This window comes from Vibrio sp. Vb0667, from assembly GCF_033391095.1.
In genome coordinates this window covers 1-55,326 of the sequence record NZ_JAWPOL010000015.1, presented here as the reverse complement: position 1 = coordinate 55,326, position 55,326 = coordinate 1, and the positions used below count along the sequence as shown (strand labels likewise).

Below are 55,326 nucleotides of genomic sequence, written 5' to 3'. Positions count from 1 at the left end.
TGCTGTCCAAATGGTGAAAATCCCGTTTTCAGATGGCCAGAGCATTTCTATTGCGTTCCATGCGCCGGATAACGATCCGCTAAAAATCAATCCAGATGACACGTTAATCGCGTTCCGCTTTCTAATGAACTCGCGCGATATTACTCACGTAGTCGCGCCAAAGGGCAACATGGATTTATCCCTTAAGGAAGTGACCAACAAGCTAGCGCAGTTGCTTGAAAACAACAGCGAGAAATTTGTCGCTGCTAAGGCCAAGAAAGACGCTGACAAGAAAGCATTGGAAGAAGCGCAACAAAAGGCACAAGAACTTGATGAACAAGCTGCGCAACTAGGCGAAGAAGCTACCGACTTGGAACAAAAGCTCGATGAGCTGGCCAAGAAAGAGAAGCGCTTGGAAACTCAGATCGCTACGCAGAACGAAATCCAAGAAGAACTACGCAAACAGCTTGCTGCTATCAGGCCAGCAGCAAATACAGCAACGACAAATGTAAACGCTGGTGGTAGTTCGTCTCAAGTGATCGAGCAATGGGACGCTTCATGGACTAAGCAAGAGAAACGCGACTTCATCATTAACCGTGCTTTCAATGGCGATCTTGATGCCTTTGTTAAGCAGCTAAGCCAAGAGTTTAAAGACTCATTAGAGTTTGCAGGTGCAGCAAATCAAAACGTTCCTAGCACTTATTCAGAGTCGTATATCAATGATGCGATTTATGACCTCGATAAAGGTGCTATGACGGTATCAGAGCTTGCCGAGGCTAAAGAATACATCCGTGATTCAATTGAAAACGATTTTCCTCAGTTGTCAGACGAAGAACGGGAACGAAAAGCAAATATCGAGCGCAAAGAATGGCTATTGGCTCTTATTGGTCGCAAGACCATTGCTAAGGGCTGGAAGATGGATAAAGGCGAAGATAGCGAGCCGTTTGTCTACTTCGAATCGCCTGACGCGAACGACGATGATAGCTTTGGCCAGTACATGATCCACGCGCGCGATAACCAAGCCTTGGCTGTCACTTACGGAGAGGGTTCACCGCTTGCTGGTGGCGACGATCTACAAGGTTGGGAAGCTGCTAAATCACTTATTCTGGCTGACTACGATCGCGAATCTAAGTTGCTTCAAGATACCGATAACAGCAACGAAGAACCACAACCAATTGAGAACGACGAGCCAAACGCGAACGACCAAGACAAAGACGAAACCACGGATAACCTATTCTGGTATGGCCTACGTCTACGCCCTTATGGCTTGGGTACGACGCCGCCACAACATCAAGTGGTTAAGTACCTCGATCCAGAATCGGCCAAAGAGCAATTCGCTGACGCTGGTAATGGCATTCGCCACGGTGCGATCGCTTATGACCAAAAACTGCCACCAGAATTAGTAAGTAACTTTGACCTAGAGCCGCTATTTGGCATGGTTGAGGGCGACCTAAAAGAAGCGGAGCGCATCGCAACCGAAGCGCTAGACCAATGGGTTGAGGACAAAGGCGTTGATGAAATTCCTCAGTCTACGCTCGATACCCTAAAACAAGTGGGCTTCAAAGCAGCGTTCGCTAAGCAGCTACGCCAGCAACCAGAAATGAAGAACCGCAAGGAAAATCCAAACGCGTACAAGCTATGGAGCGCATCGATTGACCTTGTGACGCCGGACATGATTCAAGAGATTGCCGAAGACCTAATGCTGGTTCAAAGCGATGCTGAATTACAGCGCCAAGCAAAACACACGCAAGGCCGCATGCGCTTCCAAGAAGCAGCTCTATCCCAACTTAAGGATATGCAGTCAGTAAACCCAAGCGATCGCAAACGTCTTGTTATGCTAGCTGACCTAACGCTAGGTACTGGTAAAACACTAAAACGTGGCGAGAAAGTGGATGACCAAGCTAAGCGTATTTCAGAACAAGCGCACCTAGTGGAATCACTACAAGGTGAAACCCTAGCGTCACTGGAAGCGCAATTTAAGAACCGCAAAGAGATCACTGATTTCCTAACGGCTCATCGCATTCCATTTAACCGCCGTGCGAAACGCGCTGACCTACTGCAAGCTATCTTGAACTACCGTGACGGATTCTTTAGTGCAACGGCGAAAATGTTCGACCTACGCGCGCTACGTGGCGACCTATACGAGAAGTTTGAGAACGGCGAAGCGTTAGCACTGGATGACGTAGAAAAAGCGTTTAGCGCGACTACGGTTTACCATGAGGGAGACGTAGCTTACACCAAGGCAAAAGGTGAAACCGTCATTCCAGCAATGGCAGACCAAGGCGAGGACTACCAAAAAGTTGAGCGCTTCATTAAGGCGATTGATGACGGTATCTACCCTGACCTGTCCGAACTAAGTTCAGATGAGCTCTTTGCTCAGCACTATGCAATGGCAAGTGTTACCAACCAAGACATCCTGGCAATTCATGGTTTTAGATACTTGGATAACGATGAGCAGATCGACAATGAACAGATGGCGCGCGCTATCCATAACTCGGTCATGCCATTGTGGTACACAAAAGCTATCGAAGCGGAATACGAAAGCCGTGGCTTCCCTAGCCTTGCTGCGTTGCCTGACTTGAACCATAAAGGTCAATTCAAGGCGACACGCGAGAAACGCTACGCACCAGTTGGCACTATTGGCCAATCTGATTTTAGCGTTATCGATACGTACACAGGCAAGGTGCTAGAAACTGGCCTAGAGGGCGCAGCAGCGCAGCAAAAAGCGACTCAACTAAACGACCAAGCAGTGAAAGAAAGCACTATTGCAATCTTTAGCATGCTTAAGGACGGCAAAACGCTTGAGCAAATTGCAGAGACGGAATACAGCGCACCACTAGAGCCTGTCAGTCCGGCCATGTTCACCACAATCAACGGCTTTGAATCATTGTATTCAACGTTAGCCATTAACGGCTCGGGTTCGCTTCACTCGCGCCCAACACTACGCGAGAACGCCGACAAGCTACTAGCTAAGGTGGACGCTGACGGCAAGATTAACGATATTGCGCTAACCGAAGAACAAGAGAACCAAATGGAAAATACATTTGGCTACAGTTTCTTCTCAGCGAAGTCGAACAAGGGTAAAGAGCTACGCTTTATCGCTAACACCAATTCTCGCAGCTACCTAACGGTTGACGGTGCTAACAAACTGCTTGAGCTATTGGGTGCTAAGAACGCCGTAGAATCTGACACAGCAGATGAAGTGAGCAAGGGTGCATCCGAGGAAGAAAAACAACTTCTCGCACTAGACCCAACTCAATATTCATTTGGCTCAATCTATGAGAGCGAGGGCATTCGAGATACGGGTGAAATCGCTAAGCGAATCCGCGCCTTTATCGCTCAGCTTAAGAAAGCTGGCAAGATCAGTAATGACGTTAAAATCTCAGTACGCAAACCTCGCTACGGCACACTAGACCTAACGCTGACTGACTTGCCAAGAAACGTCATGCTCTACAATCCAGCTTACCTACAGTTCGAGATTGATAACCCTAACTCGCCAGCGCCACACGGTATGAGCCGTTATACCGAAGCAGTAGATCAGCTGATCGAGTTCGTTAACGCTTATGTAGGCCAATACGACTACAACAACAGCGACACGATGACCGATTACCACGATCGCAATTTCTTTGGTGGCCGCCTAACCGTGGACTTTGATTTTGGTAAAGAGCGCAAAGTGGTAGAGCTCGCGTCTCTAACTGAAATGCACCAGCAAGGCGAACAGGCAGAGGATGATGTATTAGACGTTACCTCATTCCGTGAAAGCCTAGATGAAGAAGAAGCGAAAGCGCTTGAGCAGCTAGAAGCCTTTACCAACCTAGAGCTAAAACTTGGTAAGCAGGAAGTGACTTTCCCAACAGGCCGAGTGAAGTCGATTAATGCGAAAGATGAGGACGGACTCACTTACAGCCTAGACGTTCTATTCGACATTCTAGCGACCGACTTAAGCGAAAAAGCGAAAGCTCAACTTGAGACGATTAAGGACTGGCAATCTGCGGATACCTACTACAACGAAAAAGGCGCATTGGTACAACCAAGTGTTGCGGCAGGTATCCACTCAGTAAATGGCTCAGTGCCAGCGAACGTGTACGCTCCGCTAATCGCCCGTTCATGGTTAAATGAAAGCCACGCTGACATTTATCCGATCGCTAAAGATGGCGAGTACAAGTTCGCGCTATACCAAGGCAACGACTTGATCGGTGAATTTGACGATACAGCGGAAATGGAAGCGCTATTAGTGAAAACGTTCAATCTAAGTAGTGAGGCGCCTCAATCTGAAACAGAGGGCAATAACGAAGAAATGGAACATGTAGAGAAACTAAAGGAAATCCGAGATTTCACTGGTGAACCTACGCCGGAATTGGTTGATGAGTTCCAAACCGCACTAGAACAGGCTTACGCCCACTTCGAAGCTAACGACCAAATAGCAGAGAACGAAGCGTTGATGGATGCCGCTCTAAGCAACATCACCAGCATGATCCAAGCGCAAATCTAATCACAACCAAGGCCGCCACATCGGCGGCCTAAACCGGAGAGAATCAAGTGTTAAGCTTAAGAGAAAAAATGACGCTCAACCGCGATGCTGCGGGTTTGTTGAAAGAGCTTAAGAGTGGCCAGCTATCGATTGGTGAACGCATCAAAAAGAACCGTGAGCTGGTGGAAATTCTTAATAAACTGACAGGCGCTAACCAAAAGGTTGAGCAGGAACCGGTATCAAGTTCGGATGAGCCAATATCGGTAGAAGAATTTTCCAAGTTAGGCCGCTCCGATAAGATTGAAAAGCTCAATGAAGTGCTACTTTTGCCTAACTGGTACGAATACGAAATGGCGTTTTTCCCTAACTACCAAATGGTTGAAAAGGGGGATAACTACGTTGTTTACAAGGATGGCGAAAACTTCCAGTTTGGCTACAAGGGGCATGTTGCGCGCGGTTTGGACTACTGGAAAAACGATGCGGGCTCAGCCAAGAAAAATGGTGGTTTTGGTAGCTGGTCGCGCGCTGACCGTAGCAAAGCTATCAAGATCATCACTAAGCACATTGAGCAGAGTGAGCGCGACAATGGCGAACGTCCAGTTGAACAAAGCGAACTGGTTGCGAGATTCCTTGCAGGGGAGTTTAATACAGCCAAGCCATCGTTGTTTGTTGATGTAATGCGAGACGTTCACTCAGAGGGCTTGAAGCTAGATAGCATCAAGCAAAAAGCGATTGAATGGTTCGAGCACAATCCTGACAAACTGGCCGCTTAAGTTTTCGCATGCGAGAACTTTTTTGCATGGAGCGCGAAAGACACGGATGTTTTCGCATGCGAGAACTTTAAAGAATCTCGTTCGATATAGTTTTCGCATGCGAAAACTTTTCAGAGAACTTGAGAAAAAACGATGAATGTTTTCACTAAAATCCGAGCAGACTATTACTACAAGCAATCTTTAAACCTTGCACTAGCAGCCAGCGAACGTCATAACTACGCCAAGGCGCTTTTCGCATTGCTTAAGAGCCTTTAATCCTTTTCCCTGTCCCAAAAGTTTTCGCATGCGAAAACTCGCCACTCCACCGGAGCAGTCAAATTGAACCAACTCACATCAATTAGCGCCGAAATCAAAGAGGCGAAAAACATCAATGACCTAGCCGAGATTGTTCAACTGTACGCAACAGACAATCTAAAACCCAAGCTAGGTCGCACCAGCTACGTTGTGACAGCAAAAGGCGACGAAGTGGAAACAGGATTTAAAGTCGTGGAAGCCAGCGACCTTATTCCATCGAACGACTTAGACGGTCGAATCAATCCGAACTTCCCGCAAGAGCTGCAACCGCGCGACCGTACTCGCGTATCCTCAAAATTGCAGATCTCAAAGATGGCCAACGATTTGCGTCCACAACAATTAACCGATTCTGGACTATCTAGCCACGGCGCACCGATTGTTGGCTCGGATAATGTGGTGGAGTCGGGGAACGGTCGAACCATCGCTATCATCAAAGCGTATCGAGAGGGCAAGGCTGATAAGTACCGCCAGTTCCTAATCGACAATGCGGAGCGCTTCGACCTATCACCGGAGAAAGTTGAGAGCATGCGCGAGCCAGTGTTGGTTCGAGAACGTGTCACCAAAGTTAACCGTGCTAAGTTTGCCCGAGACTCCAACCTCTCTGACTTGCAACAGATGAGCGCCGCCGAGACGGCTTGGGTTGACGCAGAGCGCATCGATGACCGCATGATTGCTCTATTCCAACCGAGCGAAACAGGCAACCTTTTGGCCAAGTCTAACCAAGGATTTATAAACAGTTTCTTAACTGAAATTGGGGATAATTCAACCGCCGGACTACTTACCGAAGATGGCCGACCAACCAAGCAACTGATTGAGCGCATGCAAAATGCCGTGTTTGCCAAGGCGTACAAAAACGAGAAGTTGGTGAAGCTGGTAGCCGAGGAAGCCGATCCCGAAATTCGCAACATTTTGAGCGCGCTAAACGGCGCAGCAAGCGCGTTTGTTGAGATGCAATACCTTAGCGGAGAGGTGCATAAAAACACGTCTGGAACGCTGGCAGAAGCCGTGGAAATTAACGCCTCACAACCTGACCTCGCTAAGTCAGCACTTGACTCACTGGTGCAAGCAACCGAGTTAGTGAGACAGGCCAAAGATTCCGGTCAGCACATCGATGAGCTATTAGCTCAGTCCGGTTTGTTTGGCGACAACGATCCCGAGGCCGAAGCGCTGGCGAGATTCATTGCTGCTAACAACCGAAGCGCAAAACGCATGACACTGGCATTTAAGGCAATGGCCGAGGCAATCAATAGTGAGTTGCTTCACCAAGGCCAAGCGCTCGGGGATATGTTTGGCGGCGGCGGTGCATCGCTTATTGATATTCTTGGGCGTGTAAATCAAGAGCTAGAAAATGAGGGGGTACAAACAGGCTTTATGTTCGAGTCTAGTGTGCAACTGGACGAACTTGCAAACGCTTCGAGGCATGCTATAAAATAGTTCTTGGCATATATTGCCTATACAACCTTTATAGACACAAAAACGCCAGATTTAATTGTCAAATCTGGCGTTTTTGCATTTGGGAGTAGGGGATGTTTACTATCAGGCATCGTTATCACTACGGGCTAATCGACATAAACGAAGACGGCGTTGCCGATGGCCATTCAGTCGCAGGGAATGAGATCCCCGCTTTAAGGAAAGATGGCGAGTATATCTACAGACCATTTAAAGGGGCGCTAGATAATATCTATCTACTGCATGTCCAAAAGGTAAAGCTGGTGAATATCGTCGCTTATTGCGATGACGAACTAGGGCTATTTGGCTGGCAAGACGTGCCGCTCGATCACTATGTGGTTGGTGTCTACCGTGACGGCGGGTATTACGTCCTAACGAAAAACGGGCAGCTAATTAGCCACCCGCTTTAAAAGTTTTCGCATGCGAGAACTTTACACACGATACCCAACTAATTGAGCTTCACCAACTGGCACTTGCTCAAGTTCGCCATCATCAAACAGTACCGTTAGCTTGTCGCTATGCTTACCAGATGCGAACACCAAACCATGACGGTCATTAACCATCACACAAATGCTGGTAGGCTTTTGGTTTGCCGTAGGCTTTTTGCTTACTGGTGTCTTATCGGTCTTTTCTGCTTTCTCTGGTTTGCTAGGTTGAGGTGCAACTTCCACCTTGCTATCTAGCTCGCCAGTGCGCAGTTTTACACAATCTTGGCGTGTTAGCTTCTCGCCGCTTTCCAGCGCTTCACGAACGCGCTTAGAGTTATCGACGGTTGCTTTGCGTAGTTCGTTGATGGACTCTACATCACCAATAATCCCTTTTTGGAATGCTTCCAAAACAAAGTCAGGAGCTTTAAGCACATTTAGGTATTTCGAAATGTAGCCGTCTGATTTGCCAAGGCGCTTAGCCAAGCCACGGTTATCCAGATTGTGCTTTTTCTTTGCTTGGTCAAACGCCTTACCTAATTCGATTGGCGTTAAATCTTCTCGCTGAATGTTTTCGATGAGCTGACCAAAAATATCGCCCTTTTCACGGACAATACATTCAACGTGAGTTAGCTTGTCGCTCAACATAGCGGCGCGCCAACGGCGTTCACCCTCTTGGATTTTGTATCCCTTGCCATCGAACGGGTAAACAACGACAGGTTGAATTTGGCCGTTTTCTTCTAGGCTTTCGCATAACTCAAGTAGTGATTCATCGTTAAATTCTTCACGAACTTGCTCAACTGAATACAAAGAGTCTTTAGGGATAGCCAGCACTTTCGCTGCATCGCGGATTTCTACCGCTGATTCATCCAAGAGATTATCTAAGTCGCTAAGCTTGATTCGATCTCTTAAGCTTTTGGTCATGCTGTCACCTCTACCATGCGCTTGCAAAGTTCCTCACAAACCGCTGTAAAGCCGAATTTCTCAGCCGCTTTAGGGTTGGTTTCAATCAGTGCTTTGCCTTGGTTTAGAGCTTCACTTACGCGCGTTGTTTTAATCAGTTTGTTTTCAAAAACTAGGTTGCCGTACTCTTTACGAAGTTCCGCTTCCTGTTCGCGCTGGTCGTTTGTAATGTTGGCTTCGATAAGGTTTAGGACAATGCCTAATACTTCCAAGTCAGGGTTCATTCGACGGATTTGGCGCGAGGTCTTAACTAGCTCATTAACGCCTTTGATCGACATTTTTTGTGCTTGGCTAATGATAAGTAGCTTACTGGCCACAAGTAGCGCTGCATGCTGTAGCGCGTTCGCCGCTGGTGGACAGTCGATAAAGATATAGTCGTAGTCGTCTTTGATAAGGTCGATAGACTCAGCCACGTTTAAGATTTGTGATTGAGTAATGTTACCCATGCGCTTATCGCCGCCAATAACGTGTACGTTTTCGCTGACTTCGAAAGGTTTAGCCTTTACTGGATTTTCAAAAAGGTTGTAAGCGTTGTGTAGGCAGCTCGCAGATGTGTACTCTGGATTCTCGACCATTTCCGGTGCGATTGAGCCGCCTAAGTTGTTTTGTGGGTCAAAGTCCAGGAATAGACATTTGTTGCCTTGGCTAGCGATGCTAATGCCAAAGTTGTAAGTACAAGTTGTTTTACCAACGCCGCCTTTTTGGTTGGCAATCGCCATGATAATGCTCATTAATTAATTTCCTTTGCTGGTGGAATTTGTTTGCTGTTTTGGTTTGCTCAGTGCTACCTCAAGATCCTCGATATAGCACTGAACTACGTAATCAGTTGTACCGCCGCCGTGCATTGCTTTGTAAATAGCAGTGTGGCAAGGGCTTACACCCTTAACGCCATCAATGAGCTGCTTGGCTTTTCTGGTACTTCCTGCCTTTTGGACTAATTGATTTAATCTTTCGCATCGTTCCTTGGATGCCATATCAATGCCTCTCGATTGTTGTCACTGGCAACAGGCACACACTATACGTTGCCAGTAGCAACAGCACAAGAAAAAAAAGTAACAAACAGAACCGATTGCACAAGTTTTCGCATGCAAGAACATTAGATAAATTGTGAGATTGATTCCATGTGTTTTCGCATGCGAAAACTTTTTGACAATTCTATTACTTAACTAGGTTACAAAGAGCAGCGTCAACAGGCATAAGAAGGGAAAAAGCACCTAGTTGCATAATTCATTGTTTTTAATAAAAAATATTGAAAAACCTGTTGAATATGAAAATTATTTCATATACATTAAATTACAGATAGGCGGCAACAAAACTATTAGGGGTAGGATTGATTGCATCAAAGCTTATCTGTTCAACGTGCAATCCCCGCCATTTGTTCAGTGGCGGGGTTTATTTTTTCTATCTCAAAAGTTTTCGCATGCGAGAACTTTAAAACATCCCATTCCGTATAGTTTCGCATGCGAGAACTTCTTACCAAATTTCATGCAAAAAAATACCCGCCAAAAATGACGGGCATGCGAAAACTTAACGCATCGATTTGCTGTTAACACTCCACGCTTCGAGATTTACGTCCTCGATAGAATATTCAAATTCTTCATCATCGACGTAGTAGGTATGTAGGTTTGCTTGCCAGTAGCCTTTATCAACTTGCTCTTGCTGGTACGCCCACGCAGCACACAACAAAATCGCAGGGTCTTCGAAATTGAAGTGTTGCTCTGTGATCACTTCTGAATCGCTGCCAAGGTCATAACCATGCTTGGCCATGAGCGATTTAACCGCCCACCAATAAGCGCCATAGTGACGGTACATGAGCGGATTGGCTTTAAGTGTTTTGTAAATGCCATCTACTTGAGCTTGGATAAATGCTTCTTTGCTTTGCGCTGCTTCTAGCGCCTCATCGAGTAAGGGCTGTAGATCTTCAACGGTAGGCAATTTCACTTGGGTAATCATTGTTGTCTCCAAAAAGTTTTCGCATGCGAAAATTTGAGTTAGGCAGCTTCGGCCATTGTGTTATGAATGGTTAATAGCGATTTCGCTAGCAATTCCAAATCCGCTTTCGCAGAGATAAACCACCAGCCGCCATTAAATTCACTGCTTGTGTTTGATGCGAAGTCAGCGCCGTACTCGGCCTTAGCTTCCTTGTCACCAGCGAACATCACTTTAAGCGAACCTTTAAGGCCATTGTTGTCCATCAAACCAATGCGCTCGTATGGCTCTACAACAATCTCTTTTCGGTTGCGACCGCGCTTAGGCTTCCAGCTAATTGGTGAAGTCACCATTTTAACGTCGATGCCAATGCCTGACATTAGTTCGCTAAACTTCTCGATGCTCTCTACGTTAATGGCAGAGATATTATCGATTTTCACTTTCTGCGTTTCGGTCACTTTAACCTCGGCCTTTTCCGGCTTATCCGCATTTAGGTACTTCTCGATAAATTCCTCACGCTGTGCGCTGCGATAAGTGAATAGCGAACCATACGCACCTTTCATGCGATTCAATGACCAGTCATCCGAGAAGATTAGGCCATCACCGGATAGGAACTCACGTTCGCCAATAGCGTGTAGGTCAGCACATACCTTAAGCATGGTTTCTTGTGAGTTTTCGCCGTAAATCGCATCGACCTTTTTCAGTAGGTGAGTATCGGTCGTTGGTTTGTATTGCGTCATCCAGTACGCGATCTGTGATAGACGTTTCGCACGGTCAGGGTCGTTAGCCACCAGCTTAGTGAAGTCAGCGAATAGCTTATCTTCCAGCTCTGTGCGGTATTCGCTAGAGCGTTCGGTCAGAATATCGGTGTAACGAGTGAACTCACGAGCCGATAGGCGGCGCGCTTCGTGTGCGTTGGTGTAACCTGTCCATTTCAAATTGCTTAGATGGTTATCTAGCTCTTTAAGGAAAGTGATAGACGTTTTGTAAGTCGTCTCTGCTTTCAGCAGCGCTTCTTGATAAAGCTCAGGGTATTTTTCCTCGAATGCTTTGATCTCAAGTGTCACCAGTTCAACAACTTCCTGTTCGCTCACTTGGTTGCCGTTTTCCATCGCCTGTTTGTCCCAATCGCTACCGATAAAGAAACTTAGAATGTCGTGTTCCAACATCACGCGACCTTTATCTTCCAATTGCTTGGTTACTTGGTCGAGTAGGGCTTTCACGATCGCTTTATCGCTCGCATCTGGATAAATCAGCGTTTGGTCTGGTTCAACATCCAACCCCCACGGCGTAGAGAATGAGCCGTCAGCATTGCGCACCAAACAACGGCGGCTATTACCGTAGGCTTTCATTTTCTTCTCTGCTACCAGTTCAAAGAACGTCTCACGGTCAAACGTATGAGCGACTTCACTTAGTGGTACACCTTGGAGCGCTTTTGCTTCTAGCGCAGCTCTATCCTGATTCACTGGCGCAATTTCAATGATGCGCTCAACAGGTAGATCGACATAGTTGCGTGACGCTGGTTCGCCGTCCATTTCAGTAATAAAGCCGTCCACCGTGCCAGATTTACGGTCGAAGTTGGTGATCATGATTGTTGCTTTTGAATCGTACTCGGCGCTCCAAGAACGGCTCTTAACTTCGGCTTTGTAGGTGTAGCCATTACGCACAATCACACCGTTGCGAACAATGTATAACTCTGGATGAGTTAGGAAGTCAGGGTAATCCTTTAACACACCGTCATTGATGGCCAGCTCCATTGCTGGTTTCAATTTCTTGATGGTATCGCTCGCTTTGTCGCGGTTTTTGGTCGCTGCCTCATAGGTTTTGATTTGGCTTTCTAGCGCAAACAGTCTGCCTTTGGTGCGTTGGTAGTTTTTGTGCTGCCAACTGCCGCGCTTCTCGCCCTCGGCACGTAGGCGATCTTCTTCCACCTCTTTGCGTAGTGGCTCTAACTTCTCGCGTAGCTCGGCCAGCTCGCCCTCAACCGCACTCACATCCAAAGCAAGCATTTGGGTGGCTTTGATGTACTTGCTAACGTTAATACTTGCTAGTCGGCGTTCCTCTAATTTGCGCTTGCGCTCAGCTTGACGCTTAGCCGCTTCGATACGGGCTTTCGCCTCTTCTGGATTTGCTGCCAGCATGATTGCAGTTTCGTCGGCTGCGTCTGCATCGGCGTTCGCAATGTACTTTTCATCACCTTTGAACATTGTCTCAATCCAAGTGGCTTTGCGTTGGATTGTGGCCAAGCGGAAATCATCGAATGAGCCTTTCGACGTGTAGTAGTGAACGTTCACGCTGTTTTGTTTAGAGCCAACACGCGCGCCACGGCCATTACGCTGTGTGATACTCATTGGAGTCCAAGGTAGCGTTAAGTGGTGAATATCGGTTGTGCCATGATGCAGGTTGATGCCGACTTCGCCTTTTTTATTGAGGATCATGAATTTGTATTTCGAGGTGTTGTAAGCATTGGCCATTGCTTCCAAACCCGCTTCCTCATCGTCCTCAGTCGCTTTAGAGCCTTTCTTACCCGCAACGGTATCGCTGTTCAAAATACCGATTTCAGACAGCTTACAACCAACAAAATCCGCAATGATTCGCGCGACTTTCTTGTGCTGTGTTTTTTCTTCGGTAAAGACAAGCTGCTTACCGCCAGCCAGATAAATCTCGCGCGCGTTCTCAAGGAACTTGGCGTACTTAGGGGAGACAGGGTGCGTAAATTTCAACTTGGCCTTGTCACAAATGTTTGTGAATCGGTCATCAAGTTGCTGGTGGAGCTGAACCACGCAGTGATCGCCCTCGACCTTAACGCTCTTATCAACCTTAACTTGGATTTTGCTTAGCTTAACCGTGCCGTCTGGTGCCACATCCTCAAAAGCGACCGTGACGGTATTTGGTAGCTTAGCGACTGCCGCCTCTACCTCTTTCTTGCTGTCCTTGGCGAATCGGTAGGTAACACGCTCATAGTACAAATCAAGGTCTGTACTTACCTTGTCCATTTTACGGATTAGGCCGAAAACCGTGTCGTTAGGGTATTGCTCGACAATCTCTTGGTTTTCGTCTTTGTCTGGATTACTGATTGCGTCAGCGCGCTGGCGTAGTTCCTCATATAGCGCTTCCTGTTCGCTATTCATTTGGACAACGCTTTGCTGGCTAATCAGGTCAGGAATGTGAACGTTGGCACCAACGGATTTAGCATCCTCGATCGTCATGTAGCGGTTAACGATGTTTCGAAGTGCGTCTAGGTTTTGGAATCCGAGTAGGGCTTCACGCTGTTCAACTTCGCCCGAGATCTTAGTAACCAGCGCTTCGCCAGTCTTACCAAACATGCGGATAAAGTCGTCGCTGTCAAAGATCCCCATCTTGGCAAACGTGTCTGCCGGAATGATGTGGGACAGCATATTGAACATATCAACAGGGCTGTTTACGGTTGGCGTAGCTGTTAGGAAGTAAACGCCTCGACCGTCATTGCGAGCCTTAATGACGTTGTTCTTAAGCTGCATATCGATAGCGCGATCGGCTTGCGCTTGGCTAGGCAAGAATGCCAGATTGTTTCGGTATGAGCCGCCCTTGTACGAGTTGCGGAAATCATGCGCCTCATCGACCATAACCGAATCGAATAGCAAGTCCTCAAAGTACGGTAGTTCTTCGTTTTTGGCCGTACCATCGTCAGCATATTTCGCTTCAAAGCGCGCGTTCTTCGCTTGCTCTGTGTGACTTTCCGCTTCCTTAACTAGCTTGCTTGAACCAGCAATCAAACCAGCATCGCGCATTTCAAGCACGTTGGCCGAAATCGTTTCCGGCTTCAATGGAATGCGGTTGTACACGTCTTTTGTCATTACCACGATGCGAGCGGTTGACTGTGTAAGCTGGTGGAGCTGTTCTGCTACGCGCTTGCCGTTTGTGTCTACGGTCAGTTTGGCGCGCAAGATAGGATCCCCTTTCTTGTCTAACTTCGGTTCGCCCGTTTCATCTAATACCGGTTCCCGAATGATTTTTCCGTCATCGTCTTTGTGAACTTCAAGGCCGATAAATACCTTGTCAGATAGATTGCTTTCACCAAAGAACAGGTCGGACTCATAGAACCAGTTCTCTAACACGGATTTAGGAACAACGATGGCCACACGGTTAGCGCGTTTGGTTTCTAGGTTGTGCTGCACGAGGCCAAGGCCAGTGAGCGTTTTACCCAAGCCAGTACCAAAGGCAATAATGCCGTTACCGTCTGCACTGTGACGGCGAATCGTTGAGTTTTGGTAAGGTAGGAACTCAATCGCACCAGATACGCCATTTAGCGTTAGTGGTGAGTCATCAAACTCCGGCTTAATCCAACCGTTAAACGTATTGTTGTAAACCTGTTCCAAGTATTCTGAATGGTCAGATGATGCAATCCATGTGGAAAACTCATCATCGAGGCGGCGCATTTGTTCACGGATAAGTGATTTATCTTCGTTCTTACTACCGCCACGAACCGCACCATAGTTGATGTACGATTCAATTTGACGCTCAAATCGCTCATCGCTGTTCGCTGCTTTACCTTTCACGCCATTACGAGTTAGGCCGTCAATCCATTCGCCATCACGCCAGCGGTAGCCAGTAAGGTATTGGCCGGATTCGCTTTGTACGAAATCCTCAAAGCCGTCCTTATCCTCGGTAAAGTCGCCCAAGATAAATTCCGTGTAGCCACGGTCATGCAGGAACTCAAGCATGATGTTTTTAGGAATCCACTTATCGGTAAGCTTCATCTTCACATCGGCAATCGAGATCTTGTTTCGCTTAGATTCGATGGCTTGGATTTGGCGCATGATGTTAGCTTTCACGGTATCGCTGGTGGCCGATACTAATTGTGCGGTCAGCTGATCCATGCGCTTACCGACTAGGCCAGTCGTCGCTTTATGGAATGCCGTCACCGTGCCGTCAGGGTTTACCGCTACCTCATCCATGTTCGCTAGGTAATCAAGCAACTGCTCATCGCTCATCGCATCGATACCGCTTGCGGTGTAATACGTGCGAACGTCATGCAGTGTCAGTGTGGTTATGCCTAGTTCACGGTCACATAGATGGAACACGTCACCAATGCGAGACGAACGGTATTGAACGGTCAGCTCACGCTTAAGGTCGCCTTTGAGTAGGTCAGACAGTTTGCCCTTAGAATCGATCGATGAGTGGTAGTAATTCCATGCAGAGACGTACTTCTCGCTTAAGTTGCTTAGCGCTTTCTTCGATACCTTAGAGCCGCCCATTAGTGCGTTCAGCTCTAACACTTCGCCGCTTAACTTCACGCGATATTGTTCGGTCTGGAAGTCCTCCGCGCCCATTGCCATGTTGGCCAAGTCGCTATTGGATGTCGTTCGGCTACCAGCAACCAGCGTTGCAAGTGTTTGAACTTTCATGCCAAGTAGAATGCCTTTGTAAGCGTGTTCTTGGCTTGCTTTTGGCAGCTTGGCAATCTCGCGCATTAGGGCTTTAAAGTCGTCATGACACAAGTAACCGTAATCTTCGAAAAGCTTGAGCGCTTGGCTGGCCGATAGCTTAAGCATCGATTCAGTAGAGTAGGTGATAGAACCGATCTCATCGGTGTTATCTACGCCATAGGTCGCCTTACTGATAACGCCTGTTTTCGCATTGCTTTCAGATAGCTCCCATTCGCCATCAATCATTTCGTACTGCTGGCCATTGCGGAAAATCGTGTCTCCATCGGAGTATTTCGCGCTCACTGGCTCGCTAACCGCTTCATCGAGTAACATCCAATCAATGCGACTGTCAAAGCGGCGCATTAACGACTCTTTAATATCATCGTTAGAACGGTTGCCACGCTTCACGACTTTGCGCGCAAACTTACCTACGCCCTCAACAGTCTGTTCGCCGTTGATGAATTTCTTACCCTCGCGCTCGAACCACTTACCTTTGAGCCAAGTGTCCCAAAGTACGTTAGATTCAATCAGCGTGTCGCGGTCGGCGCTATCAATCAGTGCTTTCGCTTGGTCGCTGTGTTTGCGCCAGATAACAAGGTCAGTTACTACGCCCGTATCAGCGAACGTGCCCGTTGGTAGTCGGTGCGCGCCCAAAAACTCCGCTTTAAGCGCGAGTTGTGTACGCCACTTCTCAAGGTTTTTCGCATCACAAATACGAGTTGGCAGCACTAGGGCAATCAAGCCACCAGCTTTCGCTTTATCGATAGAACGAGAAACGAAATACTGATCAGCGTACTTAATGTCTTTGTACGCTTTGTCTTTCATCGCGCTAGCGTCTCGAACACCATAAGGCGGGTTGCCGATCACTAGGTCAAAGTCGCCAATGCCAGGATTAGTTGCTACCGCTTCGAATGCCGATTGGATTACATGGTCTTCGGGGTGAAGAATTTGGTTGATGGCCGCTGAGGTCTGATCCATTTCTACCGATGTAGTCAGGGTGCCTTTAGGTTTGGTTTCGCTAAATACGCCCACGCCCGAACTTGGTTCAAGTACGCTACCGCCAGTAAAGTCATAGGAACGAACTGCATCCCAAGTCGCGCTCGCCAGCCATTTAGGCGTGTAGTATTCGTTGGTGGAGCCACCGATACCGCCAAAACCTGTGTAGTCGCGCAGAGCTGCTTTATCTTCGGGTGAAACGTTGGAGTAGTCGCCGTTGTACTTGGCGAGAATATCTTTGGCTAGTTGGTTAGCCTTAAGGCGCTGGTGGCCTTTTGGAGTGTCGCTAATATCGACAGCGAGCAAGGCTTCAAACTGGCGTACCAGTTCATCGATTGTTGTCGCCTGTTCAATACTGCGGGTTAAATCAGTGTTCATTGAACGTGCCTTTTATTCTTTGGATAAAAGCCAAAAAAAAAGTCGAGCTTTCGCCCGACTTTTTCCTTTCCTATTCCCCATCCCAAAAAAACGCCACTATCAATATCAATTTAAGTTAATGAATAATCTAAAATATCTAAGGAAGTAGATTTTTAGGGACGAGAGAATTATTCCGAACACGGTTATTATCATCAAGAGTAAAAATTAGTGTTTTTGGTGAGTAACCAAGATTCAAAGGCAAGCAATTGAACTTTGACTAAAAAAAATTAACGCATAGAAAATCAATGATTTATTAGCGTATTGGTCACATTGACGCGATGCGCTATCATCCAAGATCATCCCCATCCCTGTAAAAAGCGCCTCAAATTACCGAGGTCGCACATGTCGCAAAACAAGGCATCAATTGGGCTAGCGGCAGCTTTAAAACAAGCGTTCCCTTTCTTTAACGAGAATGACGATAAAGAGAGTGGGATAAGTTTTGAATCTGGCGCTGGATACACGGGATCGCCATTCCACGATCGCGAACACCAATTAGATGAAAGCAACGGCGCTCTGACCAATGACGGTCGAAAAAGCTCAGACCGCTTTTTTCTGCACAAGCTGCCGAAAGATCGCTTCATGCTATATCCGATACTCAAGGAAATGGCCGAGGACAGCACGATTGATGCCGCGCTCAATCTGCACCTTGGTCACGCTCTTTCGGTATCAAACGACAATGGCATGGCTGTGTATCTTCATCCAACCGATGAGAAGTACGCCGAGTACGTAGGCCGTCTTAACCGAGAGCTGCTAACTCCAATCAACGAAAACCTAATGAACTGGACGTATTCAACGCTGGTTTATGGGGTTAACTATGTTCGCCCATACACGAAAGAGGGCGTGGGTATTACTCACTTTGAGGCCAACTACTACACGTTGCCAAACCAAATTCGTGAGTACGAACGTTCGGGCGAGCTAGCGGGATTTACTGCGGAATATCTACAAACCCGAGCGAACGGCGAACAGGTACGCCTTGCCGAGCCTTGGGCGCTTATCCCACTAAAAATGCCAATCTGGCGACCAGATATGGATATACCGCCAGTTAACTACACTGGCCAGCGCTACTCACTTTATGACGATGCGTATTCACGCATGCCAATCGAGACGCAGAACTACGGCACATCCATTCTTCTTACCTGTTTTGAGGCTTGGTCGATGCTTCGCCAGTCCATTGCAGCGCTCGGCGCAAGTCGTGTGAATGCTTCACTTATCGATCGCATGGTAGCGGTAAACACTGACGGCTTAGATGCGGCCGGAGCTGCGGAATACATCAACATGGTCGCTGACCAGATGAAGCAAGACCGTCAAGAGGTGGTAGACCGTTCCCGCAAGCTAGGTTTCATTCCAACCGTCATCAACACGCTATTGCCATTTATGGGCGGCGCTAAAGGTGGCTTGCAGATCGATACCTTTACCACTGACCCGAATATCTCCCACATCGAAGACATTATGTTTCACCTTAAACGCTTAGCCGGAACGCTTGGCGTAGACCCATCCATGCTTGGGTTTGGTGATCTTCTTTCTGGTGGACTAGGCGAGGGCGGCTTCTTCCGCACTTCGATTCAATCTGCACTACGCGCCAACCAAATCCGCGCAGCCGTGGTGGCGTTCGTTAAGCGCGCTATCGACATTCACACCATCTACCGAGACGGCAAGGTGTGGAATGACAACGATATGCCATTCGAGATCCAATTTAACTCTCTCAACACAGCTATCGAGCAAGAGAAGTTGGCCGCAATGGAGTCGCAAGCGAACTACGCAACCATGCTGACTACCGTGCTTGACCTTATCGAGCAATCCCCAATCGGCAAGTCTCCGAAACTCAAAAACCATCTTTACACGTCCGTTGTTGGCCTCGATTCCGAGCTGGCCAATGAAGTCATTTCCGAGCTCGCGGCTCAAGTGGCCAAGAACGACAAAATGATGGAATCCATTGGCATGACTGACCAAAGCGAAGCGGAACGATTCGTTAGAGACGTAGTTCTCGACCTACTAACCGAAATCCAAAGCCATTAATGGAGAAAAGAAAGTGACAGCAAAAGCACTTAAACAAGTATCCGACCGTTTCAGCCTATTCAATGACGGTCGCAAGCTTAGCGCCAACAAGCGCAATTACATCATCAAAGCCGTGCAAGCGATGATCAACAGCCCACGAACTCAAGAGCTACTACGACTAGGCGAAGCGTATGGTTACTATGGCCATCAATCCCGCCAACGCGCTAATAAGCTCTCAATCGGTGAAACTGAGGTGATCATGATTAATGGTCGTCCGGTTGTGGTAGAAAACGTGCCATCTAACCGCACAGTCTCTATCACCTGTTCAGATGACGGTATTGTTGAACACACTCAAGAGTTTTTAGATACCGATACAGGCCGTATCGCTTTAGGTTTGCACAATAGCCGTGCTGGTGGTTGGAGTTGGGCGACTGGTGGCCAAGATACACGCGAGGCATCGATCACGACTTCATATCACGGTATGGACTACGTGTTGCAGCCGAACTATATCAGCCTAGACCATCCGGCCATGATGATGGAAAGTGCGAACAGCAAGCAAATGATCCTCGAATCGCTACAGGAACAAGGTTTTGATGAGGAATCCGCGCGTAATATCTACGCGAACATGACTCAACAGACCAATGTTGAGCTTGTCGGTGATCTTACTAACCAGCTTATGTACCTAGAAAGCGTGAATGCAGAGTTGCGTGAAAAGGTAGAGCAAAACGCTAAGGCAACCTCGATGCTGCTTGATGTTGTGGACTCTTTACCTATCTATGTAACCGATGCGCAGCGCAGAGCGATCGCCAACATGGCCACCAAGGAAGATCATCAAGTGGTGCGAGCTATGTTTGAGTCGCTAGGTTCCCGAAAAATGGCAACTTTACCGACAAATAGCTACGTTCCAGTAGAGCAAAAAGTGAGTGTTGCGCCTCAAATTAAACAGCAATTCGTCAACTTCGGATCTTCATCACGAAAATTCCAATAAGTTGATCAATTAAAAAGCGCCACCAGCGATTAGTAATTAAGTACAAAAAACACTCAATTAAATCGAAAATTCTGGTGGCCAATTCGGAATTTTATAAATCACTAGGCGCGACAGGACGCAAGTAGAGTTTATCTTTCTTGAAGTGCGTTGGTCGCCAGTCCCAACCAGCGATAGATACGCTATCTCGCGCGCCAGCAATATACGACACTGAGCGCAACACATTGACACCCTTATCAAAGTTAATCGCCTTATCGGCCTTTAGAACGAGTCTGCCGTCTTTTTGGCTATGCAAACCAAAGGTGCAACCTGAGATTGTTACTAACAAATCCAACGGTAGCGCTGGGGCGTTCTTTTTTGGGAACTGTCGGCGCTTAAATTGTTGTTTTAATTGGTTAACTTGAGTTTCTAATTGCTGTTCAGCACTTGGTGGGGGAGTAAATTTCATCACAGAGTTATCCACAAAATTAGGTGTGTTCGGAATATTAACACGTCCAAAAGGAGTTTAAATAGATAAAATTTTTGGTAAACTCTAGCGCCAGATGGTAACGCCCCTTGTTCGGAATCACTTTGATACAGGGACTTGTTTGATCAACCATTTACGATCAATAATAGGGGAGTTTTTCTGTAATTAGATCATGACGATACCGTGATAGAGAGAAAGTGATTCGATTTCGGGCAACAGAAAATAAAAAAGCCCGCTTTGGCGAGCGGGCTTTCTTACTCAAATCGAGCTTTAAGCGGCAAACTTAAAGCGTCACGACAAACGAACTTAAGGAAAGTCATTATGCCGTAATGAATTAGACCGAAGCCTAATCAGGTGAGACAACGAGGTTGGCAGCCAAGAAGTCTCATTTAGATTGAATGTTTTTGAGCGATTTAGAACATCAATCTCAGCGAGCGTTACTTACACAACACTGAATCAGGTGTAAGTATAACGTTCAAAGAGATCGGTGGCAAATTTTTGCGTCTTTTTTTTGAGCGAATTTTATGCAAATTACACCTCTTTTGCTGAATCCTCGTTACTGGAAGTCAGGATTCAGAACACAAGCTTCCAATATCAAAGCCAATAAACCATTGGCACAACGTAAGCTTGCTTGCCTACTAGAAACTATCTCAAGCTTTATCCTTAAGCATGGTCACACTTGCTTTGCTTCAAGCGATACCTTAGCGCGCACCTACAACGAGAACTGTCACCGTTACGGCTGTAAGCCAATCATAAAGCGCACTATTGATAACTACATCAAAAGCGCAAAAGAGCTTGGCCTGATCGCTTATGGCCAGCCAAAGCCAAACAATGCAACAGGTCAGAGTCAACGTCACATCACTCTATGCGTTGATGGCATCCAAAACATGTTCACTGGTGCATACAAATACGCGCTACAAGCGGCAGAGAAGTTTTGTAATAGACAAAAATTGCATTTAGGGGGGGCTTCTGTGGAAAAACCTCTTGAAGCCAGTGCTGACAAGGCTTGCGAGCAATCAGACAAAAACAAAAATTGCAGCATAAATACAAAAGATCTCTCTACAGAGAGTAAAAATAAAATTAATAACGGTATCCCGTCTGATTCTTGGTTTTTGAAAATCTTCAAACGTGACGCTAACGAGGTGAAAGAACTTCAACTAGCTGCTAAGCAAGGCCGCCTATCAGCTAGTGGAGCTCGTCGTGTTATCAAGCTGTACAACAAGCACCAACAGCCTTTAGCGCCTAAGTTCATGTCATACCTTAAGTTTGTAATTGCTAGCTGGCACAACAAGGCTGCAAGCGCCGTGAAAGCTAGCGTGAACAAGGTTCGTGATACAGCCACCATGTTAGCAGAGTACATGAACACCATTTCCGAGAAAGAGTCTCAAGGCTTAGTTGAATACTATCGTGACGCAGTTGGGCGAGTACAAGTCAGGTATCTGTAATCACTGCTTGATGTGAGTATTTCTATACATGCGTGACCTAAAATGTGTCATAATTACCTAAATCTTGTTATTTATGGATGTGCATTTGCATGAGTGATGAAGAATATTTCTACCCTGCGGTAAGCGATAACCTCCCGAAACATATCAAAAAAGGCCATCAACTGGTCTTTAGTCGTCAAGATCTATCCGCTAGGGAAGCAGATATGTTTGCGTTGATGATTGCACATATGAAACCAAGTGATTGGGAACAGAAAACACCACACTATGAGTTTACTTCACATCAATTATCAGAGTGGTTAGGTGTTGAGTCTAAACATATCGGTAGCAACTTAAGTCCAGTAGCGAACCGCCTAGCTAGTCGAAAAATCGGGATAAAGGTGGAAACCCCGAAAGGTGATATTGAATTCGACTATAGACCTCTTTTTAAACATATCGCTTATAAACACGGCATACTTACGATGGTTCCTAACGATATGCTCAAACCTGAGTATATTGAATATAATCAAGGATTTGCTCTGATTAATACTCGCAATTTCTTTGAGGTGAAAAAGGAGTATTCTAAGCGCTTGTACGAACTGCTTAGTCGCTTCAAAGACAAGGGCTTTGAAATGCATGCGCAAAAGCTTAGTGAACTGAAAGGAATATTTGGGCTTTTGGACGAATCAGGGAAGCTGAAAAAAGATAAAAGTTCCTTCAAAAACAACAGCGTATTTATGAAACGTTGTATCAGGGAAAGCATTAAAGAACTTTCTGAACACCCTCAGATTAGCAAAGAGCTTCTATTTTTAGAAAGCAGCCAAGGTGATAAGGGTTTTGAGGTTGTAAAGAAAGGTAGAACCATTACTGGAATCAAGTTTCTCTTCCGGTGGGTTAAACTAGGTTCAATTGATGAACTAAATCAACACGATGCTCTTAAGACAATTCGACAACTTGAATTGAAAAGGCTTCAAAACCAAGTCAGACTCACCGAGTCTGAACTAGAATCACTTGCCATCGCGTACCGCTATGTGGGTAAAGAAGACCACGCTCTTAAAGTTGAAGCTAGCTTGTCAAAGCGACACTCAGAAAAAGAGCAACAAAAGCATGATGATGGAATGCATGAATTAGAGTCGTTAATGGAAAAGATAGATACCCTTTCAGAACTAACCGATACACACGATTACTGATAGCTAACAAGTTTTAGGTCATGGGCTCGATAGATGACATTTTCTAGGTTGAAATGAGCTATGTGACACATTTTAGGTATATGGGAGGGAATTCGACGTGATCATTGACTCGAAAGTAGAAAAAACCGGACAAGACTCCTATACAACCATCTCACACACCTAAAATATGTCATTTAAGAACAGAAACACCTAAAACCTGTTATCCAATCACCTGATATATGATCACTTTCACCTAGATTATGTAGCACTAAAGCCTGTAAGAAGATCACAAACACCTAATAAATGATCAATTAAACCTAGATCTTGTTACTTAAAGACCTAAAAAAAGATCTTTAAACGAGTTAAAACCAATTTAAATCAATACGTTACGGTTCCTATAGATCTTATAGTTCTATAGTTCTCATAGATTGATATAGTTAAATATAGATCTTTATAGCGTATGTGGATAACTGGAAAATCAAAGATTTACACAGTTTCCCACATACACAACAAGTTTTTGTTGTTTGGATGAGTTAATGATCCTAGCTATAGACAACGGCATGCTACAACGAATAACGACCGCATTTGTGTGAGTTCTTGACAAAAACACGAATTGACAGGAAATATTAATTATTGGATAGTTGTAAGTGTGCTCTAGAAGCAACAATGTACTTCTAGAGCGACAACGTTGTCTAGCCGAATAGTGCTTGCACTATGGCTGTGACTAACTTGATTAAAGCAATCAAGAGATCAACTAACTTGACCATATCTACCTCTCCAAAGGCTTATGGTTAAAGACAACGCACAAGGGTTTTTGATGGTGGCCGCCATCGTTTACCCGCATGCACGAAGTGAAGCTTTCTAGCTGCTTCGAGCTTGGTTGGTGATTACATAATTACCTCCTAATTAATTAAAGGTTGGGTTCTTCGAATCCAGCCTTTTTTTATATTCTTCACACCAGCAATGGTTGTGGGGGAACGTTTTGTTCCAATCCTTGCTGAACTTAGTATTTCAGACTCTTAGCCCATTTTGCAAACGGCGAAATGGTATAAAACCTTCTTTGCCGCGAATGGATTCATTCTATTGCATCTCGTAAAAAATAGCCCTGAGATGGCTTTGTGTTTGTTTGCTTTCTGTACATCACCGAGGTTAATGAACGTCTTTGTGTTTGTCTATAAAGATTCGACGTTGTGTATATAGCTCCGTCATACTCAAACTAGGCCGATTATATAACACCTTAAATTTAAACCGGAAATCATCTCGTCCCATAAGACAAATTTGGTCATTATCTATTCAGTTGCTCAGCTTGGGCTCTCATCAAGTTATCCGTTAGCAGCATTAAACACAACTATTTGACGGTGATAAGACGCTAAACGATCCGGTATCACATAAGGCGTTTATTTTTCACTATACCGCGATTTTAAATGGAATGCGTGCTAACAGAACCTTACGGACGAGGTTTCTTGATGAATCAGTTCAAACTATCTTTCGCGATTGATGCTTTCTAATTTCTATTTTTCTTTTATAAAGCGACAGTGTTGTTGTTTAATTTTGTTGGTTTTTGTTTATTTTTGTTGCTGGTGGATGTTTTAATGGGTTTCCGAACGATAAGCTTTTGCTCTATGAGTAGGTGCTTTTTTTATGCCTTAAATTCTTGAACGTTCGGATTAAGTATTGAAGCGAAAAAAAGCTTCGAGTTTCCCCGAAGCTTTTCATTACTCTTATCCCGATAGCTAAACGTATCCGTCTATGCGAGGTGGATTTTATCATCATCCACTTTGAAAAGAGAAGTGTTTATCTTGCTAAGTAGCTTATCTACTGGGATTTTCCACTTTTTACACAAGTCATATAGGTTGTTCTGACCGCTCTTAATTGCATTGGCCAAAGCGAAGTCTAAGACGCTGTTCGAGGTGTTGGTCATGTACTCTTTAACGTCTGCTTGGATTTGGTCGTGAACTTTTTTGCTGTTGTTCTCTGACATTTGCTGATTCCTCATATGAGTCTGTTTGCCTGTTTGCTGAGACAAAAATACATCGTTTCGTTTTTTGTATCAATACTTTTTGCATTGTTTTTTAAGTGGGTTTATACTCCGCATAAAATTGATGTGTTCGGAATGAAAGATGAGTGAGGAAATTTCTGAAATTAAGCGATCTCAACTGGAACAACGGCAAAGAGAGCGAGACAAAAGCTCACCATCAATCCTGGATACATTCGAGGGCATAGAGCTTACGGACGAACGCGAAGCTCTGGCGAACCGGTTACAAGATGCCGATGTGACATTGGATGACAAGCCGGATCGCTGCCCGACTTGCAATGGCACTGGTTACACCAAGTCGTTATTTAGCAAGTGGGAGTGCTGTAGCTGTTTTGGGACGGGTTACGACCTTTCCGATCCGGTTGCCGTTATCAAGTGGCAAAAGCTCTGCCTCGATTGGTCAAAGAATCGGTTACATGAATATCGCGTTGCCTTGATTAAGGCGACCACAACCGAGGAAGAACGACTAGCAAGTGAAGTGGAGAGCTTCTATGAAAATGCGAGACGCAAAGACTAAACAGGCCGCTCGAATCCAATCGCTTGAATATCGACAGCAACGTGCAGCGCGAATCAAGCGAGCGAGACGGCATGCAGATTTAACCATACTCGAAATGAGCAGGTTAATCGGGTTATCACCAGACACTTATCGAAAAATCGAGAATGGCGAAGTGAACCCAAGGGTGCAAAACCTAGAACTGATAGCGGTCTACACAAGTACAGACGTGGGTTATTTGTTCTTTGGTGATGCGATTTCTAACAGAGACGAAGCGGTAAAGAGAGATACCGGAGAATAACGAATGGCTTCAAGAGGCATTAACAAGGTCATTCTGGTTGGTAACTTGGGGTCAGATCCCGAAATCCGATACCTACCAAATGGCGGCGCAGTAGCGAATATCACGGTCGCTACATCCGAAACTTGGCGCGATAAAGCGTCAGGCGAGAACCGAGAAAAAACCGAGTGGCATCGAGTGGTGTTGTTCGGCAAGTTGGCCGAAGTGGCGGGGGAGTTCCTACGCAAAGGGTCACAAGTTTACATCGAGGGTCAATTGCAGACTCGCAAATGGAAAGACCAGCAAGGCCAAGACCGTTACAGCACAGAGGTAGTAGTTCAAGGCTTTAATGGCGTGATGCAAATGCTTGGCAATAACCGAGCTGGTGGCCAGCAACAACAAGGCGGTTGGGGTCAACCTCAACAACCACAGCATTCACCACAGCAACAGGGTGGTTGGGATCAATCTCAACAGCAATACGGCGAGCCACCAATGGACTTTGACGATGACATGCCGTTCCAGAACGAGTTCCGTCATTACAAGATGTTGAGTTACGTGGCGGCTTAAACCATGAGTAAACAAAATTTAGCGTTAGCAACTCAAGACGACTTACTGATTGTACTGCGTCGAATGACCACTAAAGCGCTTATGGAAATGCGCGAAGCGACAGGCGAAACGGACTTTACTGACACACCGAATGCTTTCTATTTCAGTAACCGCGCAATCGCGGCAGAGGTAAACGGGTGTTCGCGAGAGGTGGCCAATCTAATCCAAGAAAGTGATCTCGACTACGTTCACAAAGGTAGCGAAATACTGGTTTGGCTGGATGACTTAGAAGAACGCCTTGAGCGCTTTGCTAACCAAGAATAAGCAAACTTTAACCCTATTCCCTTATCCCAATTTTTGAGTAGTAGAGAAATTTTCCTATGAGCGATGTTTTTACTGTAGAGCTTCCGTGGGGACTTCCTGAAAATTCGCCAATTGAAATCAAAGAATTTGAGATCCCGCTTGTTGGTTTGATGCAGCACATCATCGATGACTTGCAATTCAAACTATCCCAACGCACGGCCAAGGCCGACGAGGCGCTAAAGCAAAAATATCAGGCAATGCTTGATGAACGTACCGAAATCCTTGCAGCGCGTGACCGCGCAATGGCTGGTACTGAGGTGATGCGTAAAAAGCGTAATGAGGCCGAGCAGATCGCAGCCGAGCTACGCGAAGAAAACGAGCGTCTAGGTAAGGACAACCAACGCCTAGAAGCAGAGATCAAACGCCTTACCACTGAGTTGCGTCACGCTCAACAAGAACTGGACGGCATTCCTAAGCTGGTGGAGAACAAGGTAGCCGCTGCATTGGCTAACCAAGTGGCATCATCTGGTGAACTGGAATCGCTTAATCAGCAACTTGAGAGTGTTCAAGAGCAACTACGCATTGCCGAGGATAAACGCAAAGCAACCGCCGCTAAGAACGCGACATTGGATGAGGCATACAAGGCCACTGAATCAGAGCTCACCAAGAGCAAAGAGCACATCGAAATGCTAAGTGAGCTGGTGGCGACTCAAACCGAGCAAATCAACAGCATGAGCGAGGGATTGAAGAACGCTGACGAGAACTATCACTACGTGATGCACAACATTGATGAGGTGTTGGCCTACGCAGCGATCATTGCTCACGAAAACGAAGAACTGCGCAACGACAACCTATATCTAGGTGAAGCGGTTCAATACCACGATCTTAAATCCGTTTGGAAAGGCGGTAACTGGCAAGCCTACATGCTTTGCAAGGCGACAGCGATTCAGCCTCAAGAGGGTCTAGGCAAACCGGATCAGCGTTTTGGTCTGATTTACCTAATGAACACGCATACCGGAGCTGGCCACACGGCTTACATTGGTGAAGATGGTTCCCTATGTATGTCTAAGCTGCTACACGAATCGTGCGTACTGCCACAAGAGTATTGGGAAGAATTTACCGAGGCCGCTAAGCAAGTGCCAGTAGACCAAATTGAGCGAGCTTTAGACCGTGCAGTTAAGCGCACAAAGAAAGTCGTGAGTGTGGCCAAAGTCCTCGATTTGGATTGGTGTACCCAAGTGAACCTAGTAGAGATTGCGCAGCGCTTAAGTGATTACGTGCCTCAACATGAGCTAAACCGAGCGCTAACACACATTGAACTTGCGAAAGAGCTTGCACCACGCAGCGTAAGCCTAATTAAGCGCATCAACAAACGATTCAATACAGAGTACGCGCTGCATTCCGCTGGTGGCCGTATTCCAGATTCACCAAAGAAACCAAGCAAGCCTAAACGTAACCAGAAACGAGGTAAGCGTAAGTGAGCGAGACATACAAGCCATTTTCAGCCGTGCTAGTGACGTACCAATGCGATGACGAGCAGTGTAAAGGCAATGTAGTTCGATTAGGTAAGGTGCGCGTCGATAATGAGTTTGCGCATCGATGCGAGAAATGCAGCAAAGGGTACATGCTGGAAAAGGAATACCCACACTTGGCGCACCAAAGCCACAAATACTGAGATGAATTTAAACCCGCAAGGGATACGCTCCCTTGCTTTTCCTACCCCTAATAAATTGTTTAAGCCAGAAAGCGAGAGGCATGAGCATGAACACTCAAGAACAGTTCGAAACATCCTGCGAAGTTAACACAATGATGGTCGGTTTTAATCCCGAAACAGGCGGAGTGGTTTTGATGGCTCCCTATTATTACGACCATTACCGCGCTGTGCGTGATGTGGTTCTTCAAGCAATTCCAATGCACGTAAGCAAGGTGTACGAGTATGACGAGAACGACAAAGATGCAGTACCGCCTCAAGTAGTCGTGGGAGTGGCGACCAAGATTGCTGAAACGCTACTTATGGACAGCAAGCTATTCCAATTGGCGATGAGTGCCGCTAATGAATTGGAATATGTGTACAAGGGGGAGGAAGAATTTGATCCCGAAATGCACTTGCCTTTGGTGTTAACGAACCTATCTCAACAAGCTTGCGATTACCTGACGAACGAGCTCAAAGACAACATTAAATCGGCAGATGATCGCCCTGGTGGTACGTCAGAAGAAACTAAGCAGATGCTTAGCCTTGTTATGGATATGCTTGACATGCTGAAAGTGGAAACCAAGCCGGATTCAACCGTAGAAGTTAAGAACGTTCAACGAGTTGTAGCTGACGGGGAGACTATTCACTGATGCTGAGAAAATTTACACTAGCGGCGGCCTTGCTGGCCGCTTTTCAAGCGCATTCAGCGCCAGTAGTAACCCCTGTTCGAGTTGCACCTATGCCAGTTCGTGTTGCTCCTGCGCCTGTTCGTCCGGCAACGCCAATCAAAGCATCCACCAGCACAACAAGCACGGCGGCGAATGCTGCTTTAATGATGACCGTGCCAATGATTGTTGCTAACAGTTCTGCGGCACAAACCGATTCTAGCGGCTCGCTGGTGGTCAATCCGATGTTCTTTACGGCTTGCTCGACAGAGCAGTATGAGAGCGCCTTGGTATTCCAAGAGGTGTGCAAGGTAACGAGAGGCATCAATTCATCGTATTGCCCTATCTTGTCGTTCTTTCGAGAGTGCGACCGAGTGGAGTCTGTAGAGGGCTTACAACCAATCAAACCTGAGTATAAACACGTATTTTTTAAGAGTGAGTAAAACAATGACTGAGCAACATTGCGGAACAAGACTTGTTAAAGGGCTGTCTTTTAAATTTGACGAGGAAAACAAGCGTGTTCACTTAAGTCCAAGTTTTTATTTTGACCATTTAAGAAATGTTCGTGAATCGATGAGGCGCAAGCTTGATGAACGAATGTCGGGTGCGCCAGATTCGGTGCTTAAGAGCTTTCCAAAGCTCTTTAATAGTGTATTGGCTGACGAGCGTTTGATGACATTCTCTCAAAAGTGCTCCGAAGTATTGAGTAAGCCTTGTGAGAGCCGTGAGGATGCGCGTCAACAAATGGGAAACATTGCTAGCGAGCTGGCCAATCAATGTAACAAGCAAGTGGCCAAGGTGCTAAGAGCTGAAAATGACATTTTAAAATCGAAAAACGCAAGCCTTGAGGGGCAGCCATCCCCAATTGAGCTGATAGCGATGGTGCTGGAATCGATGCGCTCAAAAGCTCGCAAAGTACATAACCCCGAAATAAGCACAATACACTAATCGAAAGATCATAACGTTAGGCCGCCTTGCCAAGCAGTGTGAGGCGGCAAAAAAGAGGTACAAAGTGGCTAACGTTAACGACTCCAATATCATTTCCCGTTTGTTATCCATTCCTGAGTGTTATCAGCTCGATTTCTTTGTTCGCAGTGCGCCAGCTATCCAAGACGACTCAACCTATTGGGACACGCTAGGAACGCTATGGAAAGCGCAAGGCTCGCACCAACATCAATGTGTGTGGTCGTCCCTGTTGACGTGCCCGAGACGCAACAAGCACAAGGTGATGAAATCGTCAGAGCGCAAGGCGTTCGCCAAGCTACCCAAGGTGATCACGGCCTACCGAGCTATCAATGACGAATCCGAAATCGAAACCGCACTTTGTTGGACGCTATCTGAGGACATTGCTAAGCGTGTTTTCTCGCAAGGTGGCTGCCGCAAAGTGGTAGCTAAGCAATTCACCAAGGACGAGGTATTTGCCTACTTTAACCGCCGTAAGGAACAAGAGATTTTAGTAACACAAGGGCTTATCTAGTTATGGCCAAGGCACCACGATTCGATCACTCTTTCCTCGCAAACCAAGTCGCTAAGCGCAAGAAGTGGAAAAGCAAAGGCCTGAAAGCTGGCCACGGTGGCGACTTCAATATCGATGCAGCACTTAACGAGATTAACCGTTCTGTTAATCACATCATCAATCCGGTATCGATAAACGTCCCTAATACCGCGCTGGTGGATAAGTCGGAACTACCAGCTTGGCTTATCCGTATTCTTGAGAAAGACAATGACGTTGCGCGCGCTGCAACACAGAAGAAAGTGGAACTGGATTCACCACACAAAACGCGCCTTGCACAAGGGATTAAGCGCCCGAAAGAGTTTAACGACACGAAACTGGCCGAACACTGGTTACAGGTGCGTTTGTTCTACACGTTAGAGACGCAGTACAAGGACATTTACCCACTGGTTTTCTCAATCCCGAACGGTGGCTATCGAACACCTAAAGCGGCTTCGATGATGAGCTATGAGGGACAAAAGAAAGGTGTGCCAGATATATTTTTTCCTATCCCGAGAGGGGTGTATCACGGGTTCTTTTTGGAGGTAAAAACGGAAAAAGGTCGCCCAAGTAAGGAACAACAGGAAAAGATAAAAATGTTCCAAAATCTAGGGTATTACGTGGTTGTGGCCAAGGGGTTTGATGAGTGCATTTGTCAAATTAATAGCTATCTCCAATTGCCAACATTTGATAACAAAACTAGACTAGCCGCATAAGTATATAAAAAGGGCTTAGTTATCTCATGTTAGCGAGTGAATATCACAGCATTGGCCAAAAGCCAGTTGATTTAGACGTGTTAGAAGCAACAAAGGTAGTCCGTAACTTCCTATGCGATTACCTTTACTATGACAAGTTGTTGCTAAGCTATGCTCCCGCAGGGGAATTTGGTAGCGCTCAAGCGTATCGCTGGCTTACTGGTGGTCATATTTGTGACTACGATGCTACTGGCGACACAATTGCACCAAGAGAGAAGATCAACTATCGAGTCATTAGAATGCTATTCGATGCTGGTCTAATCAAAGTAAAAACCAACATCCGAACGCCACATACTCGCTGCGTTATCTTTGAATGGGTTCGAGACATTAAGAAATATCGTCGTGAAATCCTCCGTACTAAAATCTTTGGCGAGAATGTTTACCTCACTAGCGCAATGATTGATGCTACAGCGGCGCAATATGGTCTGACCGTGACGTTTGTCGGTGCGAGAGGTGTCTTTGAGATATTGGATGGTAATGGCAACTCAATCCCGAACGGCCAAGCCAAGAACACCTACATATTCATGAATAGTGTTGGTGAGCCAGTAGGCCGACTACGTGATATGTCCTATTGGGAATGGGAACAATACTTATACGACACAGCGACACGCGCCAAGCTGCGCAAAACGCCTCTCAAAGTTCGTGATGGCATGCGCAGCCACTTTTCGGAGTTCAAACGAGCTTAACGCCAATCCTTGATCATCTTTCCACAAATACCGCCTATATGGGCGGTATTTTTTTGTATTAAAAACAGAAATCGTGTTCGGAATATTTACGGCGTGTTCGGAATGGTTATAATCGTCGCATGGCAGGACGTAAACCCAAAAAAGACGCCTTGACGCCTCAACAGCGCTGGAATCGTCATCTGGCCAAAATGGCTAGGTTCGACATTAAACGTCAATACTATCGCGCCAGCGCGACACAACGAGAGCAAATTAGGCGACTCCAAATAGAACTTGGCTGTAGCAGTCGAGAAGAACTGGTTCTTTACGCCATTAATCTTCTAGGCCAACAGCACGGAATTTATCTGAAAGATATTCAAGAGGACTTAGCGTGTCTAAACAAAAAGCCGTAGGTAAGCACGAACTGATCTCAGCAATGAAAAAAGAAACGGGCGCATTACGTGAAGAATGCGAGCTGGTTTTTGATGCCTTTATCGAAGAAATCTCAACTCAAACCATGATTGAGGGCAATGCTGTATTGCTTAGTGGTTTCGGTACGTTCGCACCTCGCCTTAAGAAAGCCCGAGCTGGCCGTAATCCAAAAACGGGAACACCAGCGATTGTAGCTGCGCGAGACAAGCTGACTTTTAGTGCATCGGATGTATTCCGCGATGAGCTGGCAAACAAGGTAAACGAGATCAAGGGGGCACATTAATGAGCACACGCTTAAACCGAACTGACATTGAAAGAAACATTTCTAAACGCCTTGGCTTAAAGCTTACTGGTGATGATGCAGAGCTGGTGGGCGATTGTCTGGACGCAATGATCAATCACATTCTGGTTGAGATTGCGAAAGGCCGTGAGGTGCAAATTCGAGGCTTTGGCCGTTTCCGTCACATAGAGCGTGAACGCACAACCATTAATCCGGCGACGAAAGAGCGCTTAGGTGTCAAAACCGAGCACAGCGTATTGTTCTCTGCTTACAAGGGCATGGTACGCGTCCATGAATGATAGCAAGGCAATTGGGCTACGTGTCTTTATCGGCTCTGTTCGACTACTGGCCATAACCATTGTGTTAGCGCTGGTGGCTGTTGTCGGTATTGGCACATACAGCTTTTATGGATTGGTGGTCTATCCAAAGATAGAGCGAGTGAAGATTGATTTGGACGCAGAACGTATCGAGCGCATTACGGTAGCGGCCAAGAGTGGGGAGAAGTCAGAGAATGGCGCACCTAGTCAAAAGTAAAACCGTCGAGGGCGCAAAGAACAAATGGGCGACTCGTTGGGACTGTTTCTTTGATGCTCAATTCCTCTTTCGACGTGATACCGGAAAAGAGTTTGTTTTAGACGTGGCCGCCGAGCCACAAACCGCCAAGGTAAACCGCTTCTACGTGGCTCCTGACTGGATTAACGAACAGCCGAGTGGATTCCCAAGCCTTAAACCAAAACACAAAGCAGCTCAGCTTCTAAACCCTGTTTGTGTTGGGTTCGATGGCCTACAAGGCGAATGGGAAGATGGCTGGTGGTGCAATCCTCCGTTCGACCTTAAGTTTGAGTTTCTGGAAAAGGCGCTAGAACAAGCCAGAAAAGGCCGTGACGGCATGATGCTGTTACCACATGAAGAACTCACAACGTGGTGGCTGGACTTGGTTGAGGGCTACGCCACGATGATTTACAAGCCGGATGGCCGTTACCCGTTCTATGAGACAGACGGACACACCAAAAAGCAAGGCGTGAACTTCGGCAGTGCCTTAGTGCTCTTTACCGAGAAAGGTCTACAAACACCATCCATGCGCTTTAACCGTAAGGTAGGCAGAACGCACCTTACTGGTATCTATGAGCAAATCGCAAAAGTGGCTTAAGGGAGTGAGCCGCTATGAGTATTCAATATCAGGGTCAACCAATGAGCGTGTACCGTCTCGCTCAGTTAACTGGCTATCCAATGACCTCCCTCTATCGCGCGTATCACAAAGGACTACGAACCGGAGAGGAACTACTGGCCGAGGCTACCAAGCACCTTGTGACCTACCAAGGCAAGGTAATGACCGCAAGACAGCTATGCGCCGCTACCGATACCAGTTACCGCAGAGTGCTAAGACGCCTTAAGGCTGGTGTACCCGCTGAAAAGGCCGTAAAGGACAACGTAGACCGCCGAGGAAAGAACTGCGCATCCAAGTTATCCCCTAGTGAAGTTCTACGCATCTATGAGCTGTTATTCACTAAACAGGTATGCCAACACACGTTAGCCGAGGAATACGGCGTACACCAGTCCACGATTAGCGACATATGGCGACATAAACGTTGGGGATGGCTCACTGCTCCGCTTCGATACCAGTTAGAGGGGAAAGCAAGCAATGAGTAAGACAGGAAAGACAAGAGCCTATGTATTCACGCTTAAGGTGAAGAAAGCTCGCCTAGTGACGGTGCTTAGATTCAAACATCAATGGTTAGCCTACATGGCCATCAAGCATCTGAAAAAGCGATTCTGGTTTGCTGACCTACAGTTTAGGCAAATCACGACTTTTAATGCGCTCTGGTACTTGTTTTTGATAAAGATTGGCTACTATGAAACGCTCAAGAAAGCCACCAGCAAAAAGCGACAGAAAAAATCTTTAAATGGGTAAAAGTCACAAAATGAAATACAAACTTATATTGTGATGTGTTCGGAATGAGTTTAGTATTGTTTCCATAGGACAGTGACGGATACGACTTCCTATACGGTGCGCTTGTTTAATAAGGTTGTGCAAGCGTTGTAGGGTAAAACCTACAGGCTCCCAAAGAGGGCAAAGGGTTGATCTTCGAAAGAGGGTCAGCCCTTTGTTCTATCTATCCCCTACCAAAGAACGCCTATGAGAGTAGGCACTATGAGAAAAGTTCACGAACTATTCTGGTATCGCAAACACGATCGCATCCTTAAGCGAGAGCTGGCCAAGGATAAGCTGTACACCAAAGAGCTGGATAACGCCCTACGCAAGATGATTCACGAGACAAACAATCATCTAAAGCAAACTGAAAGCGAAAAAATACTTGAACTGATAATTCCGAACAGCTAAATTTATTCATACGCGAGTTACATAGTTGCCATTGTGACGACCGTGTTTTCCTTTAAAAATCTTAGACAACTGTGCTCAAGCGCCTTTGGTTATTCCATTGGCGCTTTTTTCTTGATTTTTCGAGGTAAGTATCAATATAATTGCCTTGTTTTCGTGTGAAGCGTACAGCTTCGGCGAGTGATTCAAAGAAGGTTTGCAAAAGAGAGTTAAAGAGCTGGTAGAAATACTGGCTCTTTTTTTATATGTCGCGTTTCAACCTATTGAAAAGGCGTTTTGAGTGTCCTATATTTACCTCGCTCGCAAGAAAATGGACGTGGATACTCCAAAATATAGATGGCCAATTGATTGGTTATTGAATTACCTGTTATTGACAACTCCTCAAAATCAAAAGGCCACGGTAAAACGTGGCCTTTTTTATGTCAAAAACGTCATTTTCAGCAAGTCTATTCGGAATGACAAAGGCCGTAAAAAGCCAACTAAAATACATGCTACCGAGAAAATGAATACGCATGTGATTCGCTGGTGGCTCCCCGAAGCGAATAGATTCAAACAGTACCTATCAAATGGGGTAAAAATCGGCACTGGCTGGCGGTTTAGCACATCCCCAAGCCAATGCGAAATACAACCGCATCCAAATCCACACAGAATTGCACCTAGAATCGTGCTGGTGGCTTTTAACGCCTCAATGAGTACGAATGTATCCCCTATTGCCAAATGATAGCCATAAGCCGTTACAGCGAGCCATATTGAAAGGATGTGGGTGTAAGTTCGGTGCGGGATTCTGTCAAATTCAAGCCAGTCCGGTGCGCTCGAACCGCTTAAGCAACCAAGAAATGCCAGGATTGAATGCAGTGGTGTTGTGTCTGCCATTAAGGCGAGAGGAACGGGCGCAAAGCACAGTGCGCCCCAAGCGTGTCCAGTTCGGTTCATTCAGCTTCGCATCGAGCGCAATAGGCATAGACGATAGCACTCATCGCTATGGTTCGATTGCGGTAGTTGGTGGCCAATTTCTCAAACGTCTTTGCCACTTCGGGGTCAATCCAAGGACTGATTTGGCGTGTCCCTACTAGGTCGCCCTCGATTACTTCGGGGTGCTTTTCTGGTAGTTGGTTTGGATCGGTGTTGTTGATGGCCAACTGATACAGCTCGGTCAGGGTAATCCCGTTCTGTTCACATTGTTCGCATGCTTTTGCGTGAGCAAGGTGTGAAATTCGCACTTGAAGTAGCGCTAATCCCTTTTCCCGTTGGCGGGTTCTAAACATGGCTTGTCGTGCTTTGGTTTTGGCTTTGTGTCTGAATTTGATGCGCTCGGGTGCTTTCAAGGGGTATTCCTTTCGTCACGTAGCGCGTTGTCTTGGGTATGGGGGAAAGGTGGCTAGTGAGATAACGCAGCCAATTACTATATCGTGCCGCAGAATCAATTGTACATGAGTAGCGTTACTCACTAGCTGGCCATGATTATATGCAGAAAATCGTTACTGTAAACACTATTTAATGTCGCGTTATCAAATTTTGTCTTTAAAACCTTATTGACAATCAAATGATTGTTTTAACTGACCTCGTTCGTATTGTTGTTACCTGTTTAAACTCTGTATTATTCCGAACGTAACAAAATGAATGGGGTTTAACCGTGTCCGGCAAGATTGACTATCAGGCTCACCAACAGCAGTTTTGGGAGCAGTTAGAGAAGCAGCCGACTTTGACGCTGGCCGAGTATTGCGAAGCCAACGGATTGAAGTACGGCACCGCTAAGCGATATATAAAACGGCCAGCCAAAACGGGCGGCAAGTTCCAACCGTCCGTTATGCCAAAAATCAAAGCGAAAAAGACCAGTCAGGGCAATGACTGGCATTCCCTTTTGAAAGAATTTCTCGTGCGTGGCGCTCAAAACCCAACGCTCACGATGGCCGCTTTTGCGAAAGATAAAGGGGTGAACGGTGCGACATTGCGCCGCCAGTTTAATTCCATGCGATCGCTGCCCGAGTTTGATCGATTATTTGATCTTTACGATGAGCAATTAGCGAAATTTCAAGAAGCGAAAAACGACAAGAAGAAAAAAAGGGCTGATAAATCAAAGTCCAAAGAAGCGGGGGCAACTGCGCAAGCGCAAAGTGCGCAAGGCGATCGCGCGAAAACAGGGGGTATTGGATCACTGCGCAAGCCGCGATCAGTTGAGGGACTTTCGCAGTATTCCAGTGCTCAAGTGGGTCGCCCTGTTGTGCATGGTGGTTATGCCCGTAGTGCGGGTATTACTGGCGAAATCATGGATATTCTCATGGATACCGATCCGCTTTCGGTTTGCAACGAACTGATTATTGCCCGTTCGCAGTATTACCGAATGAATGAGACGTTAGCTAAACGCCTTAAAGAGATCGATGAAATGGAAGAAAGCGGAGACATTCCGCTCGATGACGAAAACCAGCCAGTAGACATAAACGCCATGCGTGACCGTCTCATCTTTGGCTATGGCACCAGATTGCGTGAACTGGAATTAAGTATTTCCACGATGGCCAAACAAGAGGCCAAGCGCTACATCGATTTGCGTAAACAGGAATACGCTGAATTGATGATGCCACACTTACTGCCAGCGGAAGAAACCAGCCTAGTAATAGAAATGCTTTCTCTGCGCACTAAGAACAACTGGACAGCCTTAGAGACGTGTCAGCAAATCGAGAAGTTAGGCGCACGTCCACCAGCAACGCTATTGCATGAAGCTAAGGTTGAACTAGCGAACCTAGAGCCAGAAGTAGACGACACTGGTATCAGTGAGCAAGAGCTGGATGAACTGTTTGATGACTACACGTTAGAGCAGATTGAGCAGCAAGATAACTGGCTACCTGCGCGCAAAGAAGAAGTAAACCGACGAATCAAAGAAGCCGAAGACCTAGAGAACGGCGTAGAACCTACCCTATCCCCATCCCAAATACAAAACGAAGCCGCTAAAGAGCAAGCCTATGATGACCTCGATAACGAGGGAGTGTCGGGGTTTGACGATGTAGACAGCTTCGAGGTACTTGGTGGCTAGACGAATAAAGAGCGTAACACAAGATCCCCGTTACCCTGCCCTAGTTAAGCGGTATCGCTATGACTGGAAACGCCTCGCTGTTGAGCTAGTCGGTAAGAAGCCGAGCTGGCAGCAGCGCAAAATCATTGATAGTGCTCAGCGTATTGGTGCGCGAACGACTGTCAGCTCTGGCCACGGTACAGGCAAGTCAGACATGACCAGTATCATGATCATTGCTTTCATGCTCTGCTTCCCCAATGCGCGTGTTGTGCTGGTGGCGAACAACGCGAGACAGGTACAAATCGGTGTATGGAAGTACCTAAAATCCAACTGGAACACGCTCTTACAAAAGCATGGTTGGTTACAGCAATACTTCACCATTACCGAGACAGCCTTTTTTGAAAACTCAGCAAAAGGTATCTGGCAAACCAGTGCTAAATCGTGCCGTATTGGTAACGAGGAAGCGCTAGCGGGTGAACACGCTAAACACTTGTTTGTCATTGTCGATGAGGCGTCAGGCGTCTCTGACAAGGCTTTTGGTGTGTTAGCGGGTGCATTGACCGAGAAAGATAACCGAATGCTGCTATTGAGCCAGCCAACGCGCCCTAGCGGCTATTTCTACGATACGCATCACCGATTAGCCGAGCCTAGTGGTCGATGGCGAGCCATCCGGCTTAACTCCGAGGAATCGCCGTTCGTAACCGTGGAATTTATCCTCGATAAGCGATTGGAGTATGGCGGTCGAGAGGCACCGGAATACCTGATTAAAGTACGTGGGGAGTTCCCAAGTTCCATTGCTGGCATGCTGCTTAGTCGGGATGCACTGGACAAAAGCGCAAGGCTCAATCTCGATATGCCCGATGGTTGGGGTTGGGCTGCGCTGGTGGACGTGGGTAATGGTCGTGACCGCTCGATACTCAATATCTGCAAGGTTTGGGGTCAACGCATGGAGCGCATCGTTAAGAGCGTGAAATTGCTTGAACAACCAAGCACGGTCGATCCGGTTCGGTTCGCTGACATTATCCATGCAGAGTGTAGTGAGGACTTGTACCCAAACATCACGATAGCAGTGGATAGTGACGGTGTAGGTTATGACACGGCGACTTGCTTAGAACGCTACGGACGGCGCGTACAGCGCATTCGTTGGGGTAAGAAGATGCACTCCACCAGCGACAAGCAGCGTTTCTTTAACCAGCGTGCGTATGCCAATGTTATGGCTCGGGATGCGATAAACCAAGGCCGCATGCAGATAGATAAGAACGTCAAGACGGCAGAACAAGGCAGTAAAATACCTTGTGCAATCAACGAGTCAGGCCAATGGGTAATGATGCCAAAACCTATGATGAAAGAGAAAATGAACATCCCATCACCTGACCGTTGGGATACATACTGCTTTTCTCAATTGGTAGATTATGTGCCGCACGAAATGGAAGTAACAGAGAGCATGCTAGAGTCTCGCAGTTCCGTAGAACAATGGGTACTGGAAGCGCTTGAATCGGACGATGCTTAATTCCGTTGGTGCCAACATATAAAAGTAATATGAAAAGGTGGCGATACCGCTAAATATCGCCACCAAATCACCAATCAAAGCGGAACAACAATAATTTAGCTTAAAACCTTAGTTCACTAATCCATCGAACTGCGAACGTGCTTTGCTTTCGTTCTTGCTTCTAAGCTCTTTTCTGGCTTCACGAATAGCGTCAACTTCGCTTTCTATATACATATTAGCGTTAGGGTACAGTACCGACTTAAAAGCATTCGCTTCATCGAATATCGAACGTCCCTCAGTGGTGTTGTTTGTGATTAGCACATCGTGATCTTTACAAGAGCGATGCCTAATTAGAACAAGGCCACCAGCGTTAACGTGAACCTTTTTAGCTACGCGAGAAATGCCGCCATTGTTGCCATCATAGGTATGGATAATAGCGACAATGTCATTGTGTTCTTGACCGCGCTTTCTAAACTCAACGTCTGCATTGTCTTTGAAGTATTTCAATTCATTCAATGCAGTGTTTTTATTGTTAGTGAGCTGTTCTTTCTCATCTTCTGGAAGATCGTAGGAGAGTTTACGGTCTAGGTCGCGTAGGTATGCTTCAAGTCTTTTGGCTAGACGTGCACCAGTGACTTTCTGGCTGCTAGCTGCTTTATTAATTGTGATGTTAACGCGACGGACGTTCTCAATTACGGTCGTCTCTTTAAATGAGTTAGATGAGCTGTTGAAGTATTGAGGTGCGCGCTCTAAAAGCTCTTTATTGGCTGATTTCGCGGCCTCAATATACTCAAGTAAACGAGTGGTCGGATTACCACGTTTTACTACAGCTACGATGCGATCATTGAATAGTCCACTATCTTCCTTGCCATCTATTTGTTCGGAAAAAGTCGCGCGGTGCTTCAAGGCACGTTTTAGGCGCGCATCTGCCGTTTGTTTGTTTGCAAGTAATTGATTAAGTGTTTCTATATCAATAGCTTTTAAATCTTTAATTTCAGTATTTTTTTTATTAATCATGGTGAACGGTTGCTCCAAATTACATTGGAGGATAAAGGTTACACTCCATCCCTGAGCGTACGCGAGTAACGAAAAACCCTACCTTTATCCTTGATGCGTAGCATACCGTTTTTGTGTTCGGAATTAAATAAAAAACGAACAGAAGAACGTTATAAGTGTTGCTTTTTAAGCGGAGAAGTGATCTCGAACGAAGTTTAATACGTCATCACGATTAATGGATGAATTGCATAGTGCGTTCGGATGCGATTGGATAAGATGCATCATGCAAATGTCGGTCGCGTCATCGAGGAACGAGCTGCTAAATACATCTAGGGACAGGTCACATTTATCTAGTATTTCGACTGGAATTAATTGATTCAACGTGCAGTGCATATCTATATCTCTTAAGCCAATTGACTGGATAGCCAATACGTATATAGCTCTGATTTGGAAAGAGTTTAGGGGATTCTCGCCAACCGAGCTGATGTTCGCGGAGTATTATGAGACTGTGATCTTTGATTGTCTAGATATGCAAAATAATGCAAACATATCGTTACTAGCAGTTAGGTTTTGAGAACGTGACCTATACCGCATAATAATTGAGGATATGCATGTTTGTTCGTGTCGCGTGACGGCGTAACACCGTCATTATATTGCCACAGACGGGTTATTGTCGTAGTGAGTTTCAAAAAAACCTCTTTTAGTTTCAGTTCTACACAGAACTGAAACTAACTTAACCAATGCTTTGTCGCTGGTCATCGACGCAAAAAGACATAAAATCCAATAAAAACAACAACTTATCAAGTATCTAAGATTGCTTTCTAATCCTGGCATTTTGTGTGAATGAGTCTAAATATTCCATAGGAATATTGATAAAAAATGGCTTCTTGCTGGTGGTGTTTTGAGCACTATTGCGTTATTTATCAAAAGTTGATTAATCGCCCACTTTTGGAACTCTTTGTACTTTCAATAGAAGTATTCCGAACAGGGTTGCAAAAGATATTCCGTTGGAATATATTGTGTTCCGAGCAAACACTGGCATTTTGCCAAAAAAGGATCAGCAAAAATGTTTAAAAAAAATGAATTGGTGTCGCTTTCGGATGAATGGGCGAGCAAACGCAGTGCCATCCAAGAGCGTCATCATGACCTTATTCTTATCTCTCTGGATGAGCTAATCAATGAATGTGGAGGCCAAGAGCAAGCCGCCGCTGTCATTCGCAACTTCTACGGCTTGCCTTGTGTGCAAGGCACGATCAGCAAGGCGCGAAAAGGTGCCAATGCCCTAAAGATTCGCTCTCAGCTTCGCTTTGCTATCAATACCATTAAAGAGCCCCAAAGTGTTCAAGCACAAACCAAGATGATTAACCACTTTGGCCGCCTACCTGTTCACCACGATTTTGTGTGTGTCGATGGGGAACTCGGCTTGTTCTTGGGCTTTGGCTTGCTATCTCGAACCCTGCAAATTCAGGTGTTCGTTGGTGGTGAGTTTAAGACGGTTAATGCTAATGAAGTGGAGTTAATCTAATGGCTGCTTTCCCTGCGCGTGACTTAGACGAATTGGAAAAAATCATCCGTTTAATGGATGACATAAACCCGCTTATCTCGATGATGATTGAAATGGAGGTGCGTACAGGTTTACGTTATTGCGACATTTCGAAGCTAAAATTCAGCGATGTGATGATAAATGGCGTGATTAGGTCGTCATTTACCATTGTGCAGTCTAAAGGCTTCAAAGGCCGTATGACCCGAGGTAAGAGTGAAAAGGCCGCTAAAGAAGCCGCCCGAATCACCATCCACGTTAACGCCGAACTGGAAGAACTGATTAAGCGTATCTACCTACACAATGGCCATAATGAGTTGATGTTTCAATCCAATCACCACTTGGCCAAAAAGGGCAATGCGATCAGCATCCAGTACATCAACCGAGCGTATAAGCGCATAGCAATGGAGTTGAGGTTGCCATACCAGCTATCAACACACTCGATGCGAAAAATGTACGCCATGCTATTGCTTGAAAAGAAAGCCTCTTTGAAAGTGATTAAAGATGCGTTGGGGCACTCCAGTGTTGCCGTGACTGACCACTACTTAAGAACGTTCCACGATGAAGCGAAAGAGTACACAACAGGCATTTCATTAAAACCAAAGGCAGAATAAAGGGAGGGGAAATTATGTGTAAAGCTCTGATGAACGCGAACTTGCGAGTGAACGAATTTAAGCTTCGACAACAGGAACTTTCCCGAACCCCGATTCCGAATGAGCTCAAACCAAAGGTAAGAGAATTAATGAAGCAAGGGTTCAGTAAAAAGGCAATCAAGCTAGTGCTTGGTTGCAGCTATGATGACCTAAAGACTATCAATCTGTCGCATTAATTAGGAATATAAAAAACATAGTTACGCTGTAACGTTATTCATTTGGCCAAGAAAGGGCAGCAATGGCCAGTTAAATCCAACCGAAAGGAATCGCATGTTTTGTTTTTTTGAGGGTTATAGAGTGTCAGAGTGTCGTAACGCTTATGCTTATTTCGTATCTAACACAGGCTATCGATTTATCACCAAGAAAAAGACTTGCTACGCCGTTAGTGTACCTAAACCGGAGGGCGGTTACATTCGTCGTTCTGTCGGGTTTGTTCGCATTGGTGAAAAGAAAGGACTACGCAAGGCAACCAAAATACGCAACCAAATCGGCAAGGAACTATGGGGGCGTTGTTGGGATCGCGTTCGCAAGCAATTCAACTTACTGGCGCGGTTGCCGAAAAGTCTCGACCCACGGTTAACTACCATTGATGGTAAGCAATACTATGTGGCACGGTACACCAAGTACGATGAGAACGACCAGAAGCGCGAGCATTTCATTAAGGTAAGTGTGAGCGCTCATGGGAAATTGGCGGCATGGACTCTTGCTAAGAGAAAGTTACTCAAAGCTCACAGCGATGTGATGGACGTATTGTTACACATTGAAAAGGTCAGCAGCGTACAACTTAAATAGTTTTGCTGCCGCCTACATATATTCCGAACACACCTTGTAAATCTAAACTCTATAGTTATAATCTACTCCTAATGTAAAACGTGACGTTTTAAACATACAAAAACGACGAGTTTGCATCATGGCACAGATTACACCGATTAAATTATGTGAGTTCAAACGGCTGGTGGAACATGGCCACCAGCTCAATATCGTCGCTCAGCAGCAAGCAAGCGGCGGTTTTTCTCTTATTGCCATCGATAACACTACCGATGACATAAAAGCCTACTCAGTGCGCTACACGCGCGACGATAAGCCAAGAGAATGGCGATTAGACCGACTAGCAGCAATCCTTGAAGAATCCAAGGTTAGGCGGTTTGAAGTGCGCCACTTTCAGTAAACCACATACCGGCTACAGCAAAAGCCGGTATCTCGATACAAAACCACCAGCACACAGTAAAAGAAACATGAGCATTTCATTTAGCACATTCATATCTATTGCGTTTTGGATCAGCGCAATCACCATATTCATCCTATCCGCTTGGGTGCTCCACCTTGCCTTAAGCGAGAAAGTTCGCCGCATCAAAGAACGCCGCCGAGTTGAGCGTATTAACGCGCATTACCACGCTTGGGCGATGACCGTCTCAGATTCCCAATATTGGGTACTACGCCGCAATACAGAGCGTCAGCTAAACAAATAACCAACGATAACAAACCTATGGCGCTTGGTAGCGTTGATGCGCTGCCTTGCCCGAGCCAGAGAGAGCAGAAACTATGTGTATTTGGCCATTATCGACCATCAAAAGACAACAAAGCGAAATCAAACGACTTAATGCCCTAGTGCATCAATTAAACGCTGGTACGGCAGCGAAATACTGCCAAATAATGGAAGATGAAAGCGTCGATGAGGAACTTAAACGCTCACTACTTCATAACCTTGCAGCAGCGTTCGTGGGTTACTTCAAACACAAGAAAGCGAACAACTACCAATTCCTTGATTACGTGGATAGCGCGCTCAATCAGCAATTCTCGATCGTCATCCAGAAAGAGAGCGGCCAAACACCAACAGCCACACTGATTCGCATTAAAAAGGCAGCATACGACCTAATGAATGCTACCAACGAAGAAGAAGTAGAAGCGGCAATGACAACGCTAAGAGAGTTAACCAGATGAGTGATCTAATTCGAGTTGTATCGGTTGGATTTCATAAGAACCAACCTTATCTATGTGAAATTCAGTGCCACAAGGACGAACAGGAACGCCCTATTGTAGATGGATTCCGTTTTCTGGATGCTTCCAAGGTCTTTAACGATGACTGGAAAGCGAACTTGCTAGCACTAATTGGCAATGATCATGCAGTAGTGTCCAGTCATGGTTGCGGCTGCTTCATTTACGAGTTCCTACGCAGCAAGGTTAAGACGCAAAACGTATTTATCCCACAAGGCGAAACAAGCCGCTTTGCTAGCGCGCGTGTGAAGCTCTTATTTGAGTTAGCAGACTTGGTAGCGAGTGACACTGGTCATGATGTTAAGCGCGAGCTGGTGGCCATTAACGGCAAAGGTCAATGGACTATCCATAAGCCTCGCACACTGGATGCGATCGCACTTTCTACTGCGTTCGCGGGTTTGAAACGACTAATCCCTTTATCGGATGATGATGGTAATGAACATGATTAACTGGCCAGCGTTCTGGTTGGCCGTTGCGTTTTTCTTTGTGCTGGAATGCGTGTTCCATATGCTCAAGTTGCCCGAGTTCCCGCGCATTGTGATCGGCCTTGTTCTGGTCGTCCTCATGTCGGATTTTATATTTAAGGCGGTGTCTTGATGAACCTAATCACCAGTACAGAGAACCACTTTGCCACGGTAGCAAGTAACTCAAAGATTGATGCCATGCGTTTTGCGATGGCCTGTATTAAGCACAATCCCAAACGTCGCGTTCTGTTTGTATGCTCAGTCCAGGATAAGCACGAATATCTATCCCTGATTGAAGATTGCCTAATGGTAGAGAAAATCGTTGAACACAGTGGCGAGGTTTACCTTAAGAACGCCGACACATGTGGCCGACCATCGATCATGTTTCAACACTACCGTAGTGGTCGAGAGGAAGCGCTGGCGGGTTGGTGTCTACATAACTTTAAGATCATCGTTAACGAATCCTACTTAACCGATAAGGCCAAACAGGTGCTAATGGCCACAATAACCAATGATGATAACGCCCTGATAGTGACAGGGGCGACTGGCACCAAGAATGCAAACCACTTTGAGTACATACCATGCGAAAAACGAACATTACTTTCCGCAAGTCATTCCGAATATCTGGCCTTATAAGGGTTAACTTTGGCAAAACTGGCTTTACTAGCGTCTCAATTGGTGGGCGCTGGTTAACGCTCAATATTGGCCGTAGAGGCGTTTATGTCCAAGGGTCATTGTTTGGTACTGGTTTGGGCGCAAAACGCTGGATATGGAAGCCTACGCGCCAGAAAGAAGCACAAAAGAACTATGAGAAGTAGAACACAACTCGTCATCGATGCGCTTGAGGCTGAATACAAACGACTTGAGAAGAAAGCAGCACGATATAGGGCGCAACAAGAAATGCCTTTGTTAGCGTTCTTTGAGCTGCGAAAGGAAATCCAAGAAAAGCTACCAACGCTTGATGCTGGAACACGCGCCTTTTCCAACTATGTGCGCCAATCCAATAAGAAGCTGGCCGAACTGAAAATAGAACAAGCCAAGTACGAGAAGCGCGATATTAGCAAGGTCATACACAAAGAAGCGGTATGCCTAGAGGAAATGGCCACCATTCAAAGATTGATCGAGTTCGAGAGGATGAAAGCATAGGAATGAGAGGACGACAAGCAACCATCGTGATTTGTGACGATTACGATAGCGAGCTGGCCATTCATAGAAAGTCGTTTTTGGCTGTCAGTGTGGCCAGTGCATTAAACCAAAAGGCCGCCTTTGCTGGTGGCCTATCCGATGGCCGGAGCGGTAAGACGTATTCACGCCAAGTCATGCGCCAATACGCCAGCTTTAAGCGCGAGACACCGAGCTTAACGGCCTTTGTCGAAGCGTGTGGCCAATTCGAACTAAAACCGTATCAGAGAGATTTTATCGAAAGGCTTGAGGCCAATCGAAACGTTAAAGGGAGATTGATATGTCTTGGTTAAGTAAACTGTTTGGCAAGCTGCGATTTTCAAACGTAGCTGCATCTATCTCAAGTATTAGCGCTGGTAGCGAAATCAGAATCAACGGCAAGGTCTATAAGGGCAACTCTATCTCGATCGATAATGATGGCCGTGTGTTTGTGGACGGCAAGCTACAAGAAGATATTAAGAGCGTGAATATCAACATCCATATCAACGGCGATGTGGGCGATATTGATGCTGGTTCGGGTAGTGTCCAATGCAATGAGGCAAGGTCAATTAATACTGGCTCGGGTAACGTGAAATGCGGAGACGTTGGCGGGGATGTTTGTACAGGTGCGGGCGATGTGGTGTGTGGTCGCGTTCGTGGCCGAGTGACCACCAGCTCCGGCGATGTGTCGCAGAGGATTTGTGTTTAATTCTCCCTATCTTATATAGGTTGTAACTATCCGAGAATTATCAATTATGATAATTGATAGGTATAAACTATTGGCAAATGATACGGAGTATCGTGATAATTAACTTGCTAACACATACTGGAACTCTTTTAGAGGGTGTTGGTGTCGGAGGTGACTCCCCTAGTCAGTGAACAGGATAATCTAATAAACAAAGACCAGACCAGATTTATATTTCCGTATGAAAGAGCGCCATTTAGGCGCTTTTTTCATATCTAACGCTTTCTATTCAGAATCGACTTGCCTTGCAGCCTTTGCGAAAGTATCCAGCTAACCCTCTTTGGCTTGCCTTTGGGTAATGTGTCGCGTCCCCACGCATCAAGCTCATACGCAGAATTGACCTTCATCTTTAATTCGCCAGTTGTTCCGTGCGGCTTCGTCAAACTAAAGAAAATCGCATAGTCATAAGCTTCCATGTAGTGATAGGACTCTCCTTTCTTGGAGAGATATGGCACTGCATAGTGTTCTATAAGGTTGTTCTGAATTAGGTTGGGCAACTCTTTGCTTCTGGCGTAGCGCTCATGGCACCAATAGCGTTGCTCCTTTTTAAAAAGCATCGCTCCATTTTCTTTTTGGTCAGTAAAGCAGTGGTTAGAGTAGCTAACGTGCAGCTTTACTTCTTGGCCATCAACCATGACATAGTGCTCAGAGCTTTGTAGGTGAGAAAGGTCGTAGAAATTGCCATCAATAGTAAAGCCTGTCCAAGTCATCTTTTATCCTTTATCTTTTTCGATTGGGACATTTTACTTTATTTTTCAAAGTGGGTTCACGTTGGGGTTTTGTTTTCCCTGACGCAATCACGCCGAAACAGAAAACCAACCCCAAATATGACTATATGATGTGATTAGGTCGTGAATCATCACTCTTAAAGGCGCATTTTGACCAACTTTTACCAGTGAGACTCACTGCACCTGCAAAGGAACGTTCAGAAATGATGCCAACTCTTGCGCCATCGACTCGTCTATAAGGTCGTGCCAATAGGTAAATCCATTGAACGTCATCGAGAAACGAAACAGCTCAGTAAAGTGGTCTGTTACCTCAAATTCTACGTTCACATCCTGCGGCGCGGTAACTGTGCCAGCTCCGTATAGATTCAGCAGCCATGTTCCTGTTAATGGGTTAGGCTTCACCAGTAGTGCCTTATGGCCACCAGCAAAGAACAGAGTAATGCGCTCGATGCCTGATTCCTTGGCCTCTCTATCTTCTTGGGCTGCCCGTTGTCTTTCTTGGGCTAGGTTGAACTTGTCCATGACTTTTTCTAGGCGGTCAGGTGTCATGCTGGTTAGCTTGTCGAGTACCTTGTCCAAATCAATCTTGTCGTTCACGTTGTTTTCCTTGCTGGTGGTGTTGTTTGAGCTACACATTAACAGCAATTGGCGGGTAAAAGTAGTTGTTGAATCAATGTTATAGGGTGTAATGGTTGGGGGTGTGGATTAACGCGACTACGCTGACTAAGGAACGGCACAAGATCTCTATCTTCTATAGCCTTACTGCTCCATGCGAAACTTAATAGCTTCAATTGGATCAGGTGGAGCAATTGGATAATGAGCTTCTTCAAACGCCTCGACTAACGTTGCTAGCGCTTCCAATTCATCGCCCTCTGGCGTATTTGGTTCAGCATCGAAAATCTCAGAGATACGCGCCAGTGCAGCGCGGTTATCTTCCTCAGTTTTGATAGGTTTAATGTTCATATTCACCTCAATCTAAACGGTTGCTGCATCTACTTAGTCGTACTCAGCATGCGTATAGTCAATCATTCTTTCCCCAAAAAGGGAATTTTTTGATCCGAATAGTCAATTATTGTAGATACAAAAACACCGCCACGATGGGCGGTGTCTTTTTATTTGGTTAGCATTAACTAATCTTTAATGCCGCTCTTAGCTTGGAGAATGCTCGATCTCGCTGGGCGCTAGAATCAGAATATCCTACGGTTACTCTTGGCGTGTCGAAGTCTAGAGTGTTAATGTGAATTACACACTTTATCATTCTACCAAATGGAACGTCCTCTCGTTCAATGCTAGAAACATCATCATAATTGAAGACCTTTCCGTTCTTTTTGGTTCCAGCAAATATCTTTTTGTTGGCGTTATCGATTATTAGGCCATTATCACCATACAGCGATACATATTCTGAATTAACACCTAAACTATTAGCTCGCTTTATAAGGCGTGAATCCTCGTACTTCCCTAAATACCAGATCACTGTAATCGTGGTGATGATTGACGTAATGATGGCTCCCCAATAATTGAAATCACCATCACTAGGGATGATATGACCTCCAGCCTGAAATGAATAATAAGCCACCACTGGCGTTATAACGAATAATGTTATGATAAGTTTTATGACAAACATTCGATTCTTACTCTTTGTTATTTAGAATTTTTATTGGCAATTGCCGCCCGAAATATTATGCATTTACTTGCCGTCAATCAAGAAACTAATATTACCTATTAATGCTCTTGTAAATGATTTGAGCTATATATGAAACGATTCTTAATGGACGGCACTGTTTATCAAAGCAAGGCGATCGACACTTCGCCGTTTCTTGCTATTTTCGCCGCCTTGGCCATTTCTTCCTTAGTTGTCGCGTAGCTGTCATAGAACTGGTCAAATTCCACGGTGTTAGGGTCGAAAGGGTTTTCCATACCGCAGCCAGATTGCGCCACCATTCGCCCTAGTTCCTCGGCTGTGTCGTACTCAAACACATAGCCTTTGTACTCGATCGTGTATTTGCATTTCTTCCACCAGCGAGCCATTTGATTACTCCTAGATATTTACCCAAATTACAGCGCCTACCTTGTGCTCATAAGGGATTGGTTCAATGCGCTGTACGTCCTCCAAAACCCAAGGGCAACGCCATTTAGCCAGCTCAGGCATAGCGTCATAGTCCACCTTGTGTTTATCAAAGTTGGCCATCAATTCTGCATGCGATAGAGGCTCTAAAGAGTCGGTTAAGTTCGCTAGGCCAACGATTAAACCAGTGCCCTGTTCAATTAGGGCAATGGTGCCTCGGATTTTGGTTTTGGTAGAGCGCATTTCCCAAACCTTTAAGCCAGCGAGGATAAGGTGAATCCACGGCTTACGGATGATTAATGCGCGTGTAACTTCAATTCCGTTGATTAACATGTTTTGTCTTGAATGCTTTCATTGATAACGGCTTGAGTGGCCGCTTTAACGCCATCGCTAATGGTTAACTCAAGAACGTCTGCTACCTTATTGGCTACGGCGGAGGCCAGCTTTTCGTGCGCCTCCGTTTCTACATTCAGCTCAAGGTTCAATGACGTGCCAATGGCATTGTTAAACACGTAAACGCCGCTATGGTCTTTTGGCTGCGTGATTTCGATAATGATTTTCGCCATTACTCGTCCTCTCCCACTTTGATGCGTGGTAAGTCAGCGTAAAACTCGTCTGGTTCGCTAGTGATGGCGCGTAGCTCGATGTGTTGAGCCTTAAGGCCAGTTTTGCGCTCGAATGCCTCACGAACAAGGCCAAGTAATTCTATTTCGTTTAACGTCACTACGCCGTGTAGTTCGTTGCCGTCAATGGTTGCGTCTTTCCAAACAAGAAAAACCAAATCATCTAATGTCATAATCTGCTCCTAATTGTTCACATTTGCTGGTGGAGGATTACAGGTAGTTCTCTCTCAGTGCTAAGGTTGTTTTTTCGGTATTGGTGTACGTGTTGCTCTCTGCATCAAAGGCGATTGCGCCAGCGTCCACCAGCTCATTAAGCTCTTTCTCTGTAGCGGGTTCGTCTAGGTCGAGTAATGTTGGGTGCCAGCCATCGTCACGTTTAGCCATCTTTGAGCCGTTATCGATAAACACCAACCATTCCGCTTGTCGGCTGGTGGTGTTGAAATGCTTCGCTAGCGACTCGATACGGGTTTTGTAATAGAAGTCGGCCTTAAGGGTTGATGTGTTGCGAATAAGCGCGCCAACCGTTGCAGGATCGCTTTGAGTAGGTGTTGAGTAGCGCATGTATATGTTTTCTCGGGTCTGATTCAAGATTTGCTCATTAAGCTCTACACCGCCCTCCGCTGCGATTCTTCGGATTAGCCCGTCTAAGTCGCCATCTGGTGCGTCAATTTGAATAGCAATCCAGCTAATTTCCTCGGCTTGTGTCGCGTTGTGCTTGTCTGCTTTGCACTGAATTGCCAGGCTGCCGTTGATCTTAGCTTTAGGGTCAAACTCGATAATGTCATATGGTTTATTGCTGTCGATTAACTTCGGCTCTGGATGGTAAAGGCTGTTGCCTTTAGGTAGGTACTCGACCGTACAAAAGCCTAGTGTGTAGTTGCCCTCTTGGCCGACTTGTTTGGAGTATCGGCGTAGGTCAGCAGAAAATGTGTAACGTCCAACTTTATAGACAATCATTAGGTAACTCCCGTTTCTAAACATCCCCTTTAACTACAAAGGGATTAGGAACGAAATTAATATACCACTTCAATTTTAAATTCCGAACACATTTATTATAAAGAGACATAAAATATGCTCATTTTGTAAATCTCTGTCTATTTTTGAGCCAAAAAAAGGCGCACCATTAAGGCGCGCCGTGTGGGTTAGGTTGGGAAGTTGACCACGATTGGGATTATTAACTCGGCGTAGTCACTTAGAAGCATTAGGAACAGGCCAAGATCAACGTATAACACTAGCTTTCGCAGTTGTTTGGTTAACTTGGTCAGGTCACTAACCAGTTCTTTGGAGGTTTTGAATGCTTCGATAGAAAGTTTAATTCTTTCAATGCGTTCAGGTGTGGCCAACTTATAAACCGCAATGGCCATCGCGATAAGACTTGATATAGTTATCATGCTTTTCTTTCTTTAATCTAAAGTTAGAAAATCGAAATACGCGCGTCAATGGCCAAGCAAAAATAGTTGAAAAAAAGTGTCCAGCACTGGTCAAAAGTGCCTTAAAAATCAAAATTTGGTGGGTTAGTTTCAGTTCTATGGAGAAATGAAACTAAATTGAATAAATTCCGAACAGGATAACCAATGAGTAGTTCGGTTAGACCGAAAAAGTGGAATATATTATTCCCCGTTAATACCTAACTTAATTGATACGCCTAACACGTTCGCCAGCGAGATAAGCGAGGATAAAGATGGGTCATTAGGTGGCTGTAAGGTATTATCCATACCTTTGGCCTTGGCAGCGGTAGCTAAAGCTTCTGCAATAATCTCGGGTTCACCAGTGCTTGACGCTTCATCAATATAGGCTTGGATTGTCTGTTGGTCGGTTAGGTAGTCGGATGCGTCAAACTCTTTTAATTGAGTCGTCATAAGATCAACCTCGTTATTGGCTATTGGCCACACTGAGCGCGGTAAGGCCGCTAACCTGATTAGCTTGCTGCATTGCGCTTTGAACGGCTTCACTGTATGAGTTAGCTTCTCGGTCGAACTCGATACGAATATCGCTGCCAGATGCCGATACAGTGCAATCATTAGCACCAACCTCAAACAGCGCATTAGATAGCTCGCAAAGCGTGTCTGCGTTCATGTCGCCTTGGAACTTGGCCACCAGTGCGAAATCAAACTCTTTCAATCATCAATCCTCTTTTTAAGCAATTAGTGGCATTTTAGCTTCAACCATAAAAAAAGCCACCAGCGATACGCTGGTGGCAACTGAGACTTTATTACTTTATGGGTATTATTAGGTTAGTTTAGATATTGATGAGTAGGTTTGCGTACTTATCGCTATTCTTCATCAATCTGGTTTCTAGGTGATGGTTAATTACATCCATCATGCGAGCGCGTTCTACTAGCTCGCTAGTAACTTTGCCCTTTTGGTATAGCCAATCTGCTATGTCGCTAAGCCTCCAAAGAGGATCTTTCTTTGAAGCTTTGCGTACTGGCACAGGGAAGCCGCCGCCGCCAAATGTGCCCTTTTTGTATTTTGCTAGTGTGCTTTTCTTAACTCCGGTGAACTCCGCAGCTTCGCCCAAACTCACAAGGTCGCCCTCAATAGAGATAACCTGCAAGTTGTAGCCATCTACCGACTCCACATCCTTGATTGCTTGTGTTACAGCTTGAGCAAAGGAATCTGCCTCTCGCTCAAATTCGATATATAGCATTTCATCAACAGACATAACCGCAGCGTCAGAGCAAGCGCCCTCATACAGTTTGCACGATACGTCGAGTAAATCGTTGTCGTTCGTGATGTTGATATTGCCGATGTTTAGAGTGAACTCATAGATACTCATCGAACTCTCTCTCCGTATCACTGATACTTAATTAAATAAAAAATCGAGACTTTTAAAATCCCCTTGAGCAGTCAAGGGGATTGATATTACTTACACTGTTTTACAGCTTTTCTAATCCGCTTAGCCCACCAAAGTCGTTTGCTTGGGATAGGGGTAGACGGTACTGACATTCGGTGACATTTGTTTTTGTGGGTGCATTTGAGAATCCCTGCTGGATGCCCTTTGCTTAACTCCCAAATCCAACCAGCTTTAACTGCTTCGCTGATTGCCTTACTAATGTCTTTATCTGTATGGTACTTGCCGATAGATCACCTCATAAAGTAATTGTTAAGTCTCAGATTTTTAAAGAACGTGGGAATAAACTCACTCCCAACATCCACAATTGTACCTATTTAGATTTAAATGTCAACAATTGTGCCTATTTTTATTTTCCATGCACAAAAAAGCCACCGTGCTGGTGGCTTCATGGTTAGTTGCTCTCTTTCTTCTCAACGCAGCGATAAACGGCCATTGTGATCCCCCAACCGTTCATAATCGTGCTGTCATTGACGTAATCTTTGTCGTACTTGGCACAATGCGCGGCAACCTCGCTTAGCATCGCCTTATAGTTGATCACTGCTGAATCATAGTTGACCTGTACATAGTCCTCATTTGCAATGTCGATGTTATAAGACTGTCCCCAAACAGCGACACAACCAGACAGCAACAGCGGGAGTAGACAAACAATTTTACGCATTTCTATTGATACCTATTATTTTGATGTTTCTATTTTTGGTTATTCAGTTCGTTTAATGATGGCTGTGCGAACACATCATTAAATCCATCCTCAAAAGGCAACTTACCCTTTTCATCGGGGAAATAGACCTGTACGAACTTGGGCGTGGTTTTAACATATTCGGGATGGCTACAGTAGAAGTTATTCGCCTGTACCGTGTATTCATCCACCAGCGCTTCGAGATTCGATATTTCCTCGATATAAACAGGTAATCTCTGCCCGTTCTTTGTCTGGATAACATGATCATTGCGTCCAAGCGCAAAGCCGTGCTCTTTCCAGTGGTGGTGAAGCTGCATGATGATCATGTGCGCCGTTGTGTGCGCTGGATGATTGATAACAATGTCAGGCCAATCGTGATAAGCATGCCCGACACTATAGGTAAAATCTGGTGTAGCCAGCACGAAAACGCCGTGGCTCTTAATGCAGCGACGAATATCGCCGTATAGACTTGCTAAGAAGTCCTCCCGCTTAATGTGGTCGTGTAGATCACAAAGGAATGATTCGAATGTGTTCATAGTCGTAAATCAGGATAGGGATGGCCACCAGCGAACTGGCAGCCAATGGAAAGTTAATAGCCGTTTGCTTTTCGTGGTAGCTTGGCAATCACCGCCAACACTTCGTCACATAGCGCTTGGGTCATCTGCATAGGGTCAATATCGTTAACGTTCACTAGGTGGCGAACGTCACGAATATCCCGAGCCAATTTGCAGCATTCTTGCCATTCTTTAAGCTGGTCAGTAACAACGCCATCGCTCGTCTCTTGGCCTAGATTGAATGCGATTAGACGTTGGCTACCGCTTCGATGTTCTACGCCATCATCGCGTCTAAACGTCATTTCAATAGGGCTTAAAACGTCCCGTAGTACCATTGCCTTAAAACGTGCCTTAGTAACCGCTGTTACCTCGGCAGGAATAAAGAACGTGCCTAATGTTCGAGTACACCAACCGGAGTTAACATTAACGGTACGTCTGACATAAACCACATCGCCTTTAGTTAGTTGTTTAAATTGCATTGGCTTTCCCCTGTTCTTGTTTGTGTAGTTCTCGGCACTTCTCGGCGTATTTGTGAGCAAAGCTGACAATATCTTTTAAGCTTGAGCGGTTCTTATCGTGATGCTCTTTCTTAAATGCCTCTTTCTGGCTGTCAGATAGTGCAGCCAGTGTCGCGTCGAACTGTGCGCGTTTCTCCGGCTGAC

Annotated in this window: 70 protein-coding genes (1 of these 70 only partly in view); 43 read left to right on the top strand and 27 right to left on the bottom strand. The window is 45.8% G+C overall.

Features of this window, described 5'->3' with window-relative positions:
* From R8269_RS14770 to R8269_RS14755, 4 genes are all read left to right on the top strand, one after another.
* Window positions 1-4,471, top strand: partial view of a hypothetical protein gene (locus tag R8269_RS14770; protein ID WP_318222578.1) — the 3' portion only. It extends 323 nt beyond the left edge of the window; 4,471 of the gene's 4,794 nt are visible here — the last part of the coding sequence; its start codon lies beyond the left edge, outside the window; it ends in the stop codon at window positions 4,469-4,471.
* 68 nt (window positions 4,472-4,539) lie between these two features.
* Window positions 4,540-5,223 carry a hypothetical protein gene (locus tag R8269_RS14765; protein ID WP_206954276.1) on the top strand — a complete coding sequence of 228 codons (684 nt, stop codon included), beginning with the start codon at window positions 4,540-4,542 and terminating at the stop codon, window positions 5,221-5,223.
* A gap of 318 nt (window positions 5,224-5,541) precedes the next feature.
* Window positions 5,542-6,951, top strand: a complete 1,410-nt coding sequence (locus R8269_RS14760) for a hypothetical protein (protein WP_238952807.1) — start codon at window positions 5,542-5,544, stop codon at window positions 6,949-6,951.
* A gap of 92 nt (window positions 6,952-7,043) precedes the next feature.
* Window positions 7,044-7,376, top strand: a complete 333-nt coding sequence (locus R8269_RS14755) for a hypothetical protein (RefSeq protein ID WP_079878982.1) — start codon at window positions 7,044-7,046, stop codon at window positions 7,374-7,376.
* Window positions 7,377-7,397: 21 nt separating this feature from the next.
* Here the strand turns inward: R8269_RS14755 and R8269_RS14750 are convergent, their stop codons facing one another.
* The 5 genes from R8269_RS14750 to R8269_RS14730 form a co-directional block, all read right to left on the bottom strand.
* Entirely contained in the window at window positions 7,398-8,315 is a 918-nt protein-coding gene (locus R8269_RS14750) for a ParB/RepB/Spo0J family partition protein (protein WP_206954275.1), read from the bottom strand.
* Entirely contained in the window at window positions 8,312-9,085 is a 774-nt protein-coding gene (locus R8269_RS14745) for a ParA family protein (protein WP_017634061.1), read from the bottom strand. Before R8269_RS14745 ends, R8269_RS14750 begins: the two co-directional genes overlap by 4 nt.
* Window positions 9,086-9,088: 3 nt before the next feature.
* Window positions 9,089-9,328 carry a hypothetical protein gene (locus R8269_RS14740; RefSeq protein WP_017634062.1) on the bottom strand — a complete coding sequence of 80 codons (240 nt, stop codon included), beginning with the start codon at window positions 9,326-9,328 and terminating at the stop codon, window positions 9,089-9,091.
* 553 nt (window positions 9,329-9,881) lie between these two features.
* Window positions 9,882-10,307, bottom strand: coding sequence for a hypothetical protein (locus R8269_RS14735; RefSeq protein ID WP_206954274.1), 426 nt, complete (start codon window positions 10,305-10,307; stop codon window positions 9,882-9,884).
* 38 nt (window positions 10,308-10,345) lie between these two features.
* Complete coding sequence (locus R8269_RS14730) at window positions 10,346-17,065, bottom strand: SNF2-related protein (RefSeq protein ID WP_206954273.1); 6,720 nt, start codon at window positions 17,063-17,065, stop codon at window positions 10,346-10,348.
* 381 nt (window positions 17,066-17,446) lie between these two features.
* Here R8269_RS14730 and R8269_RS14725 point away from each other — a divergent pair, with 381 nt between their 5' ends.
* On the top strand, window positions 17,447-19,120 hold the full coding sequence (locus R8269_RS14725) for a portal protein (protein ID WP_206954271.1): 1,674 nt from the start codon (window positions 17,447-17,449) through the stop codon (window positions 19,118-19,120).
* Between the two features lie 13 nt (window positions 19,121-19,133).
* Complete coding sequence (locus R8269_RS14720) at window positions 19,134-20,087, top strand: head processing protein (protein WP_206954268.1); 954 nt, start codon at window positions 19,134-19,136, stop codon at window positions 20,085-20,087.
* Window positions 20,088-20,178: 91 nt separating this feature from the next.
* Here the strand turns inward: R8269_RS14720 and R8269_RS14715 are convergent, their stop codons facing one another.
* Window positions 20,179-20,532 (bottom strand): hypothetical protein, encoded by a 354-nt coding sequence (locus tag R8269_RS14715; protein ID WP_064369748.1) that lies wholly within the window; start codon window positions 20,530-20,532, stop codon window positions 20,179-20,181.
* Between the two features lie 542 nt (window positions 20,533-21,074).
* On the opposite strand from R8269_RS14715, the gene R8269_RS14710 reads away from it, so the two are divergent.
* Window positions 21,075-21,995 (top strand): hypothetical protein, encoded by a 921-nt coding sequence (locus tag R8269_RS14710; protein WP_206954370.1) that lies wholly within the window; start codon window positions 21,075-21,077, stop codon window positions 21,993-21,995.
* Window positions 21,996-22,084: 89 nt separating this feature from the next.
* Window positions 22,085-23,161 carry a replication initiation protein gene (locus R8269_RS14705; RefSeq protein WP_054577229.1) on the top strand — a complete coding sequence of 359 codons (1,077 nt, stop codon included), beginning with the start codon at window positions 22,085-22,087 and terminating at the stop codon, window positions 23,159-23,161.
* Between the two features lie 1,726 nt (window positions 23,162-24,887).
* On the opposite strand, the gene R8269_RS14700 is transcribed toward R8269_RS14705, so the two are convergent.
* Entirely contained in the window at window positions 24,888-25,121 is a 234-nt protein-coding gene (locus R8269_RS14700) for a hypothetical protein (RefSeq protein WP_206954369.1), read from the bottom strand.
* Between the two features lie 139 nt (window positions 25,122-25,260).
* Between R8269_RS14700 and R8269_RS14695 the strand changes: the two genes are divergently transcribed.
* The 20 genes from R8269_RS14695 (at window position 25,261) to R8269_RS14600 (ending at window position 35,114) form a co-directional block, all read left to right on the top strand.
* Window positions 25,261-25,692 carry a hypothetical protein gene (locus R8269_RS14695; RefSeq protein ID WP_161441356.1) on the top strand — a complete coding sequence of 144 codons (432 nt, stop codon included), beginning with the start codon at window positions 25,261-25,263 and terminating at the stop codon, window positions 25,690-25,692.
* Window positions 25,667-25,969: a helix-turn-helix domain-containing protein gene (locus tag R8269_RS14690; protein ID WP_017634072.1), complete on the top strand. Its 303-nt coding sequence runs from the start codon at window positions 25,667-25,669 to the stop codon at window positions 25,967-25,969. The genes R8269_RS14695 and R8269_RS14690 overlap by 26 nt, the downstream gene beginning before the upstream one ends.
* Window positions 25,970-25,972: 3 nt before the next feature.
* Window positions 25,973-26,512, top strand: a complete 540-nt coding sequence (locus tag R8269_RS14685; RefSeq protein ID WP_206954368.1) for a single-stranded DNA-binding protein — start codon at window positions 25,973-25,975, stop codon at window positions 26,510-26,512.
* 3 nt (window positions 26,513-26,515) lie between these two features.
* Window positions 26,516-26,815 (top strand): hypothetical protein, encoded by a 300-nt coding sequence (locus R8269_RS14680; protein ID WP_206954367.1) that lies wholly within the window; start codon window positions 26,516-26,518, stop codon window positions 26,813-26,815.
* Between the two features lie 56 nt (window positions 26,816-26,871).
* Window positions 26,872-28,275: a hypothetical protein gene (locus tag R8269_RS14675; RefSeq protein ID WP_206954366.1), complete on the top strand. Its 1,404-nt coding sequence runs from the start codon at window positions 26,872-26,874 to the stop codon at window positions 28,273-28,275.
* Window positions 28,272-28,469, top strand: coding sequence for a hypothetical protein (locus R8269_RS14670; RefSeq protein WP_169628928.1), 198 nt, complete (start codon window positions 28,272-28,274; stop codon window positions 28,467-28,469). Before R8269_RS14675 ends, R8269_RS14670 begins: the two co-directional genes overlap by 4 nt.
* Window positions 28,470-28,555: 86 nt before the next feature.
* Window positions 28,556-29,137: a hypothetical protein gene (locus tag R8269_RS14665; RefSeq protein ID WP_206954365.1), complete on the top strand. Its 582-nt coding sequence runs from the start codon at window positions 28,556-28,558 to the stop codon at window positions 29,135-29,137.
* On the top strand, window positions 29,137-29,595 hold the full coding sequence (locus R8269_RS14660) for a hypothetical protein (protein ID WP_169628926.1): 459 nt from the start codon (window positions 29,137-29,139) through the stop codon (window positions 29,593-29,595). Before R8269_RS14665 ends, R8269_RS14660 begins: the two co-directional genes overlap by 1 nt.
* Before the next feature lie 4 nt (window positions 29,596-29,599).
* Complete coding sequence (locus tag R8269_RS14655) at window positions 29,600-30,100, top strand: hypothetical protein (RefSeq protein WP_206954363.1); 501 nt, start codon at window positions 29,600-29,602, stop codon at window positions 30,098-30,100.
* 64 nt (window positions 30,101-30,164) lie between these two features.
* Window positions 30,165-30,629, top strand: coding sequence for a hypothetical protein (locus tag R8269_RS14650; protein WP_238952809.1), 465 nt, complete (start codon window positions 30,165-30,167; stop codon window positions 30,627-30,629).
* A gap of 2 nt (window positions 30,630-30,631) precedes the next feature.
* Window positions 30,632-31,360 (top strand): VRR-NUC domain-containing protein, encoded by a 729-nt coding sequence (locus R8269_RS14645; RefSeq protein WP_206954361.1) that lies wholly within the window; start codon window positions 30,632-30,634, stop codon window positions 31,358-31,360.
* Window positions 31,361-31,386: 26 nt separating this feature from the next.
* Entirely contained in the window at window positions 31,387-32,085 is a 699-nt protein-coding gene (locus R8269_RS14640) for a hypothetical protein (protein WP_017634077.1), read from the top strand.
* Between the two features lie 119 nt (window positions 32,086-32,204).
* Window positions 32,205-32,474 (top strand): hypothetical protein, encoded by a 270-nt coding sequence (locus R8269_RS14635; RefSeq protein ID WP_169628924.1) that lies wholly within the window; start codon window positions 32,205-32,207, stop codon window positions 32,472-32,474.
* Window positions 32,453-32,776: an HU family DNA-binding protein gene (locus tag R8269_RS14630; RefSeq protein WP_238952810.1), complete on the top strand. Its 324-nt coding sequence runs from the start codon at window positions 32,453-32,455 to the stop codon at window positions 32,774-32,776. Before R8269_RS14635 ends, R8269_RS14630 begins: the two co-directional genes overlap by 22 nt.
* The gene (locus tag R8269_RS14625; RefSeq protein ID WP_158159308.1) at window positions 32,776-33,072 is read left to right on the top strand and encodes an HU family DNA-binding protein; all 297 of its coding nucleotides are present in this window, start codon (window positions 32,776-32,778) and stop codon (window positions 33,070-33,072) included. The genes R8269_RS14630 and R8269_RS14625 overlap by 1 nt, the downstream gene beginning before the upstream one ends.
* Window positions 33,065-33,307, top strand: coding sequence for a hypothetical protein (locus R8269_RS14620; protein ID WP_017634081.1), 243 nt, complete (start codon window positions 33,065-33,067; stop codon window positions 33,305-33,307). Before R8269_RS14625 ends, R8269_RS14620 begins: the two co-directional genes overlap by 8 nt.
* On the top strand, window positions 33,285-33,923 hold the full coding sequence (locus tag R8269_RS14615) for a DNA N-6-adenine-methyltransferase (protein WP_025558929.1): 639 nt from the start codon (window positions 33,285-33,287) through the stop codon (window positions 33,921-33,923). The genes R8269_RS14620 and R8269_RS14615 overlap by 23 nt, the downstream gene beginning before the upstream one ends.
* Window positions 33,924-33,937: 14 nt before the next feature.
* On the top strand, window positions 33,938-34,423 hold the full coding sequence (locus tag R8269_RS14610; protein ID WP_161607483.1) for a hypothetical protein: 486 nt from the start codon (window positions 33,938-33,940) through the stop codon (window positions 34,421-34,423).
* The gene (locus tag R8269_RS14605) at window positions 34,416-34,685 is read left to right on the top strand and encodes a hypothetical protein (protein WP_206954359.1); all 270 of its coding nucleotides are present in this window, start codon (window positions 34,416-34,418) and stop codon (window positions 34,683-34,685) included. Before R8269_RS14610 ends, R8269_RS14605 begins: the two co-directional genes overlap by 8 nt.
* 240 nt (window positions 34,686-34,925) lie before the next feature.
* The gene (locus R8269_RS14600) at window positions 34,926-35,114 is read left to right on the top strand and encodes a hypothetical protein (RefSeq protein WP_206954357.1); all 189 of its coding nucleotides are present in this window, start codon (window positions 34,926-34,928) and stop codon (window positions 35,112-35,114) included.
* Window positions 35,115-35,528: 414 nt separating this feature from the next.
* On the opposite strand, the gene R8269_RS14595 is transcribed toward R8269_RS14600, so the two are convergent.
* Together R8269_RS14595 and R8269_RS14590 are read right to left on the bottom strand one after the other, a co-directional pair.
* Window positions 35,529-36,044, bottom strand: coding sequence for a hypothetical protein (locus tag R8269_RS14595; RefSeq protein ID WP_206954354.1), 516 nt, complete (start codon window positions 36,042-36,044; stop codon window positions 35,529-35,531).
* The gene (locus tag R8269_RS14590) at window positions 36,041-36,436 is read right to left on the bottom strand and encodes a hypothetical protein (RefSeq protein WP_206954353.1); all 396 of its coding nucleotides are present in this window, start codon (window positions 36,434-36,436) and stop codon (window positions 36,041-36,043) included. Before R8269_RS14590 ends, R8269_RS14595 begins: the two co-directional genes overlap by 4 nt.
* 308 nt (window positions 36,437-36,744) lie before the next feature.
* Here R8269_RS14590 and R8269_RS14585 point away from each other — a divergent pair, with 308 nt between their 5' ends.
* Window positions 36,745-38,139 (top strand): hypothetical protein, encoded by a 1,395-nt coding sequence (locus R8269_RS14585; RefSeq protein ID WP_017634086.1) that lies wholly within the window; start codon window positions 36,745-36,747, stop codon window positions 38,137-38,139.
* Window positions 38,132-39,628: a hypothetical protein gene (locus R8269_RS14580; protein WP_017634087.1), complete on the top strand. Its 1,497-nt coding sequence runs from the start codon at window positions 38,132-38,134 to the stop codon at window positions 39,626-39,628. Before R8269_RS14585 ends, R8269_RS14580 begins: the two co-directional genes overlap by 8 nt.
* A gap of 108 nt (window positions 39,629-39,736) precedes the next feature.
* On the opposite strand, the gene R8269_RS14575 is transcribed toward R8269_RS14580, so the two are convergent.
* Complete coding sequence (locus R8269_RS14575; protein WP_017634088.1) at window positions 39,737-40,624, bottom strand: hypothetical protein; 888 nt, start codon at window positions 40,622-40,624, stop codon at window positions 39,737-39,739.
* Window positions 40,625-41,669: 1,045 nt separating this feature from the next.
* On the opposite strand from R8269_RS14575, the gene R8269_RS14570 reads away from it, so the two are divergent.
* From R8269_RS14570 to R8269_RS14515, 13 genes are all read left to right on the top strand, one after another.
* Complete coding sequence (locus R8269_RS14570) at window positions 41,670-42,128, top strand: hypothetical protein (RefSeq protein ID WP_064369724.1); 459 nt, start codon at window positions 41,670-41,672, stop codon at window positions 42,126-42,128.
* Complete coding sequence (locus R8269_RS14565; RefSeq protein WP_054866453.1) at window positions 42,128-42,757, top strand: tyrosine-type recombinase/integrase; 630 nt, start codon at window positions 42,128-42,130, stop codon at window positions 42,755-42,757. Before R8269_RS14570 ends, R8269_RS14565 begins: the two co-directional genes overlap by 1 nt.
* A gap of 14 nt (window positions 42,758-42,771) precedes the next feature.
* Window positions 42,772-42,972 carry a hypothetical protein gene (locus tag R8269_RS14560; protein ID WP_176311803.1) on the top strand — a complete coding sequence of 67 codons (201 nt, stop codon included), beginning with the start codon at window positions 42,772-42,774 and terminating at the stop codon, window positions 42,970-42,972.
* Window positions 42,973-43,066: 94 nt separating this feature from the next.
* Window positions 43,067-43,588 (top strand): Fe3+-citrate ABC transporter substrate-binding protein, encoded by a 522-nt coding sequence (locus R8269_RS14555; protein WP_212668980.1) that lies wholly within the window; start codon window positions 43,067-43,069, stop codon window positions 43,586-43,588.
* A 118-nt stretch (window positions 43,589-43,706) separates the two neighbouring features.
* Window positions 43,707-43,964, top strand: a complete 258-nt coding sequence (locus R8269_RS14550) for a hypothetical protein (protein WP_206954352.1) — start codon at window positions 43,707-43,709, stop codon at window positions 43,962-43,964.
* A 67-nt stretch (window positions 43,965-44,031) separates the two neighbouring features.
* Window positions 44,032-44,265: a hypothetical protein gene (locus tag R8269_RS14545; protein ID WP_206954350.1), complete on the top strand. Its 234-nt coding sequence runs from the start codon at window positions 44,032-44,034 to the stop codon at window positions 44,263-44,265.
* Between the two features lie 73 nt (window positions 44,266-44,338).
* The gene (locus R8269_RS14540) at window positions 44,339-44,737 is read left to right on the top strand and encodes a hypothetical protein (protein WP_318222577.1); all 399 of its coding nucleotides are present in this window, start codon (window positions 44,339-44,341) and stop codon (window positions 44,735-44,737) included.
* On the top strand, window positions 44,734-45,240 hold the full coding sequence (locus R8269_RS14535; protein ID WP_318222576.1) for a hypothetical protein: 507 nt from the start codon (window positions 44,734-44,736) through the stop codon (window positions 45,238-45,240). The genes R8269_RS14540 and R8269_RS14535 overlap by 4 nt, the downstream gene beginning before the upstream one ends.
* 147 nt (window positions 45,241-45,387) lie before the next feature.
* On the top strand, window positions 45,388-45,891 hold the full coding sequence (locus tag R8269_RS14530) for a hypothetical protein (RefSeq protein WP_206954342.1): 504 nt from the start codon (window positions 45,388-45,390) through the stop codon (window positions 45,889-45,891).
* Entirely contained in the window at window positions 45,837-46,073 is a 237-nt protein-coding gene (locus tag R8269_RS26695; protein WP_140203140.1) for a DUF4236 domain-containing protein, read from the top strand. Before R8269_RS14530 ends, R8269_RS26695 begins: the two co-directional genes overlap by 55 nt.
* Window positions 46,063-46,401: a hypothetical protein gene (locus R8269_RS14525; protein WP_318222575.1), complete on the top strand. Its 339-nt coding sequence runs from the start codon at window positions 46,063-46,065 to the stop codon at window positions 46,399-46,401. Before R8269_RS26695 ends, R8269_RS14525 begins: the two co-directional genes overlap by 11 nt.
* A gap of 2 nt (window positions 46,402-46,403) precedes the next feature.
* Window positions 46,404-46,730 (top strand): hypothetical protein, encoded by a 327-nt coding sequence (locus R8269_RS14520; RefSeq protein WP_318222574.1) that lies wholly within the window; start codon window positions 46,404-46,406, stop codon window positions 46,728-46,730.
* Window positions 46,718-47,125 carry a hypothetical protein gene (locus R8269_RS14515; protein WP_318222573.1) on the top strand — a complete coding sequence of 136 codons (408 nt, stop codon included), beginning with the start codon at window positions 46,718-46,720 and terminating at the stop codon, window positions 47,123-47,125. Before R8269_RS14520 ends, R8269_RS14515 begins: the two co-directional genes overlap by 13 nt.
* A 251-nt stretch (window positions 47,126-47,376) precedes the next feature.
* On the opposite strand, the gene R8269_RS14510 is transcribed toward R8269_RS14515, so the two are convergent.
* From R8269_RS14510 to R8269_RS14430, 17 genes are all read right to left on the bottom strand, one after another.
* Window positions 47,377-47,871: a hypothetical protein gene (locus R8269_RS14510; protein ID WP_206954335.1), complete on the bottom strand. Its 495-nt coding sequence runs from the start codon at window positions 47,869-47,871 to the stop codon at window positions 47,377-47,379.
* 192 nt (window positions 47,872-48,063) lie between these two features.
* A complete protein-coding gene (locus R8269_RS14505; RefSeq protein WP_140203144.1) occupies window positions 48,064-48,486 on the bottom strand; it encodes a hypothetical protein in 423 nt (140 codons plus the stop codon).
* 162 nt (window positions 48,487-48,648) lie between these two features.
* Window positions 48,649-48,852 (bottom strand): helix-turn-helix domain-containing protein, encoded by a 204-nt coding sequence (locus R8269_RS14500; protein ID WP_242542070.1) that lies wholly within the window; start codon window positions 48,850-48,852, stop codon window positions 48,649-48,651.
* 163 nt (window positions 48,853-49,015) lie between these two features.
* Window positions 49,016-49,513, bottom strand: a complete 498-nt coding sequence (locus tag R8269_RS14495) for a hypothetical protein (RefSeq protein WP_158174320.1) — start codon at window positions 49,511-49,513, stop codon at window positions 49,016-49,018.
* Window positions 49,514-49,674: 161 nt separating this feature from the next.
* Entirely contained in the window at window positions 49,675-49,917 is a 243-nt protein-coding gene (locus R8269_RS14490) for a hypothetical protein (RefSeq protein ID WP_206954333.1), read from the bottom strand.
* Window positions 49,918-49,927: 10 nt separating this feature from the next.
* Window positions 49,928-50,287, bottom strand: coding sequence for an ASCH domain-containing protein (locus R8269_RS14485; protein ID WP_206954331.1), 360 nt, complete (start codon window positions 50,285-50,287; stop codon window positions 49,928-49,930).
* Entirely contained in the window at window positions 50,281-50,520 is a 240-nt protein-coding gene (locus R8269_RS14480) for a hypothetical protein (RefSeq protein ID WP_206954329.1), read from the bottom strand. The genes R8269_RS14485 and R8269_RS14480 overlap by 7 nt, the downstream gene beginning before the upstream one ends.
* Window positions 50,520-50,750 carry a hypothetical protein gene (locus R8269_RS14475; protein WP_206954327.1) on the bottom strand — a complete coding sequence of 77 codons (231 nt, stop codon included), beginning with the start codon at window positions 50,748-50,750 and terminating at the stop codon, window positions 50,520-50,522. The genes R8269_RS14480 and R8269_RS14475 overlap by 1 nt, the downstream gene beginning before the upstream one ends.
* A gap of 37 nt (window positions 50,751-50,787) precedes the next feature.
* Window positions 50,788-51,534 carry a hypothetical protein gene (locus tag R8269_RS14470; RefSeq protein WP_206954325.1) on the bottom strand — a complete coding sequence of 249 codons (747 nt, stop codon included), beginning with the start codon at window positions 51,532-51,534 and terminating at the stop codon, window positions 50,788-50,790.
* A 185-nt stretch (window positions 51,535-51,719) separates the two neighbouring features.
* Window positions 51,720-51,968, bottom strand: coding sequence for a hypothetical protein (locus R8269_RS14465; RefSeq protein ID WP_158174315.1), 249 nt, complete (start codon window positions 51,966-51,968; stop codon window positions 51,720-51,722).
* 219 nt (window positions 51,969-52,187) lie between these two features.
* Window positions 52,188-52,436: a hypothetical protein gene (locus R8269_RS14460; protein WP_206954323.1), complete on the bottom strand. Its 249-nt coding sequence runs from the start codon at window positions 52,434-52,436 to the stop codon at window positions 52,188-52,190.
* Window positions 52,437-52,449: 13 nt separating this feature from the next.
* Entirely contained in the window at window positions 52,450-52,698 is a 249-nt protein-coding gene (locus R8269_RS14455) for a hypothetical protein (protein WP_206954321.1), read from the bottom strand.
* Between the two features lie 118 nt (window positions 52,699-52,816).
* A complete protein-coding gene (locus R8269_RS14450; protein WP_169629026.1) occupies window positions 52,817-53,356 on the bottom strand; it encodes a helix-turn-helix transcriptional regulator in 540 nt (179 codons plus the stop codon).
* Between the two features lie 469 nt (window positions 53,357-53,825).
* Complete coding sequence (locus R8269_RS14445; RefSeq protein ID WP_206954319.1) at window positions 53,826-54,092, bottom strand: hypothetical protein; 267 nt, start codon at window positions 54,090-54,092, stop codon at window positions 53,826-53,828.
* A 29-nt stretch (window positions 54,093-54,121) separates the two neighbouring features.
* Window positions 54,122-54,646 carry a DUF4262 domain-containing protein gene (locus tag R8269_RS14440; RefSeq protein WP_206954317.1) on the bottom strand — a complete coding sequence of 175 codons (525 nt, stop codon included), beginning with the start codon at window positions 54,644-54,646 and terminating at the stop codon, window positions 54,122-54,124.
* 53 nt (window positions 54,647-54,699) lie between these two features.
* On the bottom strand, window positions 54,700-55,143 hold the full coding sequence (locus R8269_RS14435; RefSeq protein ID WP_206954315.1) for a hypothetical protein: 444 nt from the start codon (window positions 55,141-55,143) through the stop codon (window positions 54,700-54,702).
* Window positions 55,133-55,326: hypothetical protein (locus tag R8269_RS14430; RefSeq protein ID WP_318222572.1), on the bottom strand; the 194-nt coding region annotated here is incomplete at its 5' end. The genes R8269_RS14430 and R8269_RS14435, both read right to left, overlap by 11 nt.

What these genes read in the sequence shown, in the direction of transcription:
- R8269_RS14655 (WP_206954363.1), top strand. Translation starts at nt 29,600, where the DNA reads ATGACTGAGCAACATTGCGGAACAAGACTTGTTAAAGGGCTGTCTTTT.
- R8269_RS14625 (WP_158159308.1), top strand. Translation starts at nt 32,776, where the DNA reads ATGAGCACACGCTTAAACCGAACTGACATTGAAAGAAACATTTCTAAA.
- R8269_RS14470 (WP_206954325.1), bottom strand. Translation starts at nt 51,534, where the DNA reads ATGATTGTCTATAAAGTTGGACGTTACACATTTTCTGCTGACCTACGC.
- R8269_RS14570 (WP_064369724.1), top strand. Translation starts at nt 41,670, where the DNA reads ATGTTTAAAAAAAATGAATTGGTGTCGCTTTCGGATGAATGGGCGAGC.
- R8269_RS14680 (WP_206954367.1), top strand. Translation starts at nt 26,516, where the DNA reads ATGAGTAAACAAAATTTAGCGTTAGCAACTCAAGACGACTTACTGATT.
- R8269_RS14660 (WP_169628926.1), top strand. Translation starts at nt 29,137, where the DNA reads ATGCTGAGAAAATTTACACTAGCGGCGGCCTTGCTGGCCGCTTTTCAA.
- R8269_RS14460 (WP_206954323.1), bottom strand. Translation starts at nt 52,436, where the DNA reads ATGACGACTCAATTAAAAGAGTTTGACGCATCCGACTACCTAACCGAC.
- R8269_RS14440 (WP_206954317.1), bottom strand. Translation starts at nt 54,646, where the DNA reads ATGAACACATTCGAATCATTCCTTTGTGATCTACACGACCACATTAAG.
- R8269_RS14610 (WP_161607483.1), top strand. Translation starts at nt 33,938, where the DNA reads ATGAGTATTCAATATCAGGGTCAACCAATGAGCGTGTACCGTCTCGCT.
- R8269_RS14765 (WP_206954276.1), top strand. Translation starts at nt 4,540, where the DNA reads ATGACGCTCAACCGCGATGCTGCGGGTTTGTTGAAAGAGCTTAAGAGT.
- R8269_RS14540 (WP_318222577.1), top strand. Translation starts at nt 44,339, where the DNA reads ATGTGTATTTGGCCATTATCGACCATCAAAAGACAACAAAGCGAAATC.
- R8269_RS14730 (WP_206954273.1), bottom strand. Translation starts at nt 17,065, where the DNA reads ATGAACACTGATTTAACCCGCAGTATTGAACAGGCGACAACAATCGAT.
- R8269_RS14485 (WP_206954331.1), bottom strand. Translation starts at nt 50,287, where the DNA reads ATGTTAATCAACGGAATTGAAGTTACACGCGCATTAATCATCCGTAAG.
- R8269_RS14520 (WP_318222574.1), top strand. Translation starts at nt 46,404, where the DNA reads ATGAGAGGACGACAAGCAACCATCGTGATTTGTGACGATTACGATAGC.
- R8269_RS14435 (WP_206954315.1), bottom strand. Translation starts at nt 55,143, where the DNA reads ATGCAATTTAAACAACTAACTAAAGGCGATGTGGTTTATGTCAGACGT.
- R8269_RS14605 (WP_206954359.1), top strand. Translation starts at nt 34,416, where the DNA reads ATGAGTAAGACAGGAAAGACAAGAGCCTATGTATTCACGCTTAAGGTG.
- R8269_RS14495 (WP_158174320.1), bottom strand. Translation starts at nt 49,513, where the DNA reads ATGTTTGTCATAAAACTTATCATAACATTATTCGTTATAACGCCAGTG.
- R8269_RS14600 (WP_206954357.1), top strand. Translation starts at nt 34,926, where the DNA reads ATGAGAAAAGTTCACGAACTATTCTGGTATCGCAAACACGATCGCATC.
- R8269_RS14575 (WP_017634088.1), bottom strand. Translation starts at nt 40,624, where the DNA reads ATGATTAATAAAAAAAATACTGAAATTAAAGATTTAAAAGCTATTGAT.
- R8269_RS14595 (WP_206954354.1), bottom strand. Translation starts at nt 36,044, where the DNA reads ATGAACCGAACTGGACACGCTTGGGGCGCACTGTGCTTTGCGCCCGTT.
- R8269_RS26695 (WP_140203140.1), top strand. Translation starts at nt 45,837, where the DNA reads ATGCGAAAAACGAACATTACTTTCCGCAAGTCATTCCGAATATCTGGC.
- R8269_RS14620 (WP_017634081.1), top strand. Translation starts at nt 33,065, where the DNA reads ATGAATGATAGCAAGGCAATTGGGCTACGTGTCTTTATCGGCTCTGTT.
- R8269_RS14640 (WP_017634077.1), top strand. Translation starts at nt 31,387, where the DNA reads ATGTTAGCGAGTGAATATCACAGCATTGGCCAAAAGCCAGTTGATTTA.
- R8269_RS14500 (WP_242542070.1), bottom strand. Translation starts at nt 48,852, where the DNA reads ATGAACATTAAACCTATCAAAACTGAGGAAGATAACCGCGCTGCACTG.
- R8269_RS14635 (WP_169628924.1), top strand. Translation starts at nt 32,205, where the DNA reads ATGGCAGGACGTAAACCCAAAAAAGACGCCTTGACGCCTCAACAGCGC.
- R8269_RS14645 (WP_206954361.1), top strand. Translation starts at nt 30,632, where the DNA reads ATGGCCAAGGCACCACGATTCGATCACTCTTTCCTCGCAAACCAAGTC.
- R8269_RS14710 (WP_206954370.1), top strand. Translation starts at nt 21,075, where the DNA reads ATGCAAATTACACCTCTTTTGCTGAATCCTCGTTACTGGAAGTCAGGA.
- R8269_RS14745 (WP_017634061.1), bottom strand. Translation starts at nt 9,085, where the DNA reads ATGAGCATTATCATGGCGATTGCCAACCAAAAAGGCGGCGTTGGTAAA.
- R8269_RS14715 (WP_064369748.1), bottom strand. Translation starts at nt 20,532, where the DNA reads ATGAAATTTACTCCCCCACCAAGTGCTGAACAGCAATTAGAAACTCAA.
- R8269_RS14530 (WP_206954342.1), top strand. Translation starts at nt 45,388, where the DNA reads ATGAACCTAATCACCAGTACAGAGAACCACTTTGCCACGGTAGCAAGT.
- R8269_RS14725 (WP_206954271.1), top strand. Translation starts at nt 17,447, where the DNA reads ATGTCGCAAAACAAGGCATCAATTGGGCTAGCGGCAGCTTTAAAACAA.
- R8269_RS14490 (WP_206954333.1), bottom strand. Translation starts at nt 49,917, where the DNA reads ATGGCTCGCTGGTGGAAGAAATGCAAATACACGATCGAGTACAAAGGC.
- R8269_RS14675 (WP_206954366.1), top strand. Translation starts at nt 26,872, where the DNA reads ATGAGCGATGTTTTTACTGTAGAGCTTCCGTGGGGACTTCCTGAAAAT.
- R8269_RS14450 (WP_169629026.1), bottom strand. Translation starts at nt 53,356, where the DNA reads ATGAGTATCTATGAGTTCACTCTAAACATCGGCAATATCAACATCACG.
- R8269_RS14735 (WP_206954274.1), bottom strand. Translation starts at nt 10,307, where the DNA reads ATGATTACCCAAGTGAAATTGCCTACCGTTGAAGATCTACAGCCCTTA.
- R8269_RS14700 (WP_206954369.1), bottom strand. Translation starts at nt 25,121, where the DNA reads ATGTCAGAGAACAACAGCAAAAAAGTTCACGACCAAATCCAAGCAGAC.
- R8269_RS14550 (WP_206954352.1), top strand. Translation starts at nt 43,707, where the DNA reads ATGGCACAGATTACACCGATTAAATTATGTGAGTTCAAACGGCTGGTG.
- R8269_RS14560 (WP_176311803.1), top strand. Translation starts at nt 42,772, where the DNA reads ATGTGTAAAGCTCTGATGAACGCGAACTTGCGAGTGAACGAATTTAAG.
- R8269_RS14510 (WP_206954335.1), bottom strand. Translation starts at nt 47,871, where the DNA reads ATGACTTGGACAGGCTTTACTATTGATGGCAATTTCTACGACCTTTCT.
- R8269_RS14665 (WP_206954365.1), top strand. Translation starts at nt 28,556, where the DNA reads ATGAACACTCAAGAACAGTTCGAAACATCCTGCGAAGTTAACACAATG.
- R8269_RS14480 (WP_206954329.1), bottom strand. Translation starts at nt 50,520, where the DNA reads ATGGCGAAAATCATTATCGAAATCACGCAGCCAAAAGACCATAGCGGC.
- R8269_RS14565 (WP_054866453.1), top strand. Translation starts at nt 42,128, where the DNA reads ATGGCTGCTTTCCCTGCGCGTGACTTAGACGAATTGGAAAAAATCATC.
- R8269_RS14755 (WP_079878982.1), top strand. Translation starts at nt 7,044, where the DNA reads ATGTTTACTATCAGGCATCGTTATCACTACGGGCTAATCGACATAAAC.
- R8269_RS14515 (WP_318222573.1), top strand. Translation starts at nt 46,718, where the DNA reads ATGTCTTGGTTAAGTAAACTGTTTGGCAAGCTGCGATTTTCAAACGTA.
- R8269_RS14475 (WP_206954327.1), bottom strand. Translation starts at nt 50,750, where the DNA reads ATGACATTAGATGATTTGGTTTTTCTTGTTTGGAAAGACGCAACCATT.
- R8269_RS14465 (WP_158174315.1), bottom strand. Translation starts at nt 51,968, where the DNA reads ATGATAACTATATCAAGTCTTATCGCGATGGCCATTGCGGTTTATAAG.
- R8269_RS14705 (WP_054577229.1), top strand. Translation starts at nt 22,085, where the DNA reads ATGAGTGATGAAGAATATTTCTACCCTGCGGTAAGCGATAACCTCCCG.
- R8269_RS14445 (WP_206954319.1), bottom strand. Translation starts at nt 54,092, where the DNA reads ATGCGTAAAATTGTTTGTCTACTCCCGCTGTTGCTGTCTGGTTGTGTC.
- R8269_RS14535 (WP_318222576.1), top strand. Translation starts at nt 44,734, where the DNA reads ATGAGTGATCTAATTCGAGTTGTATCGGTTGGATTTCATAAGAACCAA.
- R8269_RS14740 (WP_017634062.1), bottom strand. Translation starts at nt 9,328, where the DNA reads ATGGCATCCAAGGAACGATGCGAAAGATTAAATCAATTAGTCCAAAAG.
- R8269_RS14545 (WP_206954350.1), top strand. Translation starts at nt 44,032, where the DNA reads ATGAGCATTTCATTTAGCACATTCATATCTATTGCGTTTTGGATCAGC.
- R8269_RS14615 (WP_025558929.1), top strand. Translation starts at nt 33,285, where the DNA reads ATGGCGCACCTAGTCAAAAGTAAAACCGTCGAGGGCGCAAAGAACAAA.
- R8269_RS14555 (WP_212668980.1), top strand. Translation starts at nt 43,067, where the DNA reads ATGTTTTGTTTTTTTGAGGGTTATAGAGTGTCAGAGTGTCGTAACGCT.
- R8269_RS14690 (WP_017634072.1), top strand. Translation starts at nt 25,667, where the DNA reads ATGAAAATGCGAGACGCAAAGACTAAACAGGCCGCTCGAATCCAATCG.
- R8269_RS14685 (WP_206954368.1), top strand. Translation starts at nt 25,973, where the DNA reads ATGGCTTCAAGAGGCATTAACAAGGTCATTCTGGTTGGTAACTTGGGG.
- R8269_RS14695 (WP_161441356.1), top strand. Translation starts at nt 25,261, where the DNA reads ATGAGTGAGGAAATTTCTGAAATTAAGCGATCTCAACTGGAACAACGG.
- R8269_RS14750 (WP_206954275.1), bottom strand. Translation starts at nt 8,315, where the DNA reads ATGACCAAAAGCTTAAGAGATCGAATCAAGCTTAGCGACTTAGATAAT.
- R8269_RS14525 (WP_318222575.1), top strand. Translation starts at nt 46,063, where the DNA reads ATGAGAAGTAGAACACAACTCGTCATCGATGCGCTTGAGGCTGAATAC.